A 53,297-nucleotide genomic window follows, 5' to 3' on the forward strand; every position below is an offset into this window, starting at 1 on the left:
CATGGCCAATCGTGCCAATGTTCACATGCGGCTTATTCCGTTCAAACTTTTCCTTAGCCATTTCACATGGGCCCTTGATTTTGAGGGGCCAGAGCGGCCCGGTCCTACATCGCGGGCGATGTATTTGGAATTGGTGTGGAAATCAAGGGGTGTGTCGGCATTCGGCTGCACACCCCAAGGGCCTGATTATTTTACACCAAATTGCGGCGCGATGCGTTAGCCTGCCATCATGAATTTGGAGGATCACGCATGAGACTTGGTGCATTTTCAATCAGCCTGAACGTCAAGGATATCGCGGCGTCCAAGGCATTTTACGGCAAGCTTGGATTTGAGCCTTTTGGTGGCGATGAGAGCCAGGGTTGGCTGATGCTGCGCAATGGTGAAACGGTGATCGGACTCTTTGGCGGGTTTCTGCAGGCCAATACGCTGACCTTCAATCCCGGCTGGGATCAGAATGCGCAGAACCTTGATGATTTTGACGACGTGCGCGACCTGCAAAAGCGTCTCAAGGCCGACGGTGTAGAGTTCTTCAGTGAAGCGGATGAAAGCACCACCGGCCCCGCGAGCTTCGTCGTGATGGATCCCGATGGCAACCCGATCCTGGTTGACCAGCACCGCTAGCGCAAGGACCGGCCCATCGCCACCAGCGCCTGGGCCAGAAAGTCAACAAAGATGCGAACCCGCCTTATGCGGCGCAAATCCTCGTGCATGACCACCCAAGTGTTGCGGCTTTCATCCACCTCCGCGCCAGGCATCCGTTGAAGTTCGGGAAACTTCTGCGCGCACCAAAGCGGCAGGAACGCCATGCCCGCCCCCGCGCGCGCAAGATGCAAGTGCATCTCAGGATCGGTGACCTGATGACGCAACCGCGCGGCGGGAAAAGGTGAACGCGCAACCCAAGCCATGAGTTCCGGCACCGGCCCATAACTGATGAATGACAGACCCTCGCCCTTCCTGCCAGCCTTGTCGAAATGCGTCTCAACATAATCGCGGCTGGCAAAGATGCTGAGTGACAAGGGCGCCAGCTTCCGTGCAACGACATCATCTTTGATCTCAGCCGCATGCCGAATGGCGATGTCTGTCTCCATCCGGCTGACGCTTTCGATGTCATAGGTCAGGCTGATCTCAAGATCGATCTGTGGGTAGATACGGCCAAATTCGGCAAAGACCGGTGCCAGCAGTAAGTGCCCGGTCATTGGGTCCACCGACAGTCTGATCTTGCCTGACGCCTCACGGTCCAGCCCTTGCAGACCATTGCGCGCTCGGGCGAGCAAGCGTTCAGCCTCTTGCGCCTCGGGCATCAACGTCTCGCCCGCCGCTGTCAGGGTCAGCCCCTTGCGACTGCGCCGGAAAAGCTGCACGCCATAGGTGGCCTCCAGCGCCTCAACATGACGGCGGACGGTGGCGTGGGTTGCGCCAAGCTGTTCCGCAGCACTGCGTAGACTACCGCTGCGCGCGACGGCCAGAAAGAACGGCATCTGCTCCCAGTCGCGCATCCGCACTCCTTTGTGGTTTATTTTTGATCCACTGTGGTCCTTTGATGAGGATATTCAAGGTAAATTTTCATCCGTAAACCGGCGGCAATCGCACGAAGCCGATGAAGGAGAATAAGATGAAAGCCGTTATCTATAACCGTTATGGACCTGCCGATGTCGTCAAGCTGGTCGACGTCCCACGCCCCGTCCCGAAACCCGGACAGATCTTTGTGGCCGTCCGCGCAAGTGCTGTGACAACCGCCGATAGCATGATCCGCCAAGGCATGCCGCGTTGGGGACGCTTGTTTCTGGGGCTGCGTCGGCCCAGGACCACCGCGATGGGCACACAATTTGCAGGCGAAGTCATTGAGGTCGGCGCGGATGTGAAGGGCTTCCGTGTCGGTGACCGCGTCTTTGGCGAAACCGGCATGGCCTTTGGCGCGCATGCGGAGTTCATTAGTATCAACGCCGACGAAATGGTCGCGCATATTCCCGAGGGCATGTCGTTTGAGGAAGCAGCCCCATTATGTGACGGCCCGCTGACCGATATGAATTTCCTGCGCAATCTGGCCGATCTGAAGCCGGGGCAGCATATCCTGATCAACGGCGCTGCCGGGTCGCTCGGCTCTGCTGCTGTGCAGCTGGCCAAAAGTCTCGGCGCGGAAGTGACTGGCGTCTGCAGTACGCGCAATGTCGACTTCGTCCGGTCGCTCGGCGCCGATCATATCATCGACTACATCAAGGAAGACTTCACAAGGCAGCGCGAGGTGTATGACGTGATCTTCGACACCGTTGGGAAGAGCGACTTTCGCAGCAGCAAACCCGCATTGAAGCGTGGTGGGGCCTATATTTCGCCGGTCTTGTCCTTTCGTTTGCTGGGAAATATGTTGTGGAGCGATTGGTTTGGCAGCAAGAAGGCCAAGTTTTCGGCGACCGGCATGATGCCGGTGGACCAGCAAAAGCCGCTACTGCGCGAGTTGCTGGATCGGATTGCGCAGGGTCATCTTAAGATGGTGATCGATAAGCGGTTCGGGCTGGACCAGATCGTTGAGGCCCATGCTTATGTCGATACCGGACATAAACGCGGCAACGTGATCCTGCAGGTGGGATAGGCAAAGACGCTCCGCCCATCCGTGTCGTATTCAAGAGATGCGGCCGCAAAAGAGGGCGAACCCGCCGCCCTCTTTCCATGTGCCAAATCAGGTCGCCTTGCTGACCCCTTGAAACCACCCCACCCGGCGGAAGATCAGCCAGTCGAGGATCAGTGCCACGATCAGTGATGCGCCAACCAACGGGAAGAGGATGCTGAGGCCGATGACCAGCAGGATCATGCCAGTGCCCAGCGATGCGTCAGGCGCCGCAGGCACACCGAGCGACCCGACAGGGCGGCGCATCCACCAGGCCACGAAACCTGAGACCGACAGCACGAGCGCGAGGATCGCGGCGAGCGTGTTCTGTGCCAAGTTGAGCCATCCGTAAAGCTCACCCTGATGGAACGAGATGCCTTGTGAGACCACGCGGGCGAGCGCGGGGTTGTCCGCAAAGTCGTGCCTTTTCAGTACCATGCCGCTGTATTGGTCGATAATCAGCTCGGTCTGTTCGGCCCGGTTGATGCTGGCGGAGCGTAGCCAATAGGCGGCCTCGGTGTTGCGGGGTGGCCTTGTTTCGTAAGGGGCAACAAGACCTTCGGCGCGGGCGATGGCAAAGACCTGTTCATAGGGGATCGGGGTGCCTTCGGAAGCTATGGAATTGGGGACGTCGCCGCCGAAGCGCAGGCTTTTGGACGCGGTGCCGGTTTGTTCCTGCACGGCGCGCAGGCCGCCGCCCCAGACATCTGTCCATGGCAGGCCAGAGACGATGATGGGGACGACGAGTACAGCGGCGAGGATGCCGATAAAGAGATGTGTCTCGCGCCAGAAACTGCGGCCCTTTCCGCTGGGTGGCGAAAACGCTTTTTTTACAGTGCGTTGGCCACGCGGCCACCAGAGGTAGAGGCCGGTGATGAACATCACGATGGCCCAATGGGCGGCGAGTTCGACGAACTTGGTGCCGAAGTCGCCCAACAGCAACTCGCCGTGGAATTTGCGGACGATCTGCATGGCGGTTTCGTCGCGGGGTTGGGTGGCGAGGACCTCTGCCGTGTAGGGGTTGATCCAAGCTAAGGTCCTGATTTTGTTGGCATCATCGAATTCGGTCAGGGTCGAGCGGCCCGGTTCGTCTTCGATCTTGATACTGCGGATGCGGGTGATTTCTGTCTGCGCGGCAAGGGCTGCGAGTTGCGCTTCATAAGGTTGGCGCTCGGTGCCGATTTCGACGTTCAGACGGTCGGCATAGATCACCTCTTCGATCTGCGGTTTGTAAAGGTAGATGCCCCCGGTGATGGCGAGCATGGCCATGAAGGGCAGCACATAGAGGGAGGCGAGGAAATGCCATTTCCACACCAGACGGTAGAAGGCACTGCCGGTCGTCTGAGACCGGTCAGGTGCCGACGCGGTTGCATCGGTCATGCGGGTAATCCTGTTTTGTCTTTTGGTTTGAGTGGGTTAAATCAAACGACAACAGGTGGCGCGCGGGATGGGGATATCCGGGTGAGTGGTGAGGGAGCGGACCGCGTGCTTTCGCGGATGGCAAAGCGGAATGCATAGCTCCGGTCGAGTTCCGACCAGAACGGGTCCACCAAAGCTGCGGCTTTGACGACATCGCTCTTGATGCAGACATGGTCGGCGGTGTCGGTCACTTCAATCGGTTCGCCATCGGCGCCGATGGTCAGCGTGACCATCTGATCACCGGTGCAGATGACCATCACCTGTACGCCGGGAATGACCTGCGCGATGGCCGCAGACATGCGCGGGGCGATGAGGCCCGCGACCAGCAAAACCACCAGAAACCCGCGTAACGAATCCGTACAGAAGCTGTACAAATGTTGTACGTACAGCCTGTGCGCGCGGGCGCTCATCTACGAGAACCGATTATTCTTGGGGAAGCCGTAGGGCGGGCGCTTGCCGACGCCGGCGCGGGCGGCTTTCCATTCGGTCATGTCCGGCTCTGTCCGGGTCTTGCCGCCGCCCATGGGCCAGGAGAGGCCATCGGCCCAATTGAAGGTCGTGAGGTCCGAGAGGCCGCCATCGAGTTCGAGCATGCCCTGCCGTCCGGTGGCCTTTTTGTACTTCTGGATCCGCACGCCCTTGCCCCGGTTCATTTCGGGCAGTTCGTCCGTGGGGAAGACGAGGAACTTGGCGTTTTCGGACACCACGGCGATGTGGTCGCCCGCGATGCGGTGGCAGATTTTGGCGATAGTGTCCTTGACGTTGAGCACCTGTTTGCCGGCGCGGGTCTGGGCCACGACCTCTTCTTCGGGCACGATGAAGCCGTTCCCCTCTGCGCTGGCGACGATCAATTTGGCACCCGGCTGGTGGATCAGGAAATCCACGATTTCGACGTCGTTGGGCAGATCAACCATCAGGCGCAAGGGTTCGCCCATGCCGCGCCCGCCGGGCAGGTTTGCCGCGCTCACCGTGTAGAAGCGTCCGTTCGCGCCGAAGACCAAGAGCTTGTCGGTGGTCTCCGCATGGAAGATGAAGCGCGGGCCGTCGCCGTCTTTGAACTTCAATTCGCGGGTCAGGTCGATATGGCCGGTCATCGCGCGGACCCAGCCCATTTTCGAACAGACGACCGTGATTGGTTCGCGTTCGATCATGGCTTCCAGCGGGACCTCGACCACCTCTTCGGCTTCGGCGAATTGCGTGCGGCGTGCGCCGCCCTCGCTGTCGCGACCGAAGGCTTTGCGGGTCTCGCGGAGCTGTTCGGCGATCCTCGCCCATTGCAACTCGTCGCTTTCCAGCATGTCCTCAATCTCAGCGCGCTCTTTCATCAGCGCGTCGCGTTCGGCGATGAGTTCAAGTTCTTCCAGCCGCCGCAAGGAGCGGAGGCGCATGTTCAGGATCGCCTCGGCCTGTGTCTCGGTCAGCGCGATTTCCGGGTCGTCATCGACGGGGGACACATAGTCTTTCTCGGATGTCGCCCGGACATGCTCCTTGGCCCAATCTTCGACCATCAGCGCCTGTTTGGGGTCATCGTCATAGCGGATGATGTCGATGACACGGTCGAGATGCAGGAAGGCGACGATGAAGCCTTCGAGCACTTCCAGCCGGTGATCGATCTTTTCGAGCCGGTACTTGCTGCGCCGCATCAGGACGTCGCGCCGGTGATCAAGGAAGGCGCGCAGGACCTCCTTGAGGCTGCAAACCTTGGGCGTCAGGCCGTCGATCAGGACGTTCATGTTCAGGCTGAACCGTGTTTCCAGATCGGAATTGCGGAAGAGCATGCCCATCATGACCTCAGCGTCCACCGTCTTGGCGCGCGGTTCGAGGACGACGCGGATGTCATCGGCGGACTCATCCCGCACATCGGCGAGGAGCGGGACCTTTTTGGTCTGGATGACCTCGGCCAGTTTTTCGATCAGCTTGGATTTCTGGACCTGATAAGGGATTTCGGTGACCACGACCTGCCACTGGCCGCGGCCCAGATCCTCAATCTCCCATTTCGCGCGGGTACGGAAGCTGCCGCGCCCGGTGCGATAGGCTTCGGCGATGTTTTCGCGCGGCTCAACGATCACGCCGCCCGTCGGGAAATCGGGGCCGGGGATGTAGTTCAAGAGCGTGTCGTCGCGGGCGTCCGGTGTCTTGATCAGATGCAGGCAGGCGTCGATCAACTCGTGCAGATTATGGGGCGGGATGTTGGTGGCCATGCCCACGGCGATCCCGCTGGAGCCATTGGCGAGCAGATTGGGGAATGTGGCGGGCAGGACGGCGGGTTCGTCCAGACGGCCATCGTAATTGGGGCGGAAATCGACCGCGTTTTCGTTCAGCCCTTCCAGCAACGCCTCGGCAAAGGCGGTCATCCGCGCTTCGGTATAGCGGCTGGCGGCAGGGTTATCACCGTCGATATTGCCAAAGTTCCCCTGCCCGTCCACGAGCGGATAGCGCACGTTGAAATCCTGCGCGAGGCGGGCCATGGCATCGTAGATCGCGGCATCGCCGTGGGGGTGGAAATCCCCCATCGTGTCGCCGCTGATCTTGGCTGATTTCAGAAATCCCCCGGTGGGGGACAGTCGCAGGCGCGACATCGCATAAAGAATGCGGCGATGCACAGGCTTCAGCCCATCGCGGGCATCAGGCAGCGCGCGGTGCATGATGGTGGAGAGCGCGTAGGTCAGATAGCGGTCACCGATCGCCTTGCGCAGGGTCTCGGTCACATCGTTTGGATCATAATCGCTATCGATCTCATCGCTCATCCCGTTGGTTTAGCGGCGCGAAAAACGGGCGTAAAGCGACATTCGGTCCCGCTTTGCGTGTGTTGTTGCGGTGTATGGATGACCGGAAACGTGCTATTATTGATTCTTAACAATCGGTTAGGGGATGACCGATGCCAAACTATATTGTTGTGACGACTTTGTTTTTGTTCTGGGCATTTTATGAAATGTCCGGCGGGGCGGATTTTGAACCCCCGGAACGGATTGAGCCGGTTGCCGTTGCAATCGTCGCGCCAATCGAAACGCCGGAGCCTATAGTGGCCGAGGCGCCCGAACCGGAAGCAACTGTGACCGCCGAAATCATGTTGGCCTCTTACGAGGACGAACCGCTCGCGATCTCATCCGTAGTCCCGGATACAGCCTTGGAAACCGTTGCCTCGCCCGCCTTTGTCGCGCCCGAACCAGTTGATATCCGTCTCGTATCGGGTGAATGGGTCAATATGCGCGACGGGCCAAGCACCGATTACCGCGTGTTGGACACCTTGCCGCGCGGGACAGAGGCCGAGGTGCTCGACGTCAACGGCGCGGGATGGGCGCAAATTCGCCTGGTGGATACCGGGCAGATGGGCTGGATGGCCGAGCGGCTGCTCTCGACGGACTAGCGCGGCTTGCCAGCCTGGCCCGGTCCGGGCACAAAGGCTGGATGACGCAGAAAAGCATATTGATTACCGGGTCGTCATCGGGTCTGGGTCTGGATGCGGCTTATGGGCTGCGCGCGGCGGGATGGCGTGTGTTTGCGAGTTGCCGCAAGGCGGAGGATTGCGCGCGGCTGCGATCTGAGGGGTTTGAAAGCCCGCGGATCGATTACACGGACCCGGACAGTATTGTCACCGGCCTTGCCGAGACGCTGGAGGCGACGGGTGGCACGCTGGATGCACTTTATAACAATGGGGCCTATGCCTGCCCCGGTGCGGTCGAGGATTTGCCGGTCGCGGGTTTGCGCGCGATTTTTGAGACGAATGTCTTTGGCTGGCACGAGTTGACGCGGCTGGTCATACCGGTCATGCGCGCGCAACGGCATGGTCGGATTGTGAATTGCTCGTCCGTGCTGGGCTTTGTGCCCATGAAATGGCGCGGTGCCTATGTATCGACCAAATACGCGCTTGAGGGGCTGACGGATGTGCTGCGTATTGAGATGTCGAATACGCCGATCGAGGTCGTGCTGATCGAGCCGGGTCCGGTGACATCAAAGATCCGCCAGAACGCGATCCCGCATTTTGAGAAGTGGATCGATTGGCAGAACTCCGCGCGGGCGGATGAATACAAGGAGGTCATGGACAGGCTTTATAAGGAGAGCGGGCCGGACCGGTTTGAACTGCCGCCATCGGCGGTGACCAAGAAGCTGCTGCACGCGCTGACCGCACCGCGCCCGCGCCCGCGTTATTATGTGACGACACCCACCTATTTGATGGGGTTTTTGCGGCGGGTTCTGCCGACGCGGATGCTCGACGCGCTCATTTTGCGGGCGTGAAGGGTTTTCTTCGCGGGCCTGCCTGCTACATCGCGGGGGACGTGAAGGAAGGACAACAAAATGGCAAGTGACCCGCTTTTCTGGTTCATGGCGCTGTCGGTCGCGGCGGTGCTGATCATCCTGATGATGGGGATCGGCACATTCGGCAAGGGTGGCGATTTCAACAAGAAGCACGCCAACAAGATCATGCGCTGGCGGATTGGCGCACAGCTTTTTGCGGTCGTGATGATCCTGCTTTTCGTATTTCTGCGCGGCGAAGGAGGCTGAGGCGATGGTCGTTCTGAACAAGATTTACACTAAGACTGGCGACGCGGGTGAGACGGCGTTGGGCAATGGCAGCCGTGTGGCGAAGCATTCGCTGCGGGTCACGTCCTATGGCACGGTGGATGAAACCAATGCGACGGTCGGCCTTGCCCGGTTGCACGCGACGGGTGAAATGGATGCCCAGCTTGCGATGATCCAGAACGATCTCTTTGATCTGGGTGCGGACCTGTGCCGTCCGGATATGGAAAAGGATGGCGAGGCGGAGTATCCGCCTTTGCGGATGTCGGATGCGCAGGTCGAACGGCTTGAGGGCGAGATTGACGCGATGACCAAGATGGTTGAGCCCTTGCGCAGTTTCATCCTGCCGGGCGGCTCTGCCCTTGCTGCACATCTGCATCTTTGCCGCACCGTGTCGCGCCGCGCGGAGCGGTTGACGGTGGAACTGGCCACTGTTGAGTCGGTGAACCCGGCGGCGGTGAAGTACCTCAACCGGTTGTCCGACTGGTGCTTTCAGGCCGCCCGCATTGCCAACGATAACGGCAAGGATGATGTATTGTGGGTTCCGGGAGCGAACCGCTGAAAGCGACGGCTTGTCCGTGGCTTAACTCGCGAAGAGCATACAGTTTTCACCAATATCCATGCGATACCAGCCCAAGGTCACGGGCTCTCCGACGATGTCGCTGCCCCAGACAATCGCAAAATTCCAATCGCCCCAAGGCAGATGCGACAGGCTAAAGCTATTGCCTTGTTCGACACGTCCAAGCACAGCCGAATTACTGTCAGGCGCCTCAAAAAGCAGAAAACTGTCGCCAGTATAGCCGATGCATCCGCCTGCTGTGCCGTCGGTCGCCGGCTGAAACGCAACGCGAAGCCGCATGCCGATATATGGGACCTCTTCCAGATTGGGCTGCGACGTATCAATGCGGCAGCGCGTTTGCGGCAGGGAGAATGGCGGATCACTTTCAAGCTTCTGAATTAGCGAGATCTGCTCCGAGATATCGCGATCAACAATTGGTTGCCGCGTTGTGCAATCTGTATTGTCAAAAAGGTTGCGACCAAGCGGGGTGGAAAAGCAGTAACCGGCATCATTCAGCATAGCGTTGCGGGCAAACCAAAGCTCTTCACAGGCCTGGTTGGCCTGTGCCATCACCGCTGTTGGCAGAAATAATATGAAAACAAGATAGCGAAGACCAAACTGCATTTCGATTTCCCCAACCCCATTGGCGCCGTTTCGCGGCGCGCAGGCTACACTGGTTCTGTGCCATATTTGAAGTAGAAGATAATGCAGAATGCGCCATTTGCGCATCACTTTTTGGATGGTTGGGTGAATGATCCCGCGCTTTCTCGTCACGCGAAACCTGGCGCTGCTTTGCACAACCAGAAAAGCGCCGGTTCAGGGGTAGAGGGCGCCCATGTATCTGCGCCGGGCAGGAATGCTGAGAGACAGAAACGTGGCGTCTGTACGTCTTACCGCGTCGATTTTGCACTATTTTTGACCGGCGGCGCACGATAACAACAGCCCGAGAACAAAACTGATCAGATTCTTTGGGAGAGAAACGCAGATGAAGGTCCTCGTACCCGTCAAGCGCGTGATCGACTACAACGTGAAGGTCCGCGTCAAAGCGGACGGTTCCGGGGTTGATCTAGCCAACGTCAAAATGTCCATGAACCCGTTTGACGAGATTGCCGTCGAAGAGGCGATCCGCCTGCGCGAAGCGGGAAAGGTCGAGGAAGTGGTCGCTGTCTCGATTGGCGTCAAGCAGGCGCAGGAAACGCTGAGGACGGCGCTGGCAATGGGTGCTGACCGCGCTATTCTGGTCGTTGCCGCTGATGATGTGCATACAGATATCGAGCCGCTGGCTGTAGCCAAGATCCTGGCAGCAGTCGTCAAGGAAGAAGGGCCTGGTCTGGTCCTTTGCGGCAAGCAGGCGATTGACAATGATATGAACGCGACCGGTCAGATGTTGTCGGCGCTGTTGGGTTGGAGCCAAGCGACATTCGCTTCTGAGGTCAATCTTGAAGGCGACGACGCGGTTGTCACCCGCGAGGTTGATGGCGGTTTGCAGACGATCAAGGTCAAGATGCCAACCATCGTGACCGTGGACCTGCGCCTGAACGAGCCGCGCTATGCCTCGCTGCCCAACATCATGAAGGCGAAGAAAAAGCCACTGGATGAAAAGACACCTGCCGATTACGGCGTGGATGTCACTCCGCGCCTGACGGTTGTCAGCACGACAGAACCTGAGGCGCGCAAGGCCGGGATCATTGTCGGCTCAGTAGATGAACTGGTTGAGAAACTCAAAGAAGCGGGAGCTGTGTGATGGCTGTTCTTCTGATTGGTGAAGTGACGGATGGTGCGCTGTCGGTGGATGCAACGGCCAAGGCTGTGTCTGCAGCGAAGGCGCTGGGTGATGTGACCGTGCTCTGCGCTGGCGCGTCGGCGGCAGATGCTGCGGCGGAAGCGGCGAAGATCGACGGCGTGGCCAAGGTGCTTTGTGCCGAGGATGCGGTGCTGGGCCACCGGCTGGCTGAACCCACGGCGGACCTGATCGTGTCGCTGGCCGGTGACTATAGCCATATCGCGGCGCCCGGCACGACGGATGCGAAAAACGTGATGCCACGTGTAGCGGCGTTGCTGGATGCGATGGTGATCTCTGAGGTGACCGCCATTGTCGATGCGGAGACGTTTGAGCGCCCGATCTACGCAGGCAACGCGATCCAGACGGTGAAATCGGCGGATGACAGGAAGGTGATGACGATCCGGACGGCGGGTTTTGATGCCGCAGGCATGGGTGGTTCGGCGCATGTCGAAAACATCGATGCCGCTGGCAATCCAGGTCTCTCTGAATGGATTGAGGATAAGGTGGCCGCATCTGACCGGCCCGAGCTGACCTCTGCCGGTGTTGTCGTCTCTGGCGGTCGTGGCGTGGGATCGGAAGAGGATTTCGCGCTGATCGAGAAGTTGGCCGACACGCTGAATGCAGCCGTTGGCGCGTCGCGCGCGGCTGTTGACAGCGGCTATGCGCCGAACGACTGGCAGGTCGGCCAAACCGGCAAGGTGGTTGCGCCTGATCTATACGTGGCCGTTGGCATCTCTGGCGCGATCCAGCACCTCGCGGGCATGAAAGACAGCAAGGTGATCGTGGCGATCAACAAGGATGAAGAGGCACCGATTTTCCAGGTTGCTGACTATGGACTTGTGGCTGACCTGTTCGACGCGGTGCCAGCGCTGACCGAAAAGCTGGGCTGACTGGCGCAGATATGACTTGAGCAAATGCCCACCCGATCTTTCGGGTGGGCATCTTTACTTTAGGAAAACACGGCCGATCCGACGCGGCTCTGCCACCGCCTCGACCCTCACTATCAAATCGCATAAAGCTGCTCTCTTAGCGCGGGGACGATCATAGCACTTGCGTCAACGTGGCATGCGGTGCCGAGCATTTCAGAGGCTGCCGATTCCTGCGTTGGGGGAAAGAACATGCCTTCGGTACCGCGGGCCAATGATGCCTCTGATGGATTTGCCTCGATCACACCTTTGACCATAGGCCGGAGTTCATCCACCATGCTGGCTGTGATGAAAAGCGGATCGGCCTGCAACTGATTTTCGCGCTCGGACCACGGCGCGTCGCTCAACTCCTCTTCCGAGAACCACAGCAGCATCACACGCGGGCCGATCTGGCCCAGCAGGTTGCGCATCCGCGCCACCCAAGCCTCGCGCAATTCGTGTACAACCGTGTCAAACCGTTCAAGCGATTTGGCGTGCAACTCACCAAGCATGTGTCGAGTGAAAGAGAAGTCCGAGAAATCAACATCCTGATAGATCGCCTGCAAGACGGTAGAGGCCTTGAGGAACCGATCATTGCGTCGTGGGTGGACCGAATAGAAGCGATTGGACAAGTGGTTAGCGCCCATGATCTGCACCACGGTCATATCGGCCTCGCGACAAATCTCCATCACCGCACGGTCGTTCACGAATACGTCGATGCCGCCATTCACACAGCCAAAATTCACGCAGGTCTGGCGCATCGCCTTTTCGACCAGCACAGGAAAGGGCTTTTCAATGAACTTTCCGTAGGTTTCGGTGCCACCGACAAAGGCAATATATGGCCGGTCGAGCCGCCGTCTTGGGCCGCGAAACAGCATCCGCGATGCCCCGTACCGGCACGGCGCATAGGACAATTCACCGAATTCAATGCGTTCCTGCTTCATCAATCCCACCTTTTTGTCATTCACCCGGCGCGCAGATTCGCTGAAATGCTTTGCGAATTCGCTAATGATTGAATTTGTTTAAAATTTTCGCAGGTCCCGCGCCTTGAAGCTGCCCCCTGCACAGGCCTATGGTTCCCCCGATTGGCAAGGGGAACGGCATGACAATTGAACAAGTCGGCGTTGTGGGCGCGGGGCAGATGGGCAACGGTATTGCCCATGTCTTTGCGCTGGCGGGATATAACGTCTTGCTGAACGATATCAGTCAGGAGGCGCTGCAGTCCGCCGTGGCGCTGATCGACAAGAACATGGACCGGCAGGTCGCCAAAAACCTGATCACGGACGCCGAAAAGGCAGAGGCCATGCGCCGGATCGGGACGACCGGAACCCTCACCGATCTGGGCCAGACCGACCTGATCATCGAGGCCGCGACCGAGCGTGAGACGATCAAGACCGCCATTTTCGAAGATCTCGTGCCGCACCTAAAGCCCGATACGATCCTCACATCCAACACCTCATCCATTTCGATTACGCGTCTCGCGTCCCGGACGGACCGACCGGAAAAGTTCATGGGCTTTCACTTCATGAACCCTGTCCCGATCATGCAATTGGTCGAACTGATCCGTGGGATCGCGACGGATGAGGCGACGTTCAGGGCCTGCCATGGTGTCGTGGAAAATCTTGGTAAAACCTCTGCCACCGCAGAGGATTTCCCAGCCTTCATCGTCAACCGCATTCTGATGCCGATGATCAATGAGGCCATTTATACGCTTTATGAAGGAGTTGGGTCGGTCGAGTCGATTGACACGTCGCTCAAGCTTGGCGCGAACCACCCAATGGGGCCGCTTGCGCTGGCCGACTTTATCGGGCTGGATACGTGTCTGGCGATCATGAATGTGCTGCATGATGGCCTCGCGGATACCAAATACCGCCCCTGTCCGCTTTTGACGAAATATGTTGAGGCCGGGTGGCTGGGCCGCAAATCCAAGCGCGGCTTTTATGATTATCGGGGCGAGGTGCCGGTGCCGACGCGCTAGGCGCCCAAGGCAAGCTTGACCGCGAGCCCCAGCATCGTCACGCCCACGATCCCGTCGAGCACGGCCCATGATTTTGGCTTGGCAAAGAACGGCGCCAGCACGCGCGCGCCGTAGCCGAGGATCAGGAAAAACACGCATGACGCGGCGAGTGCGCCGGTGCCAAAGACCCAACGCCCCGCGCCGTAGGTGGCCGAAACTGCGCCGATCAGGCCCACCGTGTCCAGATAGACATGCGGGTTGGCCCAGGTCAGGATCAGCGTGGTGAGCATCGCCGCTCTCAGGCTTTGCGTGGCCTGCCCTTCGGTGCTGAGCGTTTCTTTTGCGGTCAGCGCCGCGTGCAAGGCACGCAGGCCATAGGCGATCAGGAAAGCGACGCCTGCCCAACGCATCACTTCAAGCGCCCATGGTGCCGATTGGGCGATGATGCCGAAGCCCGCAACGCCGCTGAAGATCAGCACAGCCTCAGACGCGCAGCAGACGGCAACCACCGGGCCAACATGGGCGCGCCGCAGCCCTTGCCGCAGGACAAAGGCGTTCTGCGCGCCAATCGCCAGGATCAGGGAGAAGGACAGGGCGAAACCTGCCGCGAAGGTCGAGAACATCAGGGAACATCCGGTTTGTTGCCTGAGCGGGCTAACAGATGCTATTTCATGCGACAAACGCATAATCTGAATGAAGTATAAGGATTGCTTATGTTTGACCGGACGGCCCTCGCCGCACTTTCGGCAGTTCTGGATACCGGCTCCTTTGATGCGGCGGCGCAGAAATTGCATATGTCGCAATCGGCGATTTCGCAGCGGATTAAGAAGCTGGAGGATGATGTGGGTGCTATTCTGGTGCGCCGTACCCGGCCAGCGACGGCGACCGAGGCGGGGCGGAAGCTGCAGGCGCATGCTGAAACGATTAACTTGTTGGAGCGTGACGTTGCGCAGGCCATGGGGCGCGCGCCAAAGGCGCTTGACCGACCGCTGCGCATCGCCGTGACGGCGGATTCACTGGCAAGCTGGGTGTTGCCCGCTTTGCCAAGCGAAGCGCAGCTTTTCTATGATCTGGTGATTGATGATCAGGACCATTCAGCCGCTCTTTTGATGCGCGGAGAGGTGGCAGCCGCGATCACATCACGCGCGAGGGCCCTCACCGGTTGCGATGTGATCGCGCTTGGGCCGCTTTGCTATGCGGCCTTTGCCGCGCCCGAATTCGTGGCGACCTATTTCCCGGAGGGTGTGACGGCGGAGGCGTTGAGGACGGCACCTGCGCTGACCTTCAATCGCAAGGACGCGCTGCAACTGAATTGGGCGTCCAAAGTGGCGGGGCGGAAGGTCTCTGTTTTGCCCACGCATTTTCTGCCCTCTACCCATGGCATCACCGAGGCTGCACGGGTGGGGCTGGGCTGGGCGGTGAACCCACTGCCGCTGGTGCAGCCGCTGTTTGACACGGGCGATCTGATCCGCCTGCGCCCGGATATCGCGCTTGATACGCCGCTCTACTGGCAGGTCCCACGGCAGAACAAGCAGGCGCTTGCGAAACTGACAAAGAGTCTTGTCAGCTATACGCGCAGGCTGGCTTAGCCTTTCAGATTGAGGGTCTCTTCCCGCAACCACGCCATGAACCGGCGGGGATCGGAAAGGCGTTCTTTCACCTCGTCCTCGTCAAAGACGTGGCCGACCACGGGCTTTTGCGGCCTGCCGCAGGCATTGACGATTTCGTGGATCAACAGGCTTTGCCGTAAGGTAGGCGAGAGTTGGTTGGCGATCTGATACCAGCGCGAGTTGGCGCCGGGGAAAAAGAGCGGCACGACCCGCGCGCCCGAAGTGCGGATCATCTTGGCCGTGAAGACGTTCCATTCATCTTCGATCACAGGACCAAACATAGAATTGGATGAGGCCACGACGCCTGACGGGAAAAGCGCTATCAGGCCATCGTTTTTCAGATGTGCCATCGCGTTCTTGCGCATTTCAACCATTTTCGCCTGCGCATCTTCGTCATGCGGAAACGGCACGGGGATCATGTATTCCCCAGCGCTTTTGTCGATATCGGTCAAAAACGCACGGGTCAGGATTTTGTAATCCTGCCGCGCCCGCCCGATCAGATCAGCGAGGATCATGCCATCCACCATCCCATGCGGATGGTTTGCAACCAGCACAACGGGACCGGTTTTTGGGATGCGCGCAATTTGCTCGGTCGGGGTGATCAGATCAATCCCCATCACATCCAGCGCACCGCGCCAGAACGCTGGCCCGTGCAGTTTTCCCTTTTTTTCAAATTGGCGGATCATGCGGACAACGTGGATTTTACCCGTCATCCATTCGATGGTCTTGATGATCCTGCGTTTGACGGGGCTGTCGAAGGTGTTGGAATAGGTCAGGCTGCCGCGATCATACACGCGAGGGGCCTGGTTACTGCCGACAGGTGGCGTGTGTACTTTAGGCGATGTATCGGTCAATCAACTGATCCTGTCCACAGACCATGCGGCCCCTAGTTACCTTCGCCGAACTTGTCCGCCACCAGATCGCCTATTGCATCCAAAAGCGCCTGAGCGTCCGGGCCGCTTGTTTCCACGTCAATAAAGGTTCCAATCGACGCTGCCAACATTAAAAGGCCCATGATGCTGTCACCGCTCGCACGCTCGCCGTCCTTGCTGACGGTGGCCTCGGCGTCGAACTCTTCAACCAGTTCCACCAGCTTGGCCGACGCTCTTGCGTGCAGCCCCTTGATATTCTCGATCTTCATGCGGCGTGATGTCATGGGTCAGGGTTGCCATTGTGGCTGTTGATGTATTTGTGAGCCGCGGCAATCGCCGCCTCAACCGCGTCCGGCACACTGCGTTTGCGAGACTTGGCAAGTTTGATGAGCATGGGCAGATTGGCGCCATAGACGATACGCCGGTTTGCCGGGCTGCAGGCGCGTAGTGACAGGTTGGAAGGCGAGCCACCAAACATATCCGTCACGATCACCACACCATCGCCCGTATCGACGGCATCGGCAGCATCACAGATTTCAGTCTGTTTGGCGGCGCGGTCATCATCAGGTCCGATTGCGATACTGATCATCCCATCCTGATGACCAACAACATGTTCGACTGCGGCGAGGTATTCTTGGGCTAAACCACCATGTGCAACAATCACAATACCAATCAAACCAATGGTCCCTTGTTTCCTTGTGCTTCGCGGCGCTCGATCTCGCGGTGGCGTTTAGACACCTGCCATCCGTCTTCAGCAAGGGCAGAAGCCATACGCTCGGTCAATGCGACCGAGCGGTGTTGCCCTCCGGTACATCCGAACCCGATGGAGAGATGTGTTTTGCCTTCATCTTTGTGGGCTGGCAACAGAAGATCGATCAGCGATTTGACGCGCTCAAAGAAAGCGGTGAACCGTGTATCATCGGCAACATATGCCGCGACATCTGCATCCCGACCGTCCCGGTCGCGCAACTCGGGTTCCCAATGCGGATTGCGCAAAAACCGGCAATCCATGACGATATCAAGGCCACGTGGGAGCCCGCGTTTGTAGGAAAATGAATGCAAGGTGACGCCCAGATGCCGCCCCTCGCCCGTGGCAAACCAGCGGTCGATTTCCGCGCGCAGATCATGCGGGGAGAGACCGGTTGTGTTGATGAGGACGTCGGCCCGCCCTTGCAATGGTACAAGCAGTTCTTTTTCCTTTGCGATCCCGGTCAGGGGCGGACCTGCGGGGGCCAAGGGGTGCCGCCGCCGCGTCTCAGAGTAGCGCCGGACAAGCTCTTCCTCATCAGCATCGACGTAGAGCACTTGCGGCTCATGGTCGGGTTCTGCGGAAAGCTGATCAATGATCTCAATCAGCGCATTCACCCCAAAGTCTCGGTTTCGGACGTCGATGCCCAGTGCTATCGGCCGGTTTGGCGGCGGCCCCTCCAGAAGCCGTGGCAAGAGCGACAGGGGCAGGTTATCGATCACCTCGTAGCCCAGATCCTCAAGCGCGTTGATCGCGGTGGAGCGTCCGGCCCCAGACGGGCCGGTGACAAGCACGACACTCGGTGCTTTGGCTTGCTGTGGTTCTGACATCACTCGCTCCGTCCTGCCTTGAGCATCTGCAGGATCGCTGGAGCGAAATGTGCACCCGCAATGCGGCTAATCAAGGGCAGATCACATCCCAGTTGTGTGATTTTGCGGTGAGGTGGCAAACGTGCCGCTTCATCCTGGTCAAGATCGACGACGAGCGCGACAGCTGTAGGACCCGTCGGCTCAGCGCGCAAGATGCCAATCCCCCGCGCTTCAATCAGCCCATCGATGGTTTCTGGACAATGCGCGATAACCCGTTCACCGTCGCGTTCAAGCAGGACGCGATCATCAGCGACAAGATGGCAACCCAACGCCATCAGCTCAATCCCCAGCGCAGACTTTCCGCTACCTGACTTGCCAAGGATGAGCACGGCGCGATCACTCCATGCGACACAGGTCGCGTGGACCGTTTCGCGGTCAACAGGTGGTGTCATCTAAAGCGGCAAGCCGACAACAAAGCGCGCGCCCAGCGGTTCCGACGTGGGGTCAGCATCGGTAGGTCGGATGTTTTCGGCCCAGATCACGCCGCCATGCGCCTCGACAATCTGTTTCGAGATGGCAAGACCCAGCCCTGAATTATTGCCGAACTGACCTTCAGGGCGTTCTGAATAAAAGCGCTGGAAAATCTTCCCGAGCGCGTCTTCGGGGATGCCGGGCCCGGTATCTTCGACCACAACAAGCACCCGGTTTTCGCGCGTCCGTGCCCAGACCCGGATCGCGTCCCCCTCTTCGCAGAACGAGATTGCATTGGTAATCAGATTGACGAAGACCTGCGCCAGCCGCCCTTCCAGGCCCAGTACCTGGATCGGGGTTTCGGGGACATCGGCTACAAAATCAATCCCGCGCGATTTTGCGTCTTTGCCAAGGAACTCAAGGATATTGTCCAGCATTGTGAGCAGATCGAATGCCTGCTCTTCCTCTTTGACAAGTTCGCTGTCGAGGCGGGACGCGTTCGAGATATCGCTGACCAGACGGTCAAGCCGCTTGACGTCATGTTCAATCACTTCAAGCAACTTTTGGCGTTGATCATCGCGTTTGGCGACGCGCATTGTACCAACGGCAGAGCGCAAAGAGGCAAGCGGGTTCTTGATTTCGTGGGATACATCTGCGGCGAATTGTTCGTTACCCTCAATCCTTTCATAAAGAGCGGCAACCATGGAACGCAATGCACCAGACAAGCGCCCGATTTCATCCGGTCGCGCCGTCAGATCGGGAATGCGCACCTTGACTGGTGACATCTTGCGGGCGTTCTTATCCTGACTGATTTCAGCGGCCGTGGCGAGATCTGCCAGCGGGTTTGCGATTGTCGAAGCGAGCACCAAGCTCAGCCCCACACTGACTAGAATACCGACGAAAAACAGCCGTAAGACCTGTTCACGCTCGCGGCGCACAAGGCTATCTACCTCACCGGCAGCCGTGCGCACGGCCACAACACCCACCGCGATGCCATCGCGCATGATTGGTGTTGTAACAATAAAGCTCGTGATGCCTCCGATATCAGCCACTTCAAGCTGTGTGCCATGATCAATCGCCGCTTGCACGTTTTGCTGCGATAGCGCGATCAGCTCTTCTTCTGGCGTTAAGCGTTCGGAATTCAGCGACACAATCCCCACAAGCCCATCCCATAGACGCACCAGAAAATCAGTGACCTGGGTCCCTCCGGTCTGTAGCTCAAGATTAGCCAACTGTTCGGCATTCAGTGCACCTGTCGCACGGGCTACCAAAGTTGTATCAGTTGAAAAAACAGAAACTTCGACACCGCCGCGCAGGCTCATACCTCGCAAGGTTCGTGCAACGTTGATCCCGTCAGAAGTAACTAGATTCACTGGGGCGACGCCGGGCAGTTTCGCTTCAAAGACGTCAGCAATCAGCTGTGCCTCATTTACTAACCCATTGGCACGCTGATAAGCTAGACTGTCGCGCGAAGGACTAAGATAAAGCACACCTGCGATCAGAAGGATCATCGCGATCAGGTTGAAGGTGACAATCTTGCGCGCGATGGGCGAGGTGCGCAGTGCGAAAAGACCGCGACGGCGCGTATCACTTTCATCCAGCCGGTCACTGACAACATCCGGCTCGACCCAATCATCGCCCAGCACAAGATCAGGCGAACGCGAACGGGCTGCCGCCCGCACGGACTTCAGGTCGCGTACGTCAATCTTGGGGGCGGCAGTCATGCCTTATTCTTCGTTGTAGCGGTACCCGATGCCATACAAAGTCTCGATCGCGGAAAACTCATTATCAGTATTGCGCATCTTCTTGCGCAAACGCTTAATGTGGCTGTCGATGGTTCGATCATCCACATAGACTTGGTCATCATACGCGACATCCATCAGCTGGTCACGGCTTTTGACAAAGCCGGGACGCTGGGCAAGCGCCTGCAAGAGTAGAAATTCCGTGACCGTCAGGGAAACATCCTGACCTTTCCATTTCACCGCATGACGTAAGGGGTCCATCACCAGATCGCCGCGTACCATCACCTTGGTCTCTTCGGTCTCCTCGATCTCTTCGCCGGAGATCGCATCCTGCCGACGCAGCAGCGCGCGGATACGCTCGACCAGAAGGCGCTGCGAGAACGGCTTTTTGACATAATCATCCGCGCCCATTCGTAGACCCAGCACCTCATCAATCTCGTCGTCTTTGGACGTCAGAAAGATCACCGGCATCGACGTTTTCTGCCGCAGCCGCTGCAGAAGATCCATGCCATCCATCCGAGGCATCTTGATATCCAAGACCGCCATATCCGGCATCCGCTTGTTGAACGCCTCTAATGCGGATTGGCCATCGTTGTAGGTCTCAACCTCAAAACCTTCCGCCTCAAGCGTCATGGCTACGGAAGTGAGGATATTTCGATCATCGTCAACCAATGCAATTCTGGACATGCTTTTCTTCCCTCAAACGACGTCGTTATGTTTTTTCGCCCTGCTGCATGAGTTTTCATCGTTTTATTCAAACGAATCAATCCCTAACTGGGCCCCTGCCACATTATTGCCTTATTTGGTTCATTTTTGCCGAAACGGCGACGGTTTTGAGCATCAGCCCCCAATGGCGAGAACTTGGTTGCGCTAACATCGAAATGGTTGCGCTAACTGTGATCGGACGCACTATCGGCCCTTCAAAACTTGATGTTATGGATGTCCATCGCTGGCCATCCCGGCCGTCTTAAAAAGGAGCGAACCCATGGACCACGGCACGGTCAACCCAAAGATGAAGCTTGAGGATCAAGGCATCACAGGGCTGGGTTATGTCTATTACAACCGCTCTGAAAAGGAACTGCACGAAGCTGCCGTTGCGGCAGGTGAAGGCGTGACAGGCAAGGGCGGCACGTTTCTTGTCACCACCGGCAAGCATACGGGGCGGTCGCCCAAGGACAAATTCGTTGTCGCCACGCCATCGGTGCAGGACACGATCTGGTGGGACAACAACCCCCCGATGGAACCTGCGAAATTTGATGCGCTTCATGCCGATATGCTGGCCCATATGAAGGGCGGCACCTACAATGTGCAGGATTTGTTCGGCGGCGCTGATCCGGCTCATCGGCTCGATGTGCGTGTGGTGACCGAGCTTGCCTGGCATGGGCTGTTCATCCGGCACATGTTGCGTCGCCCCGAAGAGGCTGAGCTTGCGACATTCACGCCCGATTTCACGATCATCAACTGCCCCAGCTTCAAGGCTGATCCAAAAAAACATGGCTGCCGGTCTGAAACGGTGATCGCGCTGAACTTCGACAAAAAGCTGATCCTGATCGGCGGCACGGAATATGCCGGTGAGAACAAGAAATCGGTCTTTACCCTGCTCAACTACCTGCTACCCGAAAAAGGCATCATGCCGATGCATTGCTCGGCCAACCATGCGCCGGGCAATCCGGTGGATACTGCCGTTTTCTTTGGCCTGTCCGGCACAGGCAAAACCACCCTGTCCGCCGATCCGTCCCGTGTACTGATCGGGGATGATGAACACGGGTGGTCCGATCGCGGCACATTCAACTTCGAAGGCGGCTGCTATGCCAAGACCATCAACCTCAGCGCCGAGGCTGAGCCTGAGATCTACGCCACTTGCGAGATGCCCCATACGGTGATCGAAAACATGGTCTACGACGAAGAGACCATGGAGCTTGATTTTGAGGATGACAGCCTGACCGCCAATATGCGCTGCGCCTATCCGCTGAATTACATCTCCAACGCGTCTGACACGGCTTTGGGCGGGCATCCGAAGAACATCATCATGCTGACATGCGATGCGTTTGGAGTCCTACCCCCGATTGCCCGGCTGACACCTGCGCAGGCGATGTATCACTTCCTGTCGGGCTTTACGTCCAAAGTTGCAGGCACCGAGCGTGGTGTGACCGAGCCGGAACCCACATTTTCCACCTGCTTTGGTGCCCCCTTTATGCCGCGCAGGCCAGAGGTTTACGGTAACCTCTTGCGTAACAAGATCGCCAGCCACGGAGCGACCTGCTGGCTGGTAAATACCGGCTGGACCGGCGGGGCCTATGGCACCGGGTCGCGCATGCCGATCAAGGCAACGCGGGCGCTATTGGCCGCAGCACTTGATGGTACGCTGATTGAAGGGACCTTCCGCAAGGACCCCCATTTCGGATTCGAAGTGCCGATTTCTGTTGATGGCGTTGATGACGGCCTCTTGAACCCGCGCGACACCTGGGCCGACAAGGACGCTTATGACGCGCAAGCCAGCAAATTGGTCACAATGTTCAGCGACAATTTCGAAAAATACGTCCCCTTCATCGATGACGATGTCAAAGCCGCTGCGATCGGTTAAACAGATCGCATGATGCGCTATATTCTTAGCGTCGCTGCACTCAGCTTGTCGGCGGCGCTCGCCTTTGCAGATGCAACAATGTCATCGGTGCCAGTCAGCCCGGACATCTCGGCTATTCAGGCGGGGATCATATGTCCGCCAGAGACGGTGGGCACCAGTCCGGCACCGGATACGATTGCGGGCACAACTCATCTGATCGAGGAAGAGCCTGAATTTGTTTCAACCAACCGCGTGGTGCCAGCCGTCCTCGACATTGGCTTTGGCGTGAAAGCACAGACGCCCATCGTGGGTGGGATCAATCAGGTCACGATGGTGGTCACCCATCCCGCCATGGGACAGGAGGCGGTCGAAAGTCAAAGCTTCCTGACCCGGATCAGTGACGTGTCACCATCTCTGACCTTCTATCAGTTCGACTATAGCTATGAACTCCTGCCCGGCACCTGGACCATGACCGCGATGCGGGTTGATCAGGTCCTCTATCAGATCGAATTTGAGGTCGTGCCGCCCGAAATGGTGCCAGAGCTTGCTGGTGTTTGCGGATACCTCGATCTGCTGTCTTAACCAATCACGCCGCGCCGGATCAGGTTGACACCGGCGATCACCAGTACCCACAGCGTCACGCGCCGAAACCGCTCCTGATCGAAATGATCGCCCAATTTGAACCCCAGCCACATACCCAGCATCGCCGGGACAACCAGCGCGGCCGAGGCGGGCCATGTCTGCGCGTTCAGCACACCAGATTGCAGATGCCCCAGAAACAGCATGACCGAGCCGAGCCCGTAGATCACGCCCTGGACGGCCATCTGACGGTCACGCGGTGTATTTAGCGCCAAGAGGTACAGCACCGTCGGCGGCCCCCATGTACCTGCCAGACCGCCCAATGTGCCCGACAATGTACCCGCACCCCACTCAAATGGCCGGCGCCAACGGTCACTGATCGCCGGGCGCCATCCCGCGATCTGGATCGCGCACAACACCACAACCGGCACACCAAGCACGATGAACATCGCGTTTGTCGGAATGCTTTTTAGGAATTGTGCCGAAATCAGGATCATCACACAGACCAGCGTGATATAGCGCCAATGATCCCGCACAGCATCTCGCGCCGCCCCAAACCCGGCCCGCGCCACCTGCAATCCGTTGCCGAAAACGATGGGAATGATGATGCAGGCCACGACAATCTGGGGATCAATCAGGATCCCCATCCCTGAAATCATCACCAGTGGCATCGCAAAGCCGACCGCACCTTTGACAAATCCCCCCAGCAAGGTGACCCCGCAGGCAAAGGCGAACAAGGCGGGCGGTAAGGTCGTAAAAATCGCGTCCATATGCCCTCTTACGCCGATCTGCGGGGGGCTGCATCATGAAACAACTGCGACACTTTTATTCATTTCAGATGCCTCGAGTGAATTATTATTGCGCTGCAACTGCAAAAAGCTTATCTCTGCGCCTGCAAATTGAAAGGATTCTCGTGATGCCGCATGATGGTCAGGATATGACGTTGAAAACCAACCCGATTCTGGCGGATCTCCTGGATCTGACAGCGGCATCCTTGCCTGCGGTAGACGATGTTTTGGCCCGCGCGAAGGCGTCTGTGCGGGCGTTGGTCGAGGATGATGGTCGCGTCTCCGGCAAACTGATCGAAGACCACCAGACAGCGGCGCATGGTCTCGCCTGGCTCGCCACCTACGCGCAATCGCTGCACCAGATGCAGGAGTGGGCGGCGCGACTACATGCGGCGGGCACGTTTGGCGAGGTGGAGCAACTGATCCACCAGATCGCCTTCGGCGAATACCTTTGGCAGATCTATGGCGGCATCCAGATGAACCAGGGCGAAATGGTCCGCCTGCAGGACATGGGCCTGAGCCAGGACGATATGCGCGCGTTGATGCTCCCTGCGGTGATGACGCTGACTCAATCGGGGAACACGCAGGCCGCACGGATGCGGTTGGTGGAACTGATGGAAGAGCAATCGGCGAATATCACTGTCGGCGCGTCAGGCCTGGATGAAGAGCTTGAGATGATCCGCGAACAATTCCGCCGTTTTAGCGTGGAAAAGGTCGAGCCCTATGCCCATGAATGGCACCTGAAGGACGAGCTTATCCCGATGGAGATCATCACAGAGATGGCCGAAATGGGCGTGTTTGGCCTGACGATCCCCGAGGAATATGGCGGTTTCGGCCTGTCGAAAGCGTCGATGTGCGTGGTGTCAGAGGAACTCTCGCGCGGCTATATCGGTGTGGGCTCACTCGGCACACGGTCCGAGATTGCAGCCGAACTGATCATCTGCGGCGGCACGGATGCGCAAAAGGAGAAATGGCTGCCGGGTCTGGCATCGGCCGAGATTTTGCCGACGGCGGTGTTTACGGAGCCCAATACAGGGTCGGACCTCGGATCGTTGCGCACCCGCGCCCGGAAAGAGGGCGATGACTGGATCATCACTGGCAACAAGACCTGGATCACCCATGCCGCCCGCACGCATGTGATGACCGTGCTCGCCCGGACCATCCCGGACACCGACAATTACAAAGGTCTGTCAATGTTCCTCGCCGAAAAGACCCCCGGCACGGATGAAGAACCGTGGCAGGACCCCGGCATTTCCGGTGGCGAGATCGAGGTGCTTGGCTATCGGGGCATGAAAGAATACACGCTCAACTTCGATGATTTCAAAGTGAAGGGCGAGAACCTGTTGGGCGAAACCGAGGGCCAAGGGTTCAAGCAGTTGATGCAGACGTTTGAGAGCGCCCGCATCCAGACCGCCGCCCGCGCGGTGGGTGTGGCCCAATCGGCGCTTGATGAGGGGATGCGCTACGCGCAGGACCGCAAGCAGTTTGGCAAAGCGCTGATCAATTTCCCTCGTGTGGCTGGCAAGCTGGCCATGATGGCTGTTGAGATCATGATCGCGCGGCAACTGACCTATTTCAGCGCGCATGAGAAGGACAATGATCGGCGCTGCGATCTTGAGGCCGGGATGGCGAAACTGCTCGGCGCGCGTGTTGCGTGGACCTGTGCGGATAACGCGCTGCAGATCCATGGTGGTAACGGCTTCGCGTTGGAATACAAGATCAGCCGCATCCTTTGTGACGCACGCATTCTGAACATCTTTGAAGGGGCCGCCGAAATTCAGGCGCAAGTGATCGCGCGGCGGGTGCTTGACTAACCCAAGACCATGAACTGCTTGGACCAGTTAAGGCGCCACGTGTATGACCTTGCAGGTGGAGAAGGGGAGAGGTTGATCCGATTCAAGTCGCCACTCCTCACAAAATGACATTGCAGCGGCTGCCGCCTCTGCTCTGTTGTCGTAGTCCCATGACCAACCTGTCGATCCGTCTTCGGCAGTAGCGAATGCACGATACCCGGGCAAGGTCAGGTATTCCTGATAATACTTGTTGGTATGACTTCCGATGACTTCTCTATCCGCGGGAAGCTCTATATCCGGCACGCGTACTGCGACAATCTGACAGTTCCCGTCCCCTTGCTCGCAATAAGCAAGCGCCCCGCGCTCAGCCATCTCAAGACTGTTATACTCGCGCACCCATCCAAAGTTGCCCTTTGAGTCCGTGGCAAAGGCAGAAAAGTAATCGTCTGACGCCAGCCATTCACTGTATGCTTGCGCAGCCTCTGTCTGCCTGGGGGCATCGCGGCGCATGTCTAACCGGGTGGCACCTTCATGAAAGAACGGTTCTGGCAGCGGGGCGACCCAGCCAAAACTCACCCCCTTTATCAAAGCATCACCGATCACAAAGCCGACAACGCCACAGATCACAAACTTCAAATGAGAGGTATTCATCAAAGTTGTTTAACCAATCTAAAGGACGAAAATATGACGACACTCAAGAGCGACCGATGGCGTCCAAAAGGCGTCCGCGTGCGCCAGGGACGGGTCGGTCACCGAGGCTTTTGACAAGCCGGTGTTCGATGAAATAGCCTGTTGTGCCTAACGCAGTGACAATCTCGGCATTTGTCGCGTCCCCCTGCCCTGAAAGCACTGGCGGGAGCGGCAGCATCCTATCCGCCCATTCCCCGGCCCCGTCGCGGCTGACAGCACGCCCCGATTTGGGCGAGACATAGATCAGATCGTCATTCACACCCCGCACCGCGCAGGCAGAGAGATCAAGGCCAAAGCCCATCTCTTCCAGCAGCGCCTGCTCCCACCGCAGGTAGGCGAGCGGCCAGATATCCGTTTGCCCCAGCAGGTCCAGCAGATTGATCGTGCGGCCATAGAGCGCGGGGTGGCCTTCGCGTTCGGGCAAAACCAAAGCCAAAAGTGCGCAGACCGCATTCAGACCCGCAAGCGCAAGCCTGTCGCCCATCGCCGAAGCCGCTCGGCTGCGGATGGGTTCGACGGTGAACGATCCCAGATGGCTGTCGAGGCGTGCTTTCCATGTCACCGAGAGCTGCGCCCCCGGCTGCAGGATTGGCGCCACCTTTCGGCTGGTGCCACTGCGGACAACGCCCGCATGGCGGCCATGATTTTCGCTGAAAACCTCCGCAATGACCGAGGTCTCGCCAAAGGGGCGCGTGACGAGCAAGACGCCCTCGTCTGACCACTCAATCATATCTGTTGACCTGAGACATCATCACAGCTTCTGCCGCGGCATCGAAAGATGCAAGCGGCAGCGCGCGCGGAGAGTTTCGGATGCCTCCGGCGGGAGTATTTGGGGCGAGATGATGATCACCTCACCCCAGTGACTAACTTGCGTTTATCACCTCGCGCGACCATCGGCTCTCCAGCCTGTGCCGTGATTTCAGTGTGATCCCGCATGGTTAACAACTCCTTATCATCTCGCCGAAAATACTCCCGCCGGAGGCATAAAAGTTATTCGAGCCCCGGTTCATCCAAAAGATGCCGGCCTTGTCTGTCCTCGACCTCGATCACCCAAAGATCGGGATCGAAGCCTTGTTGTTTGGTGATGGAAACGTCCACCTCGGCCTCGTCCCCTTCGGTCAGCACGACCCATTGCCGTGCGCCGGTCATCAGGTCGAAACTGCGCTGGTAACAACAGGCCCGCCCGTCAAGCGTGTTGAGTTTGACCAGCACCGCCCCCGCCGTGCCGTCGCCACGCTTGACGACGAAGGCCGGGATGTCCTGCAGGCGCAGGCGCGTCAGGTACGCTGAGACCCAGATCTCGGCGGTCAGTCTCAAGCGTTGCCATCTTTGAAATCAAGGCCCATTTCGGAATACCGTTCCGCCTCTTCCAGCCAATTTGGCCGCACCTTGACCTTGACGAACAAATGCACGCGGCGGCCCAGGAATTCTTCGAGTTCAAGGCGCGCGGCCTGGCTGACGGCCTTCACCGTTTCGCCCCCCTTGCCCAACACGATACCCTTATGCCCGTCGCGGGCCACGTAGATCAGTTGGTCGATCCGGGCCGAGCCGTCCTTGCGCTCTTCCCAACTCTCGGTCTCGACGGTGAGTTCGTAGGGCAATTCCTTATGCAGGCGCAGTGTCAGCTTTTCCCGCGTGACCTCTGCCGCGATCATGCGCATGGGCAGGTCGGCGATCTGATCTTCGGGGTAAAGGAACGGCCCTTCCGGCACCTGCGCGGCCAGCCAATCTTTCAGCGCGTCGCAGCCATGCCCCTTCTCGGCGGAGATCATGAATGTCTCGGCAAAGGGGTAGGCGTCATTCATTTCTTTAGTGAGTGCGAGCAGGCTTTCCGATTTGACCTTGTCGATTTTGTTGATGGCGAGTGCCACGGGGGCATCGCCGGCCCGCTCTGTCAATGTGGCGAGGATCGCCTTCACCCCGTCGGTCAAGCCGCGATGCGCCTCGATCATCAGCACCACCACATCGGCATCCGCCGCCCCACCCCAGGCGGCGGCCACCATGGCGCGGTCGAGCCTGCGGCGCGGTTTGAAAAGACCCGGCGTATCGACAAAGATCAGTTGTGCATCGTCCGCCATTGCAACACCGCGAATGCGGGCACGGGTGGTCTGCACCTTGTGCGTGACGATAGAGACCTTTGCACCAACCATATGGTTCAGGAGCGTGGATTTGCCTGCATTCGGCTCTCCGATCAGGGCCACAAAGCCTGCTTTGGTTGTCCCGTCGGTCATGTATCCACTTTCTTGAGCATCGCATCGGCGGCGGCCTGTTCGGCCTGGCGTTTCGACCCTGCAGTCGCCTGTTCACTTGGGCCAGAGGCCAGCCGTACCTCAATCGTAAACATCGGTTGATGATCGGGACCGGTGCGCGCGATTTCAACATATTGCGGTGGCACCTCGCCACGGGCCTGCGCCCATTCCTGCAGGGCGGTTTTGGCATCGCGGGCATCATCGGCTACGTTGTGGATGCGTTTGCCCCACAATTTCAGGACCACCTTGCGTGCAGCCTCAAACCCGGCATCCTGATAGATTGCGGCAATCACCGCCTCCATCGCGTCGGCCAGCAACGCCTCTTTGCGGCGGCCACCTGATTTCATCTCGGACCGGCCAAGCTTCAGGACCGCCCCAAGGTCAATCTGGCGGGCCACATCGGCGCAGGTTTCCCGCCGCACCAGCGCGTTGTAACGCGGGGCGAGCAACCCTTCCGGGGCGTTTGGATCGGCGTCGAGCAAAGCCTCGGCCATTACGAGGCCCAGCACGCGGTCGCCCAAAAATTCCTGCCGCTGATTGTCGTCACGATGCGGGCTGGTGATTGAGGAATGCGTGACCGCGCGCACCAAAAGATCAGGCCGTGCAAAGCGATGACCCAGCCGGTCGGAAAAGGCGGACAGATCGGCAGAGAGCCTCACTCCAGCGCCTTGAAGAAGCGGTCACCGCGCCATGTCCAGAAGGCGAACATGGAACGGCCTGCGGATGAGAACATCACGCGATCCGCGCGCCCGACGAGGTCTTTGCGGTCGACAAAACCCAGACCGCTGCGCGTTTGGGGCACACGGCTGTCATTTGAGTTATCGCGATTATCACCCATGAAAAAGAACTGGCCTTCGGGTACGGTGAAGACACCGGTATCGTCGGTCGACAAGCGGCTGGCTGGCTGATCAATGATGTTGAGAATGTTGTGCGTTGCACCGCCTGGCAAAGTCTCAATCTGGCGGCTCTTGATGCAATCGGCCCCGCTCCCCACGGGCCTGTTTTCACAGCGGGGTCGAAGCCGCAACGGGCCTTGCGGCTCCATGATTTCAGTGAAGACGCCAGCATCAGCCACCTCAACAGGCGCGTCATTGATGAATAGCCGCCCGCCTTGCATCTGGATGCGATCTCCCGGCATGCCGATCAGCCGTTTGATGAAATCCATGCCGGTGACGGGATGGCGGAAGACCACGATATCACCGCGTTCGGGGTCGGAGCCGAAAAGCCGCTCATCACGGTCTTCGAACCAGCCACAAAAGTCGTCAGCACCCAGGTCAAGGCCGATCTGTGGGATACGGATCGAGGGGCAGGAGGCGTAGGAATAGCCATAAGCCATCTTGTTCACAAACAGGAAGTCACCGATCAGCAACGTGTCTTTCATGGAGCCCGAGGGGATCCAGAATGGCTGAAAGAAAACGGTCCGGAAGATGCCAGCGATCACAAGTGCCCAGAAGACAGTTTTGATCGTTTCGACAATGACGCCGATAAACCCAGATTTTTCGGCCATTGCCTGATCCTTTAGTCGTTTTGAGGGTACATGCGGTGGTGGGGTGCGCCTGTCAAGCGATGGGGCGCGCCTCAATCACCACAAAGGCCTGTGCCCAGGGGTGATCATCGGTCAACGTTACGTGAATGATCGCCTCGTGCCCTTCCGGTGTCATCTGATCGAGCCTGTCCTTGGCCCAACCGGTGACGGCCATGACGGGTTGACCCGTGCGCAAATTGGACACAGCCATATCCTTCCACGAAATGCCCATGCGCAGGCCGGTGCCCAGTGCTTTGGAGCAGGCCTCTTTCGCGGCCCAGCGTTTGGCATAGGTTCCAGCCACGTCCTTGCGCCGCTGCGCCTTGCGCTGCTCGACTTCCGTAAAGACGCGGTTGCGGAAGCGGTCGCCAAACCGCTCAAGCGTGCCCGCAATCCGTTCGATATTGGCAAGGTCGGTGCCGACGCCAAGGATCATCCGGGCACCTCGAGGTCGATGACCATGATGCCATCCGCCCCGCCGACACACAGATCGACCAAACGCACGCCAAGCGCACTGTGGCGTGCATCGCCGGCATAAGTCTGCAAGGCATCGGTGTCTTCGAATGTCCCAATAAAGCCGTAGGGGTAGTTTTGCGACTTGGCCTCGAAATCCCGGTTTGGTCCGTGTTCGAAGGTCACAAAACCGGGCAAAGCACCGACCAATGCGGCGAGTTGGTCTAAGATCGCACCAAGCTCTTCGGCATCGTGATCATCCTTGAGATCCAGCAAGACAATATGACGGATCATAGCGTACCCTTCCGATAAGATGGTTGATATCTATGAGCAATGCGCGCCGACATCTAGCCTCGGGCTTCATCCATGATCGCGCGCATCTCTGCGATGGCAGGGCCGAGGCCGCGGAAGATGGCTTCACCAATCAGGAAATGGCCGATATTCAATTCCACCACCTGCGGCAGCGCAGCCACGGGACCCACGCAACCATAAGTCAGGCCGTGCCCGGCATGGACCTCAAGCCCCAGATCATCGGCGAAAGCGGCCATGTCGGTGAGCTTCTTCAGTTCCTCATCGCGCTCTGCGAAGCGCTCTTCGGCATGCGCGTCGCAGTAAGCACCCGTATGTAGCTCAATCACCTCAGCCCCGATCCGGTGGGTCGCTTCGATCTGGCGCTGGTCGGCAGCAATGAAGATCGACACGCGACAGCCCACATCCCGTAAAGGCGCGATGTAATGGGCAAGTGAATTTTCCTCGCGCGCGACCTCAAGCCCGCCCTCGGTCGTGCGTTCCTCACGCTTTTCGGGCACGATACAGACGGCATGCGGTTTGTGGCGCAGGGCGATCTTTTGCATCTCGGCCGTCGCTGCCATCTCAAAATTGAGCGGCCCTTCCAGCGCCTCCATCAGCTTTTCGATGTCAGTGTCGGTGATGTGGCGCCGGTCTTCGCGCAGATGCGCGGTGATGCCATCAGCCCCTGCTTCTTCAGCCATGATCGCGGCACGCACCGGGTCAGGCACGGCCCCGCCGCGGGCATTTCGTACCGTAGCCACGTGGTCAATATTCACACCGAGACGCAGTTTCTTTGTGGTCATCATCCGTCCCCCTTCGCAAGCGAACCTAGGACGTTGACGCGCCGTCGTCATCCGCTGAAATGGTTTTTTTGGTGAGTTGGTCGAGCTTGGCCTGCAACGCCTTTTTGCGCCGCATCTGATAGGCCGAAATCACCGGCACTGACAGGTAATAGCAAACGCCACCGCAGATCACACCAGGGATCAGGCCACCAATCAGGTAAGGGTAAAACACCTCGTGATAGAACTCGGCCAGCCCATGCCAATCAGCGATGCGCGGCGTAAAGATGGCCAGGAAATTGTGCCAGATATCCGAGAACGCGTTTCCAAATCGACAGCCCAGCGTGCAGTACCCCGGCTCCAGATCGCGCCCGACACCGAAAAGAGCCGCATTGAAAGGTCGCCCCAAAAGCCAATAGCCGGTACCGAGCGAGGCAACCCCGATAGGAATATAGGTCAGCGGATTGCCAAAGAACGTGCCGAGAAGTGCCGCAAGGATATTCCCGCCCATCAGTCGCGCGATGATCGCTGCGCAGATGAAATGCAGCCCGTAAAAGGGCGTAAAGGCCGTGAAGACGCCTGCCGCAATCCCACGCGAGATTTTCTCGGGCGTATCGGGCAACCGCCGCAGCCTGTGTTTGACATATTGCGCAGCCCGCGCCCAGCCGCCACGGGGATAGAAGAAGTCAAAGACGACCCGCCAGATCGCCCGTCTATCCCTGCGTTTGAACACCACTGCGCATTATCCTTACCTGCGCGACTAACCGCGCCCTGCACTCGCCAAACCTGGATCGCGATAGCGCTTGATGGACGACACGTTGTCCTCCGCCTCAAGCGCGGTCATCACCCGGTGCAAATGTTCCGCATCCCGTAAATCCACGTCGATCAAAAGCCTAAAGTAATCCGGTTTCCGATCGATAAACCTCAGGTCAGAGATATTGGCGTTCTGTTCGCCGATCAATGTGCAAATACGTCCCAACACGCCGGATGCGTTGACGATTGTGACATCGAAGGTCACGGTGTTGACCGCGCCATGGGTGCCTTCCTGCCAATGTAGGTCAAGCCAGCGTTCGGGCTGATCCTCATAATCGGCCAGGGCGGCGCAATCGATAGAGTGAACCACCACGCCGTGACCGCGAAAGGTGATGCCCACAATCCGCTCACCGGGTACGGGCTGACAGCAAGCGCCGCGATGCTGCACCTGATCAGGCGAGAGACCGATAACCGCGCGACCCTGATCAATCTCGTCCCCATGCTGCTGTTCAAGTTCAGGATAGATGGCGCGGACGACCTCACGCCCCGTGATCTCGGCACTGCCCAGCCGGGACAGCAACTCCTCCAAACCCTCAACGGCGAGGGCTTTGGCCGCAAGGCGCAGGGCCTTGTCGGTGCTTTTCTTGCCGACATTCTCAAACGCCACACGCGCCAATTCGCGACCCAAGCGGATGAAGCGTTCGCGGTCTTCTTCGCGCAAGGACCGGCGGATGGCCGTCTTGGCACGCCCGGTCACGGCGATGTCGATCCATGTGACCTGTGGTGTCTGACCTTCGGCGGTGATGATCTCAACCGATTGGCCGTTTTTCAGACGGGTCCAGAGTGGTACGCGCAACCCGTCCACCTTGGCCCCGACGCAGGCCGACCCGATCCGCGTGTGGATAGCATAGGCAAAGTCAATTGGTGTCGCGCCGCGCGGTAGCTTGATCACATCGCCCTTGGGCGTGAAGCAAAAGACCTGGTCGGTATACATTTCAAGCTTCACGGCTTCGAGGAAATCCTCGTGATCCTGATCGTCGTCAAGCCGCTCTGTCAGCGACGAAATCCAGTGGACGGGATCAACGGCAAAGCGGTTTTCGACCCGTTCGCCGTTTTTGTAAGACCAATGGGCCGCCACGCCGGTTTCGGCCACTTCGTGCATTTCGCGGGTACGGATCTGCACCTCGACCCGTTTGCCATCGCGGCCAGAGACAGTGGTGTGGATCGAACGATAGCCGTTCGATTTCGGCTGGCTGATATAGTCCTTGAACCGACCGGGGACCGCCCGCCAACGCTGGTGGATCGCACCAAGGGCCCGATAACAATCTGCCTCGGTAGCGGTGATGATCCGAAAGCCGTAGATGTCAGAGAGGCGCGAAAAACCCTGGTCCTTTTCCTGCATTTTTCGCCAGATCGAGTAGGGCTTTTTGGCGCGACCCTGCACGTCGGCCTCGATATCCGCCTTTTCCAGTTCGACCCGCATATCGGCGGTGATCTTCTGCACCACATCGCCTGTTTCGCGTTGCAAGGTGATGTAACGGCGCAGGATCGAGTTCCGGCCTTCGGGGTTGAGCACCCGAAAGGACAGGTCTTCGAGTTCGTCGCGCATCCATTGCATGCCCATGCGGCCCGCAAGTGGTGCAAAGATATCCATCGTCTCGCGCGCCTTTTGCGCCTGCTTTTCAGGACGCATGGACTTGATCGTGCGCATGTTGTGCAGACGGTCAGCGAGCTTGACGAGCGTCACCCGCAAGTCGCGGCTGGTCGCCATGAAAAGCTTGCGAAAATTCTCCGCCTGTTTGGTCTGCGTGGATGTTAGCTGCAGATTTGTCAGTTTCGTGACGCCATCGACAAGTTCTGCGATTTCGTGCCCGAAGCGCTTTTCGACCTGTGCGTAGGATGCCTTGGTATCCTCGATCGTGTCGTGCAGCAGGGCGGTGACGATGGTGGCGTCGTCCATCTGTTGACCGGCGAGGATTTCGGCCACGGCCACCGGATGGGTGAAGTAAGGCTCCCCTGAATGACGAAACTGTCCGTCATGCATTTCCGCGCCAAAGAGGAATGCATCGTTCAGGAGCGATTGGTTGGTGTTGGGATTGTAGGTGCGGACCGTTGCGATCAGATCATCAGCCGTCGTCATGTGGTCCGCGCCTATCCATATCAGGCCGGGGTTGCGGCCTTATCGCTGTCCTTGCGCATCCATCAGCGCGCGGAGCAGTTTTTCCTCTGACATATCGTCTTCGACGGGTTTGTCCGTTTCGGCACCCATCAGAAGCGACATGCTGTCCTCTTCAGGCTCATCCACTTCGATCTGGGTCTGGTTCGCTTCGATCATGCGCTCGCGCAGATCGTCGGCCTGCTGGGTCTCTTCTGCGATCTCGCGCAGGGACACGACAGGGTTCTTATCGTTGTCGCGATTCACCGTGATCGGCGCCCCGGCAGAGATTTCCCGCGCGCGGTGCGCTGCAAGCATCACAAGCTCAAACCGGTTGGGAACTTTATCGACGCAATCTTCGACGGTGACGCGGGCCATGGACATACTCCAAAGGTGGGTGAGAGTCAGAAGCCATGCTGATAATGCGTCCAAAAGGTATTGACAAGCCCTATCACCCTTTTGGCGTTGGGTGTTTGGCAAGGGTGGCAAATCACTGCGAAGGCTGCAAAGGCCTGACGGCGCCGACATCGTCAGCGGCGCATGCGAGGAGCATCTCTTGCACCGTCGCGCCCAATAGCGGATGGCGCCAATGCGGGGCAACATCGGCAAGCGGGACAAGCACAAAGGCCCGATCCTGCAGACGCGGATGGGGCAGGATCAATTCAGGCGGCGCCGTCTCTTGCTGTTCGGTCAACGAAAGGTTGCGCCAGAACGCGTGTGCTTCGGCATCGGGCAAAACCTGCTCGCCCACTGCAAGCAGGTCCAGATCAAGCGTTCGTTCTACCCAGCGGGCATCACGGGTGCGACTGGCCTCTTTTTCGATCTGATGCAACGCTTTGAGGATCTCTTTGGGTGCACGATCGGTCTTGAACGCCGCTGCCGCATTCACGAAATCGGGGCCCGCATCGGCGGGAAATGCCGGTGTGACATAAAGTTGACTTCTCAACACGGGTGCTTGCGCTAACATTTCGAGCAATTCGAGTGCTCGATTTACCGTTTCCGTAGGGTCACCCCATGGCGATTTCTTATTGCTTCCCAATGCTATGAGCGCCATATCGCCGAACTGAGTCATATTCGCTACTTGCCAGTTTTGGGGAAAAAGCTAAGGTAACGAATGTTTTGCATGATGCAAGCCACTCAGCATGTCAGAAATGCAGGACGGGATTTGGAAGGATACATTGCATGTTTTATCGGGACGAGCGCTTAGCGCTCTTCATCGATGGTTCGAACCTCTATGCCGCTGCAAAGTCACTCGGGTTTGACATCGACTACAAACTGTTGCGTCAAGAGTTTATGCGTCGTGGCAAGATGTTGCGGGCTTTTTACTACACGGCACTGCTGGAAAACGATGAGTATTCGCCGATCCGACCACTCGTGGATTGGTTGCACTACAACGGTTTCACAATGGTCACGAAACCGGCCAAGGAATACACCGACAGCATGGGCCGCCGGAAGGTCAAAGGTAACATGGATATCGAGCTTGCCGTCGACGCGATGGAGCTTGCGCCATATGTTGACCATGTTGTTCTGTTTTCCGGCGACGGGGACTTTCGCCCATTGATCGAGGCATTGCAGCGCAAAGGCGTGCGTGTTTCTGTTGTGTCGACCATTCGCAGCCAGCCGCCAATGATCGCAGATGAACTGCGCAGGCAGGCTGACAACTTCATCGAACTTGATGAATTGCGCGATGTCGTCGGTCGCCCGGCGCGGGAACCGCGCGTCAACACGCAAGAGGAAGTTACCGAAGAAAGCTAGGGCGCGGTTCTTATCGTGGTGCCCGTGCCAAGGCGGCACGGGCACGCGCGCTGGACCTTGGCGCAGCGACTCCTTAACTCTAGACTGAGTTGATCGGAGGCTGACATGCACAAACCACCGCTGACCCTGTATCTTGCGGCACCACGCGGGTTCTGCGCCGGTGTTGATCGCGCAATCAAGATCGTTGAAATGGCGCTTGAGAAATGGGGCGCGCCGGTTTTTGTGCGGCACGAAATCGTTCACAACAAATACGTGGTCGACGACTTGCGCGACAAAGGTGCTGTGTTTGTCGAGGAACTTGACGAATGCCCTGATGACCGGCCGGTGATCTTCTCAGCCCATGGCGTTCCGAAATCCGTCCCCGCGGCAGCACAAGCGCGACAGATGGTCTATGTCGATGCCACCTGCCCACTTGTCAGCAAAGTCCATATCGAGGCGCAGCGCCACGCTGATAACGGTTTGCAGATGATCATGATCGGTCACGCAGGCCACCCGGAAACTGTCGGGACCATGGGGCAATTGCCCGAAGGTGAGGTGCTGCTGGTTGAGACAGTTGAAGACGTGGCCACGGTCGCTGTGCGCGACCCTGAAAGGCTGGCTTTTGTCACACAGACCACCCTCTCGGTTGATGACACGGCAGATATCGTTGCAGAGCTGCAGGCACGCTTCCCAGCAATCGTGGGACCACATAAGGAAGATATCTGCTATGCCACCACCAATCGGCAGGAGGCGGTCAAGGCGATGGCGCCGAAATGCGATGCGATGCTGGTCGTGGGTGCGCCAAACTCATCAAACTCCAAACGGCTCGTTGAGGTCGGTGCGCGTGCAGGCTGCGCCTATGCGCAATTGGTGCAGCGCAACAGCGATATCGATTGGCGGGCGCTTGACGGCATCGGATCGGTCGGCATCACGGCGGGCGCATCCGCCCCTGAAGTGCTGATCAATGAGGTGATTGAGGCATTTCGTGCGCGCTATGACGTCACGGTTGAAATGGTCGTCACTGCAGAAGAGAATGTGGAATTCAAAGTGCCGCGGGTCTTGCGAGAGCCTGCGTGACCCAGCGCGGCATTTATCCTCAAGGGGTGTCAGCCGCCGATATTCCGCTCAAGCTGTCCCCAGGGATCATCTCGAACGGACATCTTTTCCTTACGGGCATGACGGGCAGCGGGCCCGACCAGACCATGCCGGACGACCCCGACGCCCAATTTCACGCTGCATTTCAAAAGATTGCCAACGTACTCATAGCGGCAGATTTGGACTTTGGTGCCGTCGTCGAGATGACGAGCTACCACGTTGATCTTGAAGCGCATTTTGATGCGTTTAGCGCTGTGCATGCGCAATATGTTAAGCCGCCATACCCCGCCTGGACTGCTGTTGAGATTGCAGGATTACGCCGCAAGGGCGCTTTGGTCGAAATCCGGGTCATCGCACGCTTGGATTGAGTTACGCAGATTTTTTCAGAAAAATCTGTGCCGAATCCTTTCACAAAGGATTTGAACCCAATTCTTATGATAAGAATTGCGCCCCGCCGAAACGACGCTAGGCTGTCATTCATGATATCTTTGCAATTCCTTCTGACCGCAATCGTGGTCTGTATCGCCCCCGGGACAGGTGTGATTTACACGCTCGCACTGGGACTTGGCCAAGGGCGCCGCGCGGCCATCGCTGCCGCCATCGGCTGCACATTCGGGATCGTTCCGCATCTGGCGGCAGCAACGCTTGGCCTGGCCGCGCTCCTGCATACTAGCGCCTTATTGTTCCAAATCGTGAAGTTTGCGGGTGTTGCATATCTGCTTTACCTCGCCTGGCAAGCGCTCAAGGCGGACGGCGCGCTTGCCGTTCGTGGTGAGACGACTTCTACCCCGATGGTCAAAATCGCGATACGCGGCGCACTCATCAATATCCTGAACCCCAAGCTGTCGATCTTCTTTCTGGCATTGTTGCCACCATTCCTATCGGGTAACCCTGCAACGGTCACATCCGAAATGGTCTTGCTTGGTGCGGTCTTCATGGCGCTGACTTTCGTGATCTTCGTGCTTTACGGCGTCTTCGCGGCATTTGCGCGTGACTGGCTCTTGCGCAGTGAAGCGGCGATGCGCTGGCTCAATCGTTCCTTTGCCGCGATGTTTGCGGCACTTGGCCTGCGGCTTGCTTTTGAGAAGGCATGAGCGACTATCACACGTTTGAAGGCGAGGTCGTTCCAATGCCGTGGGGCAAGTCGACCTATACCGTCCTGCCCTTGCCAGATGAGATCGCCGCCGCGCTCCAATCCGAACGGGCAAAGCGTGTGGAGGGTGAGATCAACGATCATCCGGTTAATCTGGCGCTGACTAAGGCGCCCGTTCTTGATCAGGTCTTTCTGTGGGCCGGGAGATCGCTTTTGGACGAAATCGGCATCACACCCGGCGAACGGCTTGAGGTGCGGCTGCGCAAGGCAGACGATAGCGTTGACACGCCCGAGGACGTAATGCGCGCCCTCAGAGAGGCAGATATCACAGCAACCTGGGAGGCCTTGACCCCGGGCAAAAAACGGGGCCTCTTGCACCAGATCAAGACGGCCAAACGAGCCGAAACCCGCGCCAAACGCATCGCCAAACTGATTTCTGATCTGACATGAACGCCATACCACGCTCTGCCCTGATCCTGGGTCTTGCTGGCCTTTTGCCATTCCTGTGGGGGGCGCTCACCGTGCTTCGCCCTGATGTGGCGCAATGGGGCAACGAGAATATCGGTCCCCGTTTTATTGGCCCATATGTGCAACTATTTTACGGGGCAATCATCCTGTCTTTCATGTCGGGCGTATTGTGGGGCTTTGCGACCAAAGCGACCGGACGCACCGCCACTGCCGGTTACGTCCTGTCCGTGATACCTGCCCTATGGGCCTTCTTTATGACGGGCGGCGGGCCAACGACCGCGGGGGTCAACCTGATAGTCGGATTTCTGGCGTTGTTGCTGCTGGATTGGCATTTCTGGAAACTGGAACTCGCCCCGCCATGGTGGATGCACCTGCGCATCCTGCTCACGGCGATTGTTGTCGTCTCTTTCCTGCCTTTGGTGCTCTGAATGGTCGATGCCAAAACCATCGCAACCTATGATGCCAAAGCTGGGGATTACATCAAGCTGACCCAGCAAGACGCGCCGGACGCATCGTTGCAAGGCTTTATTGAACTGATGCCTCCGGGCGCCCATGTCCTGGACCTTGGCTGCGGGCCAGCGACTTCGTCGGCGCATATGCGCGCCGCTGGCCTGATAGCTGATCCGGTCGATGCATCACCCGGTATGGTAACACTTGCCAACGAAACGCATGAAATCGGGGCCAGGCTGGGAACATTTGGTGATATCGACGCAGTGGATTTCTACGACGGCATCTGGGCCAATTTCAGCCTCTTGCATGCACCACGGGCGGACCTGCCACGGCATCTGGCGGCGCTCTACCGGGCGCTCAAACCGGGCGGCATCTTTCACATCGGCATGAAAACCGGCGAAGGCAGTGCGCGTGACGGGATCGACCGGCTTTACACTTATGTGACAGTGGTCGAGTTGGATGCATTGCTGCGCGCCGCCGGTTTTGAGACTCTCGATACACGCGAAGGCTCCGAACGCGGCCTTGCTGGCACGATCGATCCCTTCGTGATCATGCGGGCGCGCAAGCGTGGCTGAGCTTTTTGCCTATACCGACGGGGCCTGTTCGGGCAATCCCGGCCCCGGCGGCTGGGGAGCCCTGCTGATCGCGCGCGATGGTGACCGCGTGTTGAAAGAGCGGGAATTGAAAGGCGGTGCGGCTGAGACCACCAACAACCGTATGGAACTGATGGCGGCAATCACCGCGCTTGAGACGCTGGAGCGTCCAACAAAGCTTACCGTCGTCACCGACAGCAAATATGTGATGGATGGCATCACCAAGTGGATCCACGGCTGGAAGGCAAAGAACTGGACGAAGAAGGGGCTCAAGAATGTTGAGCTCTGGCAGCGCCTGGATACGGCTGCAGCCCGTCACGATGTGACATGGGAATGGGTGAAAGGGCATGCCGGCCATCCGGAAAATGAGCGCGCGGATGAGCTTGCGCGCGCTGGGATGGCCCCCTTCAAATGAGTGCGCCGCTGCTTCTCCTGCCGGGCATGATGTGCGATGCGCGTCTGTACGGCCCGCAATTGGCTGCGTTTTCGGCCAAGTGCCCGGTCATGGTGGTGCCGTTTGGCCTGCATGAAACGGTCGATGAGATCGCGGCAGAGGTGTTGGCCCACGCGCCGCCACGTTTTGCGCTCGCAGGCCTGTCCATGGGCGGCATCGTCGCGATGGAGGTGATCCGCCAGGCACCCGAAAGGGTCACGCGACTGGCCCTTCTGGACACCAATCCCAAAGCCGAAGACCCTGCCATTGCCGCGCGCCGCGAACCGCAAATCGCGAAGGTTCGCAAAGGGGGATTGCGCACTGTGATGCGTGACGAGATGAAGCCCAACTACCTGACCGATGGTCCGAACACAGGCGCGATCCTCGATCTTTGCATGGCCATGGCGGAAACACTCGGCCCAGCGGCGTTCATTTCCCAATCCCGCGCCTTGCAGTCCCGCCCCGATCAGCAAGACACCTTACGCCGCATCACCGTGCCAACCTTGGTCCTGTGTGGTGAGGATGACGCGCTCTGTCCATTGCACCGCCATACGCTGATGCACGAACTTGTTCCCGGCGCTACGCTGACCGTGATCAAGGGCGCGGGGCATCTTCCGACGCTTGAACAACCTGATGCAACGAACGAGGCGATTGCCGAATGGCTGACCCGATAATCCCCGACGACCTCCTTGCGCTCCTCCAGCGGGTCGATACGCCAACTGTCTGCAACGCGATCGAAGTGGCGCAGGGCAAACGCGGGTTTGACGCCTTCACCAAAGGCACCATGCAATGCTCGGCTCCGGGCGAGGTCATGGTGGGCTTTGCCCGAACAGCCAAGATCGCAGGACGGGAACCGCCGAATGAGGCCCCCGATGTGATCCGCGCGCGCCGTCTGGATTACTTCCGCGCCATGGCCGCCGGGCCGCGTCCAGCCATAGCGGTGATCGAAGATGTGGACTTTCCGCATTGCGTCAGCGCCTGGTGGGGCGAAGTCCATACAAATGTGCATAAGGGCCTCGGCCTGAACGGCGCGCTGACGAATGGCGTGATGCGCGATCTGGGTGATCTGGCCGCCGGTTTCCCGGTGGTCGCTGGCTCCATCGGGCCTTCACATGCCTTCGTGCATGTCCGCGAACTTGGCACTCCGGTGAAGGTATTCGGGATGGAGGTGCAACAGGGCGACCTGGTCCATGCAGACCGACACGGCGCATTGGTCATCCCGCCGGACGTCATCCCCGACCTCAAAGCCGCAATTGAAAAGATGTGGGCGGGGGAGCGGATCATCCTCGGCCCGGCAAAAGAACCGGGATTTGATCTTGAAAAGCTGCTGGCCGCCTGGGCAGACTTTGAAAGGGCACGGACATGATGCATGACCTTGCAAATTATCAGGCGGCGTCCGGTCGTTTCGAGCCTGTCTGGACCATTGAGGTTCAGACATTGCCGGAAGATGTGGATCGCATACTCGACGCTGTAATGACTGTCCACAAACTGAGCTTTGGCCGGTATCAGCGGAACGCCAGTATCACCGCACTCGGCAAGGAAACATCCCAGCCGGAACCGAATTCGACAACGACGAACCACGCCGCAGGATTTCAGGCTGGCATGACCGAAACCTATCCGATGGTGGAGCTCAAGATTTCCATCGAACGTGATCTGGCTGTTCTGGAAAAGGTGATGGATGCGATTATCGGCGCGCATCACTATGAAGAGCCGGTGATCTTTTTGCGTGAAGATTGGGCCAGCCGGGCCGCTTATGATCCAAACAGCGACAATCCCCATCGTTGGTGGAACAACGGACGCGGATTGCCGGACAGGATTGACTGACCTTTAAAACGCGATCCGCAATGCCTCGTTAGGGTCCCGGACGACGAATTCCTGTTTCACATGCCGAAGCACACGCCGTTGCCCACCGAAGGCCACCATGTCCTCGGCCCAATCGAGGCTCACCCATTTGTAGCCGCTGTGTTCCGGGTTCAAGACAATCTCGACGTCGTAATCCACAAAGGCCACGAAAACCGGCACAAGCGTAATCGCGTTACGATGCGGTTCATAAAACTGCTCGCAAATATCGGCAGAGTAAAACCGCAGCGGGGTCAGTCCCGTTTCCTCGCGCATCTCGCGCAATGCGGCTTGCCAGGCCGTTTCCTCTGCTTCAATGGTGCCGGTTATTTGGCACCATTCTCCCATAAGCGTGGCGCTGCGCTGCAAAAGCAGCACCTCGGCCTCTCCCGCCACTTCTCGTAAAATGACCAACGAGACCGAGAAGGAATGGATCGGAAGGTCAGCCATCGTCCTCGCTGACCTTCAGCACGATCTTTCCGATATGCGCGCTGCTTTCCATCCGTGCATGCGCGGCGGAGGCATCAGCCAGCGCGAATTCCTGATCCATGACCGGCGCGATCTGTCCGCTCACGAGTAGTGGCCAGACATGCGCACGTAGCTCATCTGCGATCCGCGCCTTGGCCAGGTCCGATTGCGGGCGCAACGTTGATCCGGTGAAGGTCAACCGGCGGGTCATGAGTTGGACCATGTTCAGTTCGGCTTTCATCCCTTGCAGAAATGCGATCTGAACCAGTCTGCCATCGTCAGCGAGTGCTTTGAGGTTGCGCTGCATATAGGGGCCGCCGACCATGTCGAGGATAACATCCGCACCACCTTCGGCTTTCACTTTTTCAACAAAGTCGTCCTCTTTGTAGTTGATTGCGATCTCCGCACCCAAATCGCGGCAAGCGGCACATTTCTCGTCCGACCCGGCGGTGGTGAAGACCCGCGCCCCCATTGCACGGGCCAGTTGGATCGCGGTTGTGCCAATCCCTGATGAGCCGCCATGGACGAGAAAACGCTCTCCCGCCTTCAGACCTCCGCGCATGAAGACATTGGACCATACCGTAAAGAAAGTCTCGGGAAGGCACGCCGCCCGCTTTGACGACATACCACCCGGCGCCGGGAGGCAGTGCGCGGCAGGTGTCGCCACATATTCCGCATAACCGCCGCCGGGAAGAAGTGCGCAGACCCGATCACCGACCTTCGGTGAGGTCACACCGGCGCCAACCGCCACGACCTCGCCTGCAGCCTCAAGCCCGGGCAGGTCACTCGCACCCTTGGGTGGGTCATAAAGCCCCGCGCGTTGCAGCGCATCGGGGCGATTGACGCCAGCATAATGGACCTTGAGAACGACCTGATCATACGCGGGTTCGGGCATAGGCCTATCCGTCAGTTTCAGGACTTCGGGCCCGCCGGGACGCGTAATCTCAATCGCTTTCATCATAATACCCTTCTCGTATTCAGCCATCTATGCGGCAGGACGCAGGCAAACACAAATTGCATCGGGCAAATGTTCAAGATGGACGGGGCGTGTCAGCTTAGTGTTCGCGCCAAATTCCCGGTAAATCACCGCGCAGGGTGCCGCTGGGTGCTTTGATCCCTGCCATGATCCGCGCGAGCGGAGTGGTGAAAGGTTTCAGAATAGTACTGTCATTAACGCGGGCCTTCACTTTCTCGAACTGCATGACGTCAGCGATGCGCCGGTCAATAAATGCGTTCGTCGCCTGACCTTCGAGACTGTCGTCGCCCAGCCAATAAAGCACGACGGAGGCGTAGACACCGGACAATGTCAGGCGTTTGGTATACCAGTTGCCATCGGTGGACGTGTCACCAAGCGCAGTCCAGATCTGATCTGCCGTGCCCCAGACCAGCTGCGTGCCCAAGGGCGCCATATGGGGAAGGGCAAACAGCGTCATACCGCGCCGGACCGCCTCTTTATCATCAATCGCCGCAAGACGCAGACGGATGGCATGCGCGACGCGATCGCGGAACCGCATTGTTGTCAGGTCTTCCTCACGAAGCGCAGCCAGCATTTGCGCATCCCCACGTTCGTGAAATGCAACCGCAAGGTCCACTGCCCCGCGCGGACAGGCCATCTCGGCAGCGGCGCGGCCGAGGCCGGCGTCCTGGATGGCTGCAGAGAAGGCTGCCGGTGACCAGCCATCAAATGCCACATGCGGCAGGATTGCGTCGAGAAGTTGCTCTTTGATCGGATCGCTTGGCATGACATCCTCTCCTGTCCAAGGGCACTGGACAAAATAGCCCGTCTTTGCTATCTGCCCACTTCCTGCAATTTTTGCAAATCCAACTTAGAAAGGTGGTGTCAACCACATGCAGGTAAGTGTTCGTGATAACAACGTCGATCAGGCGTTGCGTGCTCTGAAGAAAAAGCTTCAGCGTGAGGGCGTGTTTCGTGAAATGAAGCTCAAGCAGCATTTCGAAAAGCCGTCGGTGCGCAAAGCACGCGAAAAAGCCGAAGCGATCCGCCGTCAGCGTAAGCTCGCGCGGAAAAAGCTGCAGCGCGAAGGTTTGCTGTAAAGCGGCTCACGCGATTGGCGCGACGATCATACCCCCCGGCTGAGCGATCAGGCGGGGGTTTATTTTATGCCGCGCGGATGACTGGGGCACCCTCTTGCAACTTGAAATCGTCAATCAACGCAGCAAGCTGCTCGGCATGTTGGGCGATATCTTCCGACGCGGTACTGGTGTCGTCTGCCATCACCATGTTCTTGCTGGCCAAATCGTTGATCAGATTCATCGCTGATGAAAGGCTGCGCAGGCTACCGATCTGGCTTTCAGAGCGTGTTGCAACGCTACCCAACACATCGTCCACCTGCATGATTTCCTGCACGATCTCTTGCAGCGCTGCACCGGCTTCATCGACAAGGGCACCCCCCTCCTGGACGTGAACCCGGCTTTCATCGACCAATGTCTTAATCTCGAGCGATGCGTCGCTGGCCCGCTGCGCCAACGCCCGCACTTCGGATGCCACCACCGCAAAGCCGCGCCCCGCAGCACCAGCGCGCGCTGCCTCAACGCCAGCATTCAGCGCAAGCAAATTGGTTTGAAATGAAATGTCCTCGATCATCTCGATGATCGCGCCAATCTGATCCGATGAGGCGCGAATGCGTCCCATCGCCTCAACAGCACTTTGGGTAAGATCTGCCGATTTTGTCGCCGCGGCGCGCGCATTACCCGCCAGGGATGTGGCCGACTGGATCTCCTGACCGAAAACTTCCATCTCAGATGACAGGTCAGTTACCTGATTGGTTGTGTCCTGAATCGTTTCCAATTGCTCTGTGGACCGCCGTGTTAGGTCAACGGCGGACGACTTCATCGCTGTCGAGGAGGTATCCAGCTGCCGAATGGTTGTTGCAATCGCCCGCAAGACAGAGCGCAACCGGTCCGATGCCGCATTAAAGTCGCTGCGAATGCTATCGTATTCGGTATCAAGCGGCTGTTCGAAGCGGCAAGTCAAATCAGCCTGCGCCAAGGCTGCAAGACCTTCAGTGACCAGTTCAACCACCTTGCCATGTTTGGCGTTCAATTCAGCCTCATCATTGGCTTTCATCTCTTCAGCCTCACGCCGCATAGCGAGCGTTTCCTGTTTGAAGTGATAAATCGCGCGGGCCATGCGACTGATTTCATCCTTTCGGTCGATACTCGGCACGAACTTAGTGAAATCACCCTTGGCGAACCCGTAAACGACTTCGGTCAGCCGCTTAATTCGCCAAATCATCCATTCAAAGCTGGCGATCGCAAATACACCCACACCAAGAATGGAGACGACCCCAAACCAAAGATTGATCCTTTCCTGCCGAACTCTTTCCGATTGCAAGCCCGCTGCAAGTGCATCGATTTGCTGCGCCTTCGCAATCTCCGCTTCGCGTAAGACATCAATCCACGCGGTTGACAGCTGAAACCATTGCGGCGCGGTCAGATTGCCAAAGTCTCCCGTACTATGCCCGCGTGCGATAATCTCACGCGCATCCTGAACGGCTGCAAAAGCTGGTGTCTGATAAAGCGTATCAAGTTCCGCCATGCTGCCCCGCCTCTTTGCAGTTTCAAGCAAAAGCGCCGTTTGCGCGCCACCATGCTGCTGAAACGCCTGATAGACGGTCGTTGAGAACCCACCGCCAATACCCGTGGCCCCCATCGCGCGCTCAAGACCCGCCCTTTCTTTCGCTGCGGCAAGCAATGATCTTGCGGCCTGCAATGCGTCAAGCGAGCTATCCGCCCTCTGATCGCTTACCGGATAGGCTACAATCAGAAGATCATTGATGATCGTGGTGTAATAGCTGGCCAGCTGGGGTACTGTCACCTGAAGATTCAGCACTTTCCCCCTCATGTCTCGCAGCCTTTCAAGTCCCGCAGTCGCCTCAGCAAACTCAGCACTACGATCCCGCGCAAGAAGCGCAGTATCATTCAATGCGCGTGGCAGGACATTCATCGTGGCCCGATGCTGTTCAGACAAGGAACTGCGAAAACTCGCGCCCGAAGATGCAACGAACCCAGCGGAGAAACCGCGTTCTTTCTGAAGTTCATGGATCAAGTCGTTGATATGGCTTTGCTGCACCGCTTGCTCTGCCGCAAGTGTTGCGTTCTGCGTCTGCGTATTGGCAACCTCCATCATACGCGAAGCAAAATAGGCCGACAGAGTCAGGAGCGGCAAAATGATTAGGGCCATCACCAAACGAAGTTTCATCAGATTCTCAAAATAACTGGCGTCGCCCTGTGATTGCACAAAGCCCCTAAGGCTTAGTGAATAACGATAGTTACCGTCGAAAGTGCGACGGGCCGCCGCATGACCAAAAAGCCAAAATCAGACGGTTTTTCAACTTTATCTGAAACGGTGACACCAAGGACCGCAGACTAAACCACCGCAGATAAAAGCGAAGACGCTGTGCGGATCATTCTCCTTGTCTGCACAGCATTCCATGCTTTTGTCGCAATCAAAATGGGGTGCTGCGTTCACCAATCGTCAGGTCGAAGGCACGATCCCTGTCTGCGTTTCAGGCACCGACGAGCAGGACATCGAGCTCAATGTGAACTCGTTGCGTCGCGCGCCGCATTCAAACTCTAATTCCGATGGCCAATCGTGGCCGAAATCGCGCGACTGTCCTTCACAGCCGCGCGACATTTGCTCAAAGCGTGATGCGGAATTGCGCAAAGCCGGTATCGCTTTGCCCCGCTTCTTCGATTGTCACCCCGGGCACGCTGTCGGCGTAGGCCGCACCGGCGGGGCCGGTCTCAAAGATCACGGTCGTGCCCTCCATTGGCGCAAAGGACCAGTTGCCATCGGCGCGCGGGCTCACCGTGCCCTGTTCCACGATGTACCGTACGATCACGTCGCGGTTCGTATCAGGCCCTTCGAAGATGACCGTTGACCCATCAGCGCCGGGGAAAGACCCGCCACCCGAGGCGCGGTAGTTGTTGGTCGCCAGGATAAACTCCTGATCGGGTGCGATGGGTGCGCCATCATATTGCAGGTCGATGATCCGGTTCGTGTCCGGGTTCACAACGGCCCCGTCCCGGTCGAACTTTGCCGATTGCGACAAGTCGATCTGATATGTCACGCCATCGATCACGTCGAAGTTGTAGCTGGGGAAGTCCGGGTTCAAGAGGACGGCATCGCTTGCCCCCGCTTCGACCTGATTGAACATACCGGCGCTACGTTCCAGCCAGTCCTTGATCTGGGCACCGGTGACTTTCACAGCGCGGACGGTATTGGGGTAAAGATAGAGGTCAGCGACATTCTTGATCGCGACGTCACCCACCGGCACATCTGTGAAGTATTCCGGGCCGCCGCGCCCGCCGGCCTTAAACGGGGCTGCAGCTGAGAGGATCGGCAGACCTTCATATTCCGTGCCAACCATCTGATCCTTGATGTACCACATCTGTGCGTTGGAGACGATCTGGACCGATGGATCATCGGCAACCAGCGCGAAGTAACTGTGCAGCGCGGCATCCGTTTTGCCCACGGCAGTCCGCACATAGGCAAGCGTTGCGTCGTGCATGTCCTGAACGGAGTCAAGCACCGGCTGGTAGTCACCTACAAGCGGCGTGATGCTCCGGTCTTCTTCCCGCCGCGAAATCGGGCGAGCCTCAGCTGTGTGTGACAGAATGCGCCAGCCATTGCCGTCACGTTCCAAGAGCAGATCGACAAGGCCCATATGCGACCCCCAGAACCCGGCCATGACACCCGGCTTGCCGCCGATTGTGCCGTTTGCCGCGTCCACACCGGCCCAGTCATCGTAGTTCGAGGACGGGAAAACCAAGTGGCTGTGCCCGGTCAGAATCGCGTCGATGCCGTCAACGGCGGCCAGCGGGATCGCTGCGTTTTCCATCCCATCTTCGGCGTTGGCGGCTCCGATGCCGGAATGCGACAGAGCGATGATGATATCGGCCCCCGCCTCTTTCATTTGCGGCACATAGGCACGGGCGCTTTCGATGATGTCACGTGCCTGTACGTTGCCTTCCAGATGCTTGCGGTCCCAGTTCATGATCTGCGGCGGAACAAAACCGATGAGGCCGATCTTGATCGGATGAGCAGTGCCATCACCATCGACAATCTCGCGGTCGAGGATCGTATAGGGCGGCACAAGAGTCGTGTCCGCCGTGGGTGAGGCACCCATTTCCTTGACCACATTGGCCGAGACAACGGGGAAAGCCGCCCCCGCGACGGACTTCATCAGAAACGAAATCCCGTAGTTAAATTCGTGATTGCCGAACGTCGAGGCATCAAATCCCAGCGTATTCATGGCCGTGATGACCGGGTGCATGTCGCCTTCGGCCATGCCGCGCTCATAAGCAATATAATCGCCCATCGGGTTTCCTTGCAGGAAGTCTCCATTGTCGAGCAGCAGCGAATTGGTGGATTCAGCACGCACATCCTGAATGATACTGGCCGTACGCGACAAACCCACCGTGTCAACGGCGCGGTCAGCGTAGTAGTCATAAGGAAACACATGAACGTGCAGGTCCGTGGTTTCCATCAGCCGCAGATGCGCCTGATTGGGTGCGGCGTTGGCCGAAAACGGATGCATTGCGATCAGGCCCGCGGACCCGGCGATGAAATGGCGTCGGTTAAGTTGAATTGGCATGGTGAAGCTCCCTCTCCAGTATGAACAGGTTAGACCCTTGCTGCGTGATGTCACAAGTTCATGATAGTGGGTCGCCCGATATGGGACCCGATTGACCCATAAAGCGGCATTGTTGGAGGTTCATGTATGCGAAACCGGCCCGTCGCCGCGAACATGCAATGCGTTCAGAGAAAGATTTGAATTCAAAAATGAGCCTTATTCGTCACTTGCGTCAATGATGAACGTCAATGCGTGTTCAAGATAGGCGATCAGATAGCTTTTACAGTTGCAGGTCTACCCTACGGACAAAGCAGACTCTGCGCTCAACGATCAGACGTCCGGTCTTCGTCCTGTGCAAAGTCTTGTTCAGCAGCATGTTTTAAGAAACTTATAGCAGTAGCCGACATCCGGAGACTTCTGCCGCACTCTATCGCGAAGTTTGAAACGAAGATCTCCAGCTCTTTTAACTCTTCGTTTTGCCGATCATCTATTTCCGAACAATCCGTCGCACAAATCTCTCTGATCCTCTGAACCGTTTCAGATGCGCACCTATCCAGGCGAGCAAACTCCAAGAACTCGGGTGTATGCTGTTCAGTAAATGGATTGCTGTTCAATTATTCTGAAACAGTTAACGGTTCCATACAGTATATCTTCTCATGCACCGACCTTTATGCGGAACTCAGCCCCTGTCCACGTGTTTTGCTTTTTTAATAGCAGGCTTTGTGCATTGTGCAGCATCCTGCATTATTCGGCTCACAACTGATATTCACGCATGCACCGTGCTTCAGCTGCTAAGGTCACTCCAAACGACGCGCTTCATCCACCAGCATCACAGGGATGCCGTTGCGGATGGGGAAGGCCATTTTGCCGTTTTTGGACACCAGTTCCTGCTTCTCGGTGTCGTATTCCAGCGTGGCCTGCGTCATCGGGCACACCAGTGCTTCAAGCATCTTTGGGTCGAAGTCCGGGGTGCTCATTGCATGACTTCTTCGCCGTTGCCGCCGCGCAGGGAAAACTCGATGAGTGTCATCAGCGTTTCGCGCCGTGTGGACAATGACGGGGCTTCGAGTAGCGCCTGTTTGTCTTCGGGCTCAAATGGGCAGAGCATCGAGAGGGAGTTAATCAGCAACTCATCTTCCGCCTCGCTCAGACTGTCCCAATCGGTCGAAAGGCCCTGATCGCTCAGATAGCGCCCCAACGCCTCCAGAAACTTGTCGCGGTCGAAAGACCCGTCCTTTTCGACCGGGCCAAGGTCGCGGTCGAAGCCCTGCCAATTGACCTTGCACCGCCGATAAGGCGTGAACCCTTCCACCTCTTCCACAATCCGAAAACGTGAAGCCCCGGAGAGAGTGATCATGTACCGTCCGTCTTCGGTTTCCGAAAACGCGGTCAACTTGCCCGCACAGCCGATGGCATGCAGTTTCCCGTCGCCGCCGGGTGTATCATAAGGCTGCACCATGCCGATCAGCCGCGAGGAAGTTTTGAGCACATCGTCAAGCATCGCAAGATAACGCGGCTCAAACAGATGCAGCGGCAGGCGGGAGCGCGGCAAGAGCAGCGCACCCGGCAGCGGAAACACCGGAATGATCTCTGGCAGGTCGGTCGATGATATCATGTAGGCGAAGGTAGGCCGAAGCCGCCATCAGGCAAATATCATCGATGAAAGCTTGCGCCGTCCCTGCAGAACGACCGGGTCCTTGGCATCATGCGCGTCGAAAATCTTGAAGAGCTGCGCTTTGGCCGCGCCATCGTTCCATTCCCGGTCGCGGCGGAACAGCTCCAAGAGCTCTGCCACTGCCTCTTCCACCTGGCCGTTGGCGTGCAGTGCAATCGCCAGATCAAGGCGCGCCTGATGATTGTCCGGCTCTGCCGCGACGCTGGCTTGCAATTCCGCAACGGGGCCTGCATTTGCCGCCTCGCGGGCGAGCGTGATCTGGGCATGCACCGCTTCCAAGAGCGGGTCGGTTGAAATCTCAGCCGGGGCGCCGTTCAGAATTGCCTCGGCCTGATCAACATCGTCAAGGGCAAGGTAGGCGCGCACAAGTCCGGCATAGGCGGCGGCATTGCTGGGGTCTTCCTGCAGGATCGCGGCAAACGTCTCTGCCGCGTCGGTCGCCGCACCCTCGGCGAGCATCTGATCGGCGGCCTCAATTGCGGCGGTCAGGCCGTCATCCGCACCCTCCCCGCCAAGTGCTGCGATCTTTTCGACAAAGGCATCAATTTGCGAGGGCGGCAGCGCGCCCTGAAAGCCGTCTACGGGACGCCCCTGAAAGAAGGCATAAACGGTGGGGATCGACTGCACCTGCAATTGCCCGGCATAGGCCTGGTTCGCATCCACATCGATCTTGACGAGCTTGACCCGTCCTTTGGCCTTCGTCACCGCGGCCTCAATTGCGGGGCCGAGCGTTTTGCATGGCCCGCACCAGGGCGCCCAGAAATCGACGATCACCGGTACGGTTTGCGATGCTTCGATCACGTCGGCGGCAAAGCTGGCATCGGTGCCGTCCTTGATCAGATCGGCGGGGGCCTGCGGGCTTGCGTCCAGTTCCAGCATGGTCCATCTCCTCGTTCGTTGTTGGGCCTTATATGTGCCCAATCGTGGCGAAGGCCAAGGGGCAAAGGCACTTTACCCTTGTCGGCCCTGGCCATAGCTTGCGCCCATGGATAATATGGAACCCAGACGACCGAAACTGGCGGCTATTGCAGTCGTCTATCACGACCGGCGGTTTTTATTGGTCAAGCGCAAGAACGCGCCCAATGCCGGCACCTGGGGCTTTCCGGGCGGGCATGTTGATTTGGGAGAAACGGCCCTTGCCGCCGCCGAACGCGAGCTTTTCGAAGAAACGGGTGTCGTGGGCGAGGCCCGGCGCTATCTGACCAATGTGGACGTTATTGCACGCGCCGAGAATGGCGAGGTCCTGTATCACTACATGCTCGCGGCCGTCTTCTGCACGTATCAGAGCGGCACGCCCGTTGCGGCAGATGATGCCGCTGATGCGGGTTGGTTCACGGCATCGGAGATCGGCGATCTGAACCAGAGCCCGAATGTGGAGGACGTCGTTGATCTGATTATCGCCGCAGAAGTCTGACCCGTCTCAACCCTTTTCGACAACGGCCACCATAGGCCCCAGTTGAAAACCGAAGTCAGACCGGCCCAAGGACGGTGCGTGCAGACGCGAGACTTTCCCGTCGAAGTAGAGCGCGTTCGGCAGAGCGAGGGCATCTCGGAAGAAAGAGCCGAATTCGTGAAAGGTGACCGCTTCGTTGGAAATCACAAAGGTCGCCTCTGTCCCACTTGCATTCACGCCGACGCCGTTGCGAATAAAACGAGAAGTGCTGTCCGGCAGAAATCGTGGGTGCAGTGCCCCGTCGATCACCAGCATCGGCCCCGATTGGGTGGCATCTCGGCAAGTGGGCTGCTCATCAAGAAAAATGCCCGTCTCGTAGACCTGCGCGTGGTCGTCATTGATGCAGAACACCCCGTTGGGCAGTAATCCGAAGTTGCCGGGGCCTGCGTTTGAGATGACCCGCATTACCTCAACCCCGTTTTCGACGTAGTGGCCGACCGGCGACCGGTCGTCATGATACATGCCTGCATTCATCGCAAAGAGCACCGCTTTCACACCGGGCAAGTCGGCAATGGCGCGCAAGCTACCGATCACATCACCATTTGCGTCCTCATGGAAGAGGCGCAGATCGGCTTTCGTCACATCGACCTTGCAGGTCGTGAAGCTCTGCCCCTGATAGGTCACATCCTCACAGGTCACCGCGAGAGCAGGCGCGGCCCAGAGCGCCCAGAGCATTACCAACCAGCGCATTAGTCTTCGAGGTCCCGCCGCACGTGATCATCCGCCAAAAGGGCGCGGGTCGCATCCATCTGGTCAAATGTCCCATCAATCTGAAACCGTAATT

At 58.2% G+C, this 53,297-nt stretch carries 65 protein-coding genes (1 of these 65 running past the window's edge); 27 read left to right on the forward strand and 38 right to left on the reverse strand.

Features of this window, described 5'->3' with window-relative positions:
- Both SLH49_RS19995 and SLH49_RS20000 read left to right on the forward strand, forming a co-directional pair.
- On the forward strand, positions 1-220 hold a 220-nt coding region (locus SLH49_RS19995), incomplete at its 5' end, for a hypothetical protein (RefSeq protein ID WP_320270918.1).
- A 29-nt stretch (positions 221-249) separates the two neighbouring features.
- Positions 250-621 (forward strand): VOC family protein, encoded by a 372-nt coding sequence (locus tag SLH49_RS20000; RefSeq protein WP_320270919.1) that lies wholly within the window; start codon positions 250-252, stop codon positions 619-621.
- Here SLH49_RS20000 and SLH49_RS20005 read toward each other — a convergent pair.
- Positions 618-1,496, reverse strand: coding sequence for a LysR family transcriptional regulator (locus SLH49_RS20005; RefSeq protein WP_320270920.1), 879 nt, complete (start codon positions 1,494-1,496; stop codon positions 618-620). The genes SLH49_RS20000 and SLH49_RS20005 overlap by 4 nt on opposite strands.
- A gap of 116 nt (positions 1,497-1,612) precedes the next feature.
- Between SLH49_RS20005 and SLH49_RS20010 the strand changes: the two genes are divergently transcribed.
- The gene (locus SLH49_RS20010; RefSeq protein WP_320270921.1) at positions 1,613-2,587 is read left to right on the forward strand and encodes an NAD(P)-dependent alcohol dehydrogenase; all 975 of its coding nucleotides are present in this window, start codon (positions 1,613-1,615) and stop codon (positions 2,585-2,587) included.
- A gap of 87 nt (positions 2,588-2,674) precedes the next feature.
- On the opposite strand, the gene SLH49_RS20015 is transcribed toward SLH49_RS20010, so the two are convergent.
- The 3 genes from SLH49_RS20015 to SLH49_RS20025 all read right to left on the reverse strand — a co-directional run bounded on the left by SLH49_RS20015 (position 2,675) and on the right by SLH49_RS20025 (position 6,768).
- Positions 2,675-3,982 (reverse strand): PepSY domain-containing protein, encoded by a 1,308-nt coding sequence (locus SLH49_RS20015; RefSeq protein ID WP_320270922.1) that lies wholly within the window; start codon positions 3,980-3,982, stop codon positions 2,675-2,677.
- A gap of 41 nt (positions 3,983-4,023) precedes the next feature.
- Positions 4,024-4,356, reverse strand: coding sequence for a hypothetical protein (locus SLH49_RS20020; RefSeq protein ID WP_320270923.1), 333 nt, complete (start codon positions 4,354-4,356; stop codon positions 4,024-4,026).
- 75 nt (positions 4,357-4,431) lie between these two features.
- Complete coding sequence (locus tag SLH49_RS20025; protein ID WP_320270924.1) at positions 4,432-6,768, reverse strand: DNA topoisomerase IV subunit A; 2,337 nt, start codon at positions 6,766-6,768, stop codon at positions 4,432-4,434.
- A 131-nt stretch (positions 6,769-6,899) separates the two neighbouring features.
- Here SLH49_RS20025 and SLH49_RS20030 point away from each other — a divergent pair, with 131 nt between their 5' ends.
- Genes SLH49_RS20030 through SLH49_RS20045 form a run of 4 tightly spaced genes read left to right on the forward strand, consistent with a single transcriptional unit; the run spans position 6,900 to position 9,101 of the window.
- Entirely contained in the window at positions 6,900-7,388 is a 489-nt protein-coding gene (locus tag SLH49_RS20030) for an SH3 domain-containing protein (protein ID WP_320270925.1), read from the forward strand.
- Between the two features lie 41 nt (positions 7,389-7,429).
- Positions 7,430-8,257, forward strand: a complete 828-nt coding sequence (locus SLH49_RS20035) for an SDR family NAD(P)-dependent oxidoreductase (protein ID WP_320270926.1) — start codon at positions 7,430-7,432, stop codon at positions 8,255-8,257.
- Positions 8,258-8,317: 60 nt separating this feature from the next.
- Positions 8,318-8,524 (forward strand): twin transmembrane helix small protein, encoded by a 207-nt coding sequence (locus SLH49_RS20040; protein WP_320270927.1) that lies wholly within the window; start codon positions 8,318-8,320, stop codon positions 8,522-8,524.
- 4 nt (positions 8,525-8,528) lie between these two features.
- A complete protein-coding gene (locus tag SLH49_RS20045; protein WP_320270928.1) occupies positions 8,529-9,101 on the forward strand; it encodes a cob(I)yrinic acid a,c-diamide adenosyltransferase in 573 nt (190 codons plus the stop codon).
- A 21-nt stretch (positions 9,102-9,122) separates the two neighbouring features.
- On the opposite strand, the gene SLH49_RS20050 is transcribed toward SLH49_RS20045, so the two are convergent.
- On the reverse strand, positions 9,123-9,722 hold the full coding sequence (locus SLH49_RS20050) for a DUF4453 domain-containing protein (protein WP_320270929.1): 600 nt from the start codon (positions 9,720-9,722) through the stop codon (positions 9,123-9,125).
- Between the two features lie 361 nt (positions 9,723-10,083).
- Between SLH49_RS20050 and SLH49_RS20055 the strand changes: the two genes are divergently transcribed.
- Positions 10,084-10,842, forward strand: coding sequence for an electron transfer flavoprotein subunit beta/FixA family protein (locus SLH49_RS20055; protein ID WP_320270930.1), 759 nt, complete (start codon positions 10,084-10,086; stop codon positions 10,840-10,842).
- Positions 10,842-11,771 carry an electron transfer flavoprotein subunit alpha/FixB family protein gene (locus SLH49_RS20060; protein ID WP_320270931.1) on the forward strand — a complete coding sequence of 310 codons (930 nt, stop codon included), beginning with the start codon at positions 10,842-10,844 and terminating at the stop codon, positions 11,769-11,771. The genes SLH49_RS20055 and SLH49_RS20060 overlap by 1 nt, the downstream gene beginning before the upstream one ends.
- 113 nt (positions 11,772-11,884) lie before the next feature.
- Here the strand turns inward: SLH49_RS20060 and SLH49_RS20065 are convergent, their stop codons facing one another.
- Positions 11,885-12,730 carry a DUF6473 family protein gene (locus tag SLH49_RS20065; RefSeq protein ID WP_320270932.1) on the reverse strand — a complete coding sequence of 282 codons (846 nt, stop codon included), beginning with the start codon at positions 12,728-12,730 and terminating at the stop codon, positions 11,885-11,887.
- Positions 12,731-12,888: 158 nt separating this feature from the next.
- Here SLH49_RS20065 and SLH49_RS20070 point away from each other — a divergent pair, with 158 nt between their 5' ends.
- A complete protein-coding gene (locus SLH49_RS20070; protein WP_320270933.1) occupies positions 12,889-13,764 on the forward strand; it encodes a 3-hydroxybutyryl-CoA dehydrogenase in 876 nt (291 codons plus the stop codon).
- Here the strand turns inward: SLH49_RS20070 and SLH49_RS20075 are convergent.
- Positions 13,761-14,366 carry a LysE/ArgO family amino acid transporter gene (locus tag SLH49_RS20075; protein ID WP_320270934.1) on the reverse strand — a complete coding sequence of 202 codons (606 nt, stop codon included), beginning with the start codon at positions 14,364-14,366 and terminating at the stop codon, positions 13,761-13,763. The genes SLH49_RS20070 and SLH49_RS20075 overlap by 4 nt on opposite strands.
- Positions 14,367-14,456: 90 nt before the next feature.
- On the opposite strand from SLH49_RS20075, the gene SLH49_RS20080 reads away from it, so the two are divergent.
- Entirely contained in the window at positions 14,457-15,332 is an 876-nt protein-coding gene (locus tag SLH49_RS20080; protein ID WP_320270935.1) for a LysR family transcriptional regulator ArgP, read from the forward strand.
- Here SLH49_RS20080 and SLH49_RS20085 read toward each other — a convergent pair.
- From SLH49_RS20085 to SLH49_RS20115, 7 genes are read right to left on the reverse strand one after another with little or no spacing between them, the layout of a single operon-like run.
- Entirely contained in the window at positions 15,329-16,207 is an 879-nt protein-coding gene (locus SLH49_RS20085) for a lysophospholipid acyltransferase family protein (RefSeq protein WP_320270936.1), read from the reverse strand. The genes SLH49_RS20080 and SLH49_RS20085 overlap by 4 nt on opposite strands.
- Before the next feature lie 32 nt (positions 16,208-16,239).
- A complete protein-coding gene (locus tag SLH49_RS20090; protein WP_320270937.1) occupies positions 16,240-16,509 on the reverse strand; it encodes an HPr family phosphocarrier protein in 270 nt (89 codons plus the stop codon).
- Positions 16,506-16,901 (reverse strand): PTS fructose transporter subunit IIA, encoded by a 396-nt coding sequence (locus SLH49_RS20095; protein ID WP_320270938.1) that lies wholly within the window; start codon positions 16,899-16,901, stop codon positions 16,506-16,508. The genes SLH49_RS20090 and SLH49_RS20095 overlap by 4 nt, the downstream gene beginning before the upstream one ends.
- On the reverse strand, positions 16,898-17,803 hold the full coding sequence (rapZ, locus tag SLH49_RS20100; protein WP_320270939.1) for an RNase adapter RapZ: 906 nt from the start codon (positions 17,801-17,803) through the stop codon (positions 16,898-16,900). Before rapZ ends, SLH49_RS20095 begins: the two co-directional genes overlap by 4 nt.
- Positions 17,803-18,234 carry an HPr kinase/phosphatase C-terminal domain-containing protein gene (locus tag SLH49_RS20105; protein WP_320270940.1) on the reverse strand — a complete coding sequence of 144 codons (432 nt, stop codon included), beginning with the start codon at positions 18,232-18,234 and terminating at the stop codon, positions 17,803-17,805. The genes rapZ and SLH49_RS20105 overlap by 1 nt, the downstream gene beginning before the upstream one ends.
- On the reverse strand, positions 18,235-19,977 hold the full coding sequence (locus SLH49_RS20110) for a sensor histidine kinase (RefSeq protein WP_320270941.1): 1,743 nt from the start codon (positions 19,975-19,977) through the stop codon (positions 18,235-18,237). It lies immediately after the preceding gene.
- A gap of 3 nt (positions 19,978-19,980) precedes the next feature.
- Positions 19,981-20,682, reverse strand: a complete 702-nt coding sequence (locus tag SLH49_RS20115) for a response regulator transcription factor (protein ID WP_320241058.1) — start codon at positions 20,680-20,682, stop codon at positions 19,981-19,983.
- A 298-nt stretch (positions 20,683-20,980) separates the two neighbouring features.
- Here SLH49_RS20115 and SLH49_RS20120 point away from each other — a divergent pair, with 298 nt between their 5' ends.
- On the forward strand, positions 20,981-22,579 hold the full coding sequence (locus SLH49_RS20120; protein ID WP_320270942.1) for a phosphoenolpyruvate carboxykinase: 1,599 nt from the start codon (positions 20,981-20,983) through the stop codon (positions 22,577-22,579).
- Between the two features lie 9 nt (positions 22,580-22,588).
- Entirely contained in the window at positions 22,589-23,140 is a 552-nt protein-coding gene (locus SLH49_RS20125) for a DUF3859 domain-containing protein (protein WP_320270943.1), read from the forward strand.
- On the opposite strand, the gene SLH49_RS20130 is transcribed toward SLH49_RS20125, so the two are convergent.
- Entirely contained in the window at positions 23,137-23,907 is a 771-nt protein-coding gene (locus SLH49_RS20130; RefSeq protein ID WP_320270944.1) for a sulfite exporter TauE/SafE family protein, read from the reverse strand. The two genes, SLH49_RS20125 and SLH49_RS20130, sit on opposite strands and share 4 nt — an antisense overlap.
- A gap of 146 nt (positions 23,908-24,053) precedes the next feature.
- Between SLH49_RS20130 and SLH49_RS20135 the strand changes: the two genes are divergently transcribed.
- On the forward strand, positions 24,054-25,739 hold the full coding sequence (locus SLH49_RS20135; RefSeq protein ID WP_320270945.1) for an acyl-CoA dehydrogenase family protein: 1,686 nt from the start codon (positions 24,054-24,056) through the stop codon (positions 25,737-25,739).
- 27 nt (positions 25,740-25,766) lie between these two features.
- On the opposite strand, the gene SLH49_RS20140 is transcribed toward SLH49_RS20135, so the two are convergent.
- The 13 genes from SLH49_RS20140 to folK form a co-directional block, all read right to left on the reverse strand.
- On the reverse strand, positions 25,767-26,369 hold the full coding sequence (locus SLH49_RS20140; RefSeq protein ID WP_320270946.1) for a hypothetical protein: 603 nt from the start codon (positions 26,367-26,369) through the stop codon (positions 25,767-25,769).
- Positions 26,370-26,412: 43 nt separating this feature from the next.
- A complete protein-coding gene (gene recO / locus SLH49_RS20145; RefSeq protein ID WP_320270947.1) occupies positions 26,413-27,138 on the reverse strand; it encodes a DNA repair protein RecO in 726 nt (241 codons plus the stop codon).
- A gap of 260 nt (positions 27,139-27,398) precedes the next feature.
- Positions 27,399-27,725, reverse strand: a complete 327-nt coding sequence (locus SLH49_RS20150; RefSeq protein ID WP_320270948.1) for a DUF1491 family protein — start codon at positions 27,723-27,725, stop codon at positions 27,399-27,401.
- A complete protein-coding gene (gene era, locus SLH49_RS20155) occupies positions 27,722-28,639 on the reverse strand; it encodes a GTPase Era (protein ID WP_320270949.1) in 918 nt (305 codons plus the stop codon). The genes SLH49_RS20150 and era overlap by 4 nt, the downstream gene beginning before the upstream one ends.
- Positions 28,636-29,316, reverse strand: a complete 681-nt coding sequence (rnc, locus tag SLH49_RS20160; protein ID WP_320270950.1) for a ribonuclease III — start codon at positions 29,314-29,316, stop codon at positions 28,636-28,638. Before rnc ends, era begins: the two co-directional genes overlap by 4 nt.
- Positions 29,313-30,164, reverse strand: a complete 852-nt coding sequence (gene lepB / locus SLH49_RS20165) for a signal peptidase I (protein ID WP_320270951.1) — start codon at positions 30,162-30,164, stop codon at positions 29,313-29,315. The genes rnc and lepB overlap by 4 nt, the downstream gene beginning before the upstream one ends.
- A 52-nt stretch (positions 30,165-30,216) precedes the next feature.
- Positions 30,217-30,618 carry a holo-ACP synthase gene (gene acpS, locus SLH49_RS20170; protein ID WP_320270952.1) on the reverse strand — a complete coding sequence of 134 codons (402 nt, stop codon included), beginning with the start codon at positions 30,616-30,618 and terminating at the stop codon, positions 30,217-30,219.
- Entirely contained in the window at positions 30,615-30,929 is a 315-nt protein-coding gene (locus tag SLH49_RS20175; RefSeq protein WP_320270953.1) for a Dabb family protein, read from the reverse strand. The genes acpS and SLH49_RS20175 overlap by 4 nt, the downstream gene beginning before the upstream one ends.
- Before the next feature lie 53 nt (positions 30,930-30,982).
- Entirely contained in the window at positions 30,983-31,729 is a 747-nt protein-coding gene (locus SLH49_RS20180) for a pyridoxine 5'-phosphate synthase (RefSeq protein ID WP_320271034.1), read from the reverse strand.
- Between the two features lie 25 nt (positions 31,730-31,754).
- Positions 31,755-32,441: a DUF2062 domain-containing protein gene (locus tag SLH49_RS20185; protein WP_320270954.1), complete on the reverse strand. Its 687-nt coding sequence runs from the start codon at positions 32,439-32,441 to the stop codon at positions 31,755-31,757.
- 24 nt (positions 32,442-32,465) lie between these two features.
- Positions 32,466-34,598 (reverse strand): bifunctional (p)ppGpp synthetase/guanosine-3',5'-bis(diphosphate) 3'-pyrophosphohydrolase, encoded by a 2,133-nt coding sequence (locus tag SLH49_RS20190; RefSeq protein ID WP_320270955.1) that lies wholly within the window; start codon positions 34,596-34,598, stop codon positions 32,466-32,468.
- A 39-nt stretch (positions 34,599-34,637) separates the two neighbouring features.
- On the reverse strand, positions 34,638-34,991 hold the full coding sequence (gene rpoZ, locus SLH49_RS20195) for a DNA-directed RNA polymerase subunit omega (protein WP_320241031.1): 354 nt from the start codon (positions 34,989-34,991) through the stop codon (positions 34,638-34,640).
- A gap of 112 nt (positions 34,992-35,103) precedes the next feature.
- Positions 35,104-35,685 carry a 2-amino-4-hydroxy-6-hydroxymethyldihydropteridine diphosphokinase gene (folK, locus tag SLH49_RS20200; RefSeq protein WP_320270956.1) on the reverse strand — a complete coding sequence of 194 codons (582 nt, stop codon included), beginning with the start codon at positions 35,683-35,685 and terminating at the stop codon, positions 35,104-35,106.
- 110 nt (positions 35,686-35,795) lie between these two features.
- Between folK and SLH49_RS20205 the strand changes: the two genes are divergently transcribed.
- The 11 genes from SLH49_RS20205 to SLH49_RS20255 all read left to right on the forward strand — a co-directional run bounded on the left by SLH49_RS20205 (position 35,796) and on the right by SLH49_RS20255 (position 42,303).
- Complete coding sequence (locus tag SLH49_RS20205; RefSeq protein ID WP_320241023.1) at positions 35,796-36,368, forward strand: NYN domain-containing protein; 573 nt, start codon at positions 35,796-35,798, stop codon at positions 36,366-36,368.
- A gap of 105 nt (positions 36,369-36,473) precedes the next feature.
- Positions 36,474-37,424, forward strand: a complete 951-nt coding sequence (ispH, locus tag SLH49_RS20210) for a 4-hydroxy-3-methylbut-2-enyl diphosphate reductase (protein ID WP_320270957.1) — start codon at positions 36,474-36,476, stop codon at positions 37,422-37,424.
- Positions 37,421-37,810 carry a RidA family protein gene (locus tag SLH49_RS20215; protein ID WP_320270958.1) on the forward strand — a complete coding sequence of 130 codons (390 nt, stop codon included), beginning with the start codon at positions 37,421-37,423 and terminating at the stop codon, positions 37,808-37,810. Before ispH ends, SLH49_RS20215 begins: the two co-directional genes overlap by 4 nt.
- A gap of 111 nt (positions 37,811-37,921) precedes the next feature.
- Positions 37,922-38,536, forward strand: coding sequence for a LysE family translocator (locus SLH49_RS20220; RefSeq protein ID WP_320270959.1), 615 nt, complete (start codon positions 37,922-37,924; stop codon positions 38,534-38,536).
- Positions 38,533-38,985, forward strand: a complete 453-nt coding sequence (locus SLH49_RS20225) for a YdeI/OmpD-associated family protein (RefSeq protein ID WP_320270960.1) — start codon at positions 38,533-38,535, stop codon at positions 38,983-38,985. Before SLH49_RS20220 ends, SLH49_RS20225 begins: the two co-directional genes overlap by 4 nt.
- Complete coding sequence (locus SLH49_RS20230; protein WP_320270961.1) at positions 38,982-39,431, forward strand: DUF3429 domain-containing protein; 450 nt, start codon at positions 38,982-38,984, stop codon at positions 39,429-39,431. Before SLH49_RS20225 ends, SLH49_RS20230 begins: the two co-directional genes overlap by 4 nt.
- Positions 39,432-40,028 carry a class I SAM-dependent methyltransferase gene (locus SLH49_RS20235; RefSeq protein ID WP_320270962.1) on the forward strand — a complete coding sequence of 199 codons (597 nt, stop codon included), beginning with the start codon at positions 39,432-39,434 and terminating at the stop codon, positions 40,026-40,028.
- Positions 40,021-40,461: a ribonuclease HI gene (gene rnhA, locus SLH49_RS20240; RefSeq protein ID WP_320270963.1), complete on the forward strand. Its 441-nt coding sequence runs from the start codon at positions 40,021-40,023 to the stop codon at positions 40,459-40,461. Before SLH49_RS20235 ends, rnhA begins: the two co-directional genes overlap by 8 nt.
- Positions 40,458-41,153 (forward strand): alpha/beta fold hydrolase, encoded by a 696-nt coding sequence (locus tag SLH49_RS20245; protein ID WP_320270964.1) that lies wholly within the window; start codon positions 40,458-40,460, stop codon positions 41,151-41,153. Before rnhA ends, SLH49_RS20245 begins: the two co-directional genes overlap by 4 nt.
- Positions 41,138-41,845 carry an RraA family protein gene (locus tag SLH49_RS20250; protein WP_320270965.1) on the forward strand — a complete coding sequence of 236 codons (708 nt, stop codon included), beginning with the start codon at positions 41,138-41,140 and terminating at the stop codon, positions 41,843-41,845. Before SLH49_RS20245 ends, SLH49_RS20250 begins: the two co-directional genes overlap by 16 nt.
- Entirely contained in the window at positions 41,842-42,303 is a 462-nt protein-coding gene (locus SLH49_RS20255) for a hypothetical protein (protein WP_320270966.1), read from the forward strand. Before SLH49_RS20250 ends, SLH49_RS20255 begins: the two co-directional genes overlap by 4 nt.
- 3 nt (positions 42,304-42,306) lie before the next feature.
- Here the strand turns inward: SLH49_RS20255 and SLH49_RS20260 are convergent, their stop codons facing one another.
- The 3 genes from SLH49_RS20260 to SLH49_RS20270 form a co-directional block, all read right to left on the reverse strand.
- Positions 42,307-42,768, reverse strand: a complete 462-nt coding sequence (locus tag SLH49_RS20260; protein ID WP_320270967.1) for an NUDIX hydrolase — start codon at positions 42,766-42,768, stop codon at positions 42,307-42,309.
- A complete protein-coding gene (locus SLH49_RS20265) occupies positions 42,761-43,747 on the reverse strand; it encodes an NAD(P)H-quinone oxidoreductase (protein ID WP_320270968.1) in 987 nt (328 codons plus the stop codon). The genes SLH49_RS20260 and SLH49_RS20265 overlap by 8 nt, the downstream gene beginning before the upstream one ends.
- 94 nt (positions 43,748-43,841) lie before the next feature.
- A complete protein-coding gene (locus SLH49_RS20270; protein WP_320270969.1) occupies positions 43,842-44,528 on the reverse strand; it encodes a COQ9 family protein in 687 nt (228 codons plus the stop codon).
- Positions 44,529-44,634: 106 nt separating this feature from the next.
- Between SLH49_RS20270 and rpsU the strand changes: the two genes are divergently transcribed.
- A complete protein-coding gene (rpsU, locus tag SLH49_RS20275; protein ID WP_008231221.1) occupies positions 44,635-44,841 on the forward strand; it encodes a 30S ribosomal protein S21 in 207 nt (68 codons plus the stop codon).
- A gap of 64 nt (positions 44,842-44,905) precedes the next feature.
- Here rpsU and SLH49_RS20280 read toward each other — a convergent pair whose 3' ends face one another.
- The 5 genes from SLH49_RS20280 to SLH49_RS20300 all read right to left on the reverse strand — a co-directional run bounded on the left by SLH49_RS20280 (position 44,906) and on the right by SLH49_RS20300 (position 51,939).
- Positions 44,906-47,008: a methyl-accepting chemotaxis protein gene (locus SLH49_RS20280; RefSeq protein ID WP_320270970.1), complete on the reverse strand. Its 2,103-nt coding sequence runs from the start codon at positions 47,006-47,008 to the stop codon at positions 44,906-44,908.
- Between the two features lie 439 nt (positions 47,009-47,447).
- Entirely contained in the window at positions 47,448-49,406 is a 1,959-nt protein-coding gene (locus SLH49_RS20285; RefSeq protein ID WP_320270971.1) for a bifunctional 2',3'-cyclic-nucleotide 2'-phosphodiesterase/3'-nucleotidase, read from the reverse strand.
- A gap of 776 nt (positions 49,407-50,182) precedes the next feature.
- Positions 50,183-50,362, reverse strand: coding sequence for a Trm112 family protein (locus SLH49_RS20290; RefSeq protein ID WP_320270972.1), 180 nt, complete (start codon positions 50,360-50,362; stop codon positions 50,183-50,185).
- Complete coding sequence (locus SLH49_RS20295) at positions 50,359-51,000, reverse strand: LON peptidase substrate-binding domain-containing protein (RefSeq protein WP_320270973.1); 642 nt, start codon at positions 50,998-51,000, stop codon at positions 50,359-50,361. The genes SLH49_RS20290 and SLH49_RS20295 overlap by 4 nt, the downstream gene beginning before the upstream one ends.
- A 27-nt stretch (positions 51,001-51,027) precedes the next feature.
- The gene (locus SLH49_RS20300; RefSeq protein ID WP_320270974.1) at positions 51,028-51,939 is read right to left on the reverse strand and encodes a co-chaperone YbbN; all 912 of its coding nucleotides are present in this window, start codon (positions 51,937-51,939) and stop codon (positions 51,028-51,030) included.
- Between the two features lie 115 nt (positions 51,940-52,054).
- Between SLH49_RS20300 and SLH49_RS20305 the strand changes: the two genes are divergently transcribed.
- On the forward strand, positions 52,055-52,474 hold the full coding sequence (locus SLH49_RS20305; protein ID WP_320270975.1) for an NUDIX hydrolase: 420 nt from the start codon (positions 52,055-52,057) through the stop codon (positions 52,472-52,474).
- A 6-nt stretch (positions 52,475-52,480) separates the two neighbouring features.
- On the opposite strand, the gene SLH49_RS20310 is transcribed toward SLH49_RS20305, so the two are convergent.
- Positions 52,481-53,203: a phosphodiester glycosidase family protein gene (locus SLH49_RS20310; protein ID WP_320270976.1), complete on the reverse strand. Its 723-nt coding sequence runs from the start codon at positions 53,201-53,203 to the stop codon at positions 52,481-52,483.
- Positions 53,203-53,297, reverse strand: partial view of a 30S ribosome-binding factor RbfA gene (gene rbfA / locus SLH49_RS20315; RefSeq protein ID WP_320270977.1) — the 3' portion only. The gene runs 301 nt beyond the window's last position; 95 of the gene's 396 nt are visible here — the last part of the coding sequence; its start codon lies beyond the right edge, outside the window; the stop codon is at positions 53,203-53,205. The genes SLH49_RS20310 and rbfA overlap by 1 nt, the downstream gene beginning before the upstream one ends.

The sequence above is a fragment of the Cognatiyoonia sp. IB215446 genome, from assembly GCF_033963825.1.
Taxonomy (GTDB): domain Bacteria; phylum Pseudomonadota; class Alphaproteobacteria; order Rhodobacterales; family Rhodobacteraceae; genus Yoonia.

What these genes read in the sequence shown, in the direction of transcription:
- SLH49_RS20230 (WP_320270961.1), top strand. Translation starts at nt 38,982, where the DNA reads ATGAACGCCATACCACGCTCTGCCCTGATCCTGGGTCTTGCTGGCCTT.
- SLH49_RS20265 (WP_320270968.1), bottom strand. Translation starts at nt 43,747, where the DNA reads ATGATGAAAGCGATTGAGATTACGCGTCCCGGCGGGCCCGAAGTCCTG.
- SLH49_RS20130 (WP_320270944.1), bottom strand. Translation starts at nt 23,907, where the DNA reads ATGGACGCGATTTTTACGACCTTACCGCCCGCCTTGTTCGCCTTTGCC.
- SLH49_RS20050 (WP_320270929.1), bottom strand. Translation starts at nt 9,722, where the DNA reads ATGCAGTTTGGTCTTCGCTATCTTGTTTTCATATTATTTCTGCCAACA.
- SLH49_RS20035 (WP_320270926.1), top strand. Translation starts at nt 7,430, where the DNA reads ATGACGCAGAAAAGCATATTGATTACCGGGTCGTCATCGGGTCTGGGT.
- SLH49_RS20175 (WP_320270953.1), bottom strand. Translation starts at nt 30,929, where the DNA reads ATGATCCGTCATATTGTCTTGCTGGATCTCAAGGATGATCACGATGCC.
- SLH49_RS20010 (WP_320270921.1), top strand. Translation starts at nt 1,613, where the DNA reads ATGAAAGCCGTTATCTATAACCGTTATGGACCTGCCGATGTCGTCAAG.
- SLH49_RS20280 (WP_320270970.1), bottom strand. Translation starts at nt 47,008, where the DNA reads ATGAAACTTCGTTTGGTGATGGCCCTAATCATTTTGCCGCTCCTGACT.
- ispH (WP_320270957.1), top strand. Translation starts at nt 36,474, where the DNA reads ATGCACAAACCACCGCTGACCCTGTATCTTGCGGCACCACGCGGGTTC.
- SLH49_RS20105 (WP_320270940.1), bottom strand. Translation starts at nt 18,234, where the DNA reads ATGACACCACCTGTTGACCGCGAAACGGTCCACGCGACCTGTGTCGCA.
- SLH49_RS20005 (WP_320270920.1), bottom strand. Translation starts at nt 1,496, where the DNA reads ATGCGCGACTGGGAGCAGATGCCGTTCTTTCTGGCCGTCGCGCGCAGC.
- SLH49_RS20235 (WP_320270962.1), top strand. Translation starts at nt 39,432, where the DNA reads ATGGTCGATGCCAAAACCATCGCAACCTATGATGCCAAAGCTGGGGAT.
- SLH49_RS20270 (WP_320270969.1), bottom strand. Translation starts at nt 44,528, where the DNA reads ATGCCAAGCGATCCGATCAAAGAGCAACTTCTCGACGCAATCCTGCCG.
- SLH49_RS20260 (WP_320270967.1), bottom strand. Translation starts at nt 42,768, where the DNA reads ATGGCTGACCTTCCGATCCATTCCTTCTCGGTCTCGTTGGTCATTTTA.
- SLH49_RS20190 (WP_320270955.1), bottom strand. Translation starts at nt 34,598, where the DNA reads ATGACGACGGCTGATGATCTGATCGCAACGGTCCGCACCTACAATCCC.
- SLH49_RS20285 (WP_320270971.1), bottom strand. Translation starts at nt 49,406, where the DNA reads ATGCCAATTCAACTTAACCGACGCCATTTCATCGCCGGGTCCGCGGGC.
- rapZ (WP_320270939.1), bottom strand. Translation starts at nt 17,803, where the DNA reads ATGTCAGAACCACAGCAAGCCAAAGCACCGAGTGTCGTGCTTGTCACC.
- SLH49_RS20245 (WP_320270964.1), top strand. Translation starts at nt 40,458, where the DNA reads ATGAGTGCGCCGCTGCTTCTCCTGCCGGGCATGATGTGCGATGCGCGT.
- SLH49_RS20110 (WP_320270941.1), bottom strand. Translation starts at nt 19,977, where the DNA reads ATGACTGCCGCCCCCAAGATTGACGTACGCGACCTGAAGTCCGTGCGG.
- SLH49_RS20055 (WP_320270930.1), top strand. Translation starts at nt 10,084, where the DNA reads ATGAAGGTCCTCGTACCCGTCAAGCGCGTGATCGACTACAACGTGAAG.
- SLH49_RS20015 (WP_320270922.1), bottom strand. Translation starts at nt 3,982, where the DNA reads ATGACCGATGCAACCGCGTCGGCACCTGACCGGTCTCAGACGACCGGC.
- SLH49_RS20180 (WP_320271034.1), bottom strand. Translation starts at nt 31,729, where the DNA reads ATGACCACAAAGAAACTGCGTCTCGGTGTGAATATTGACCACGTGGCT.
- SLH49_RS20205 (WP_320241023.1), top strand. Translation starts at nt 35,796, where the DNA reads ATGTTTTATCGGGACGAGCGCTTAGCGCTCTTCATCGATGGTTCGAAC.
- SLH49_RS20295 (WP_320270973.1), bottom strand. Translation starts at nt 51,000, where the DNA reads ATGATATCATCGACCGACCTGCCAGAGATCATTCCGGTGTTTCCGCTG.
- SLH49_RS20120 (WP_320270942.1), top strand. Translation starts at nt 20,981, where the DNA reads ATGGACCACGGCACGGTCAACCCAAAGATGAAGCTTGAGGATCAAGGC.
- SLH49_RS20045 (WP_320270928.1), top strand. Translation starts at nt 8,529, where the DNA reads ATGGTCGTTCTGAACAAGATTTACACTAAGACTGGCGACGCGGGTGAG.
- acpS (WP_320270952.1), bottom strand. Translation starts at nt 30,618, where the DNA reads ATGATCCTTGGCGTCGGCACCGACCTTGCCAATATCGAACGGATTGCG.
- SLH49_RS20250 (WP_320270965.1), top strand. Translation starts at nt 41,138, where the DNA reads ATGGCTGACCCGATAATCCCCGACGACCTCCTTGCGCTCCTCCAGCGG.
- SLH49_RS20030 (WP_320270925.1), top strand. Translation starts at nt 6,900, where the DNA reads ATGCCAAACTATATTGTTGTGACGACTTTGTTTTTGTTCTGGGCATTT.
- lepB (WP_320270951.1), bottom strand. Translation starts at nt 30,164, where the DNA reads ATGGCCGAAAAATCTGGGTTTATCGGCGTCATTGTCGAAACGATCAAA.
- SLH49_RS20225 (WP_320270960.1), top strand. Translation starts at nt 38,533, where the DNA reads ATGAGCGACTATCACACGTTTGAAGGCGAGGTCGTTCCAATGCCGTGG.
- rpoZ (WP_320241031.1), bottom strand. Translation starts at nt 34,991, where the DNA reads ATGGCCCGCGTCACCGTCGAAGATTGCGTCGATAAAGTTCCCAACCGG.
- SLH49_RS20310 (WP_320270976.1), bottom strand. Translation starts at nt 53,203, where the DNA reads ATGCGCTGGTTGGTAATGCTCTGGGCGCTCTGGGCCGCGCCTGCTCTC.
- SLH49_RS20090 (WP_320270937.1), bottom strand. Translation starts at nt 16,509, where the DNA reads ATGACATCACGCCGCATGAAGATCGAGAATATCAAGGGGCTGCACGCA.
- SLH49_RS20305 (WP_320270975.1), top strand. Translation starts at nt 52,055, where the DNA reads ATGGAACCCAGACGACCGAAACTGGCGGCTATTGCAGTCGTCTATCAC.
- SLH49_RS20065 (WP_320270932.1), bottom strand. Translation starts at nt 12,730, where the DNA reads ATGAAGCAGGAACGCATTGAATTCGGTGAATTGTCCTATGCGCCGTGC.
- SLH49_RS20115 (WP_320241058.1), bottom strand. Translation starts at nt 20,682, where the DNA reads ATGTCCAGAATTGCATTGGTTGACGATGATCGAAATATCCTCACTTCC.
- SLH49_RS20075 (WP_320270934.1), bottom strand. Translation starts at nt 14,366, where the DNA reads ATGTTCTCGACCTTCGCGGCAGGTTTCGCCCTGTCCTTCTCCCTGATC.
- SLH49_RS20040 (WP_320270927.1), top strand. Translation starts at nt 8,318, where the DNA reads ATGGCAAGTGACCCGCTTTTCTGGTTCATGGCGCTGTCGGTCGCGGCG.
- SLH49_RS20070 (WP_320270933.1), top strand. Translation starts at nt 12,889, where the DNA reads ATGACAATTGAACAAGTCGGCGTTGTGGGCGCGGGGCAGATGGGCAAC.
- SLH49_RS20125 (WP_320270943.1), top strand. Translation starts at nt 22,589, where the DNA reads ATGATGCGCTATATTCTTAGCGTCGCTGCACTCAGCTTGTCGGCGGCG.
- SLH49_RS20000 (WP_320270919.1), top strand. Translation starts at nt 250, where the DNA reads ATGAGACTTGGTGCATTTTCAATCAGCCTGAACGTCAAGGATATCGCG.
- recO (WP_320270947.1), bottom strand. Translation starts at nt 27,138, where the DNA reads ATGATTGAGTGGTCAGACGAGGGCGTCTTGCTCGTCACGCGCCCCTTT.
- SLH49_RS20140 (WP_320270946.1), bottom strand. Translation starts at nt 26,369, where the DNA reads ATGAATACCTCTCATTTGAAGTTTGTGATCTGTGGCGTTGTCGGCTTT.
- SLH49_RS20025 (WP_320270924.1), bottom strand. Translation starts at nt 6,768, where the DNA reads ATGAGCGATGAGATCGATAGCGATTATGATCCAAACGATGTGACCGAG.
- rpsU (WP_008231221.1), top strand. Translation starts at nt 44,635, where the DNA reads ATGCAGGTAAGTGTTCGTGATAACAACGTCGATCAGGCGTTGCGTGCT.
- SLH49_RS20060 (WP_320270931.1), top strand. Translation starts at nt 10,842, where the DNA reads ATGGCTGTTCTTCTGATTGGTGAAGTGACGGATGGTGCGCTGTCGGTG.
- folK (WP_320270956.1), bottom strand. Translation starts at nt 35,685, where the DNA reads ATGACTCAGTTCGGCGATATGGCGCTCATAGCATTGGGAAGCAATAAG.
- SLH49_RS20290 (WP_320270972.1), bottom strand. Translation starts at nt 50,362, where the DNA reads ATGAGCACCCCGGACTTCGACCCAAAGATGCTTGAAGCACTGGTGTGC.
- era (WP_320270949.1), bottom strand. Translation starts at nt 28,639, where the DNA reads ATGACCGACGGGACAACCAAAGCAGGCTTTGTGGCCCTGATCGGAGAG.
- SLH49_RS20255 (WP_320270966.1), top strand. Translation starts at nt 41,842, where the DNA reads ATGATGCATGACCTTGCAAATTATCAGGCGGCGTCCGGTCGTTTCGAG.
- SLH49_RS20135 (WP_320270945.1), top strand. Translation starts at nt 24,054, where the DNA reads ATGCCGCATGATGGTCAGGATATGACGTTGAAAACCAACCCGATTCTG.
- SLH49_RS20220 (WP_320270959.1), top strand. Translation starts at nt 37,922, where the DNA reads ATGATATCTTTGCAATTCCTTCTGACCGCAATCGTGGTCTGTATCGCC.
- SLH49_RS20080 (WP_320270935.1), top strand. Translation starts at nt 14,457, where the DNA reads ATGTTTGACCGGACGGCCCTCGCCGCACTTTCGGCAGTTCTGGATACC.
- SLH49_RS20300 (WP_320270974.1), bottom strand. Translation starts at nt 51,939, where the DNA reads ATGCTGGAACTGGACGCAAGCCCGCAGGCCCCCGCCGATCTGATCAAG.